Genomic DNA, 56147 nt, shown 5'->3' with positions numbered 1-56147 from the left:
AGCTCGGCCGCCCGGTCGCCATGCACGACGACCTCGACCTCGACCTGTGCTGCCTGTACGAACTGAGCGACGGCAGCAAGGGCGTCGTCCAGGCACTCGGCAACGCCTTCGGGGCGCTGCACCAGCCGCCGTTCATCCACCTCGACGGCGACGACCGCACCGGCGCGGTGTCGACCGGCGAGAACCTCACCATCAGCCTCGACCACCAGCGGTACTTCCGGCGCATCCTCGTCTTCGTGACCATCTACGAGGGCGCCCGCTCCTTCGCCGACCTGCACGCCACGGTCACCCTCCAGCCGCAGTACGGCGCCCCGGTCGACTTCTCGCTCGACGAGTGCACGGTGCCCTCGACGGTGTGCGCCCTCGCGCTGATCACCAACACCGGGAGCGACCTCGTCGTCCAGCGCGAGGCCCGTTACCTGGTGCCCGAGCGCGGGGTGAGCCCGCAGCGGACGGTCGACTACGCCTACGGCTGGGGCATGAACTGGACCCCCGGCCGGAAATGACCCGCCCCGGGGGCGCTCAGCCTGCCCGTCCCTCCTCGGGCACGGCCTCCGGACGGGAGTAGGTGCGGCCCTTCCAGGCCGCGCCCCTGCCCCGGTAGTGCTGCACCGCCGAGTCGACCGTCATCAGGAGATAGAGGAACGCGGTGAACGGCAGCAGCGGCGCGAGCCACAGGGGCTGCCGGTAATAGCGCAGCATCGGCAGATACGTCCCGGCCATCACCAGCCAGGCGGCGGCGCCCAGCACGGCCGTGGCCCCCTGCCCCGCCGCCAGGCCGACGAGCAACGCCGACGGCGGCACCAGATACACCAGCGCCAGGCCGAGCACCGTTGCGGCGAGCACCAGCGGGTTGTGCCGCAACTGCGCGTACGCGCTGCGCGAGACCATCCGCCACAGGTCGCGCAGCCGCGGATACGGACGCACGCTGTCCACCCGTTCGGCCAGGCCCAGCCAGACCCGGCCGCCGGTGCCCTTGACCGCGCGGGCGAGCGCTACGTCGTCGATGACGGCGTGTCGGATGGCGTCCGGGATGTGGGCCCGCTCGGCGGCGTCGGCACGCAGCAGCACACATCCGCCCGCCGCGGCCGCCGTCCGCGTCGCCTTCTTCCGTCCGCTCCCGGCGCGGCCACCGCCGATCCACCGGAACGGGTACAGCTGGGCGAAGAAATAGACGAAGGCCGGCACCACGAGCCGTTCCCAGACGCTTTCCACCCGCAGCCGGGCCATCTGGGAGACCACGTCGAAACCTCCGGTGCCGGCCGCCGACACCAACCCGCGCAGACTGTCCGGCGCGTGCGCGATGTCGGCGTCCGTCAGCAGCAGGTACTCGGGCTCACGCGCGCGTGCCAGACCGATGCCGTGCCGCACCGCCCACAGCTTGCCGGTCCAGCCGGCCGGCGGCTCCCCGGGCGAGGCGACGGTCAGCGGCAGCCCTTCGTGCCGCCGGGCCAGCTCGCACGCCAGCTCCCCCGTGCCGTCCGTGCTGCCGTCGTCGATCAGGAAGACCTCGGCCCGCCCCGGATAGTCCTGGGCGAGCAGGGACGGCAGGCTCGCGGGCAGCACCGCAGCCTCGTCGCGCGCGGGGACGACGACGCACACCGAGGGCCAGACGTCGGGCTCCTCGCGGGCCGGGAGTCTGACGTCGGTACGCCAGAAGAAACCCCGGACGAACAGCAGCCACAGCCAGGCGGCGAGGGAGAGGGCTGCCACGACGGTCACGACGGTCCACACATCGGCGCTCACGTGCGCAGTCTGCCCCACGGCACCGGCCGGTGGCGGCGCATCGTCTATGGTGGCCGGGTGAAGATCGCGCTCATGGACTCCGGAATCGGCCTGCTCGCGGCGACCGCCGCGGTACGGCGGCTGCGACCGGACGCCGATCTCATCCTCTCCCTGGACCCCGACGGGATGCCCTGGGGCCCGCGCACCCCGGAGGACCTGACCGGCCGTGCCCTCGCCGTGGCCGAGGCCGCCGCCGCACACCGTCCGGACGCCCTGATCGTCGGCTGCAACACCGCCACGGTGCACGCGCTGCCCGCGCTGCGTGCCCGGCTGGAGCCCGGGGTGCCCGTCATCGGCACCGTGCCGGCGATCAAGCCCGCGGCGGCGGGCGGCGGCCCCGTGGCGATCTGGGCGACACCGGCCACCACCGGCAGCCCCTACCAGCGCGGCCTGATCGAGGAGTTCGCCGGCGGGGCGACGGTCACCGAGGTGCCGTGCCCGGGACTCGCCGACGCCGTCGAGCACGCGGACGAGACGGCGATCACCGAGGCCGTCGGTGCCGCCGCCGCCCGCACGCCGGGCGACGTGACGACCATCGTCCTGGGCTGCACCCATTACGAACTGGTCGCCGAACGCATCCGCGCCGCCGTGCAGCGCCCCGGCGCCCCGCGCCTCGTCCTGCACGGCTCCGCCGGGGCGGTGGCCGCCCAGGCGCTGCGCCGGATCGGAGTCCGTCCCGACCCCGGCGCCCCGGCGGAGGGCACCCTGACCGTGCTGCTGAGCGGACGCGAGGGCACCCTGCCCGCGCCCGCGCTGGCCTACGACGAGGGCAGGCTCCTGCGCGCGGTCACGCCGGCCGGCTGACGCGCCTTCCGCCCGGTCGGCTCAGTCACCCTGCGCGACGAGGTACCCGCGCAGAGAAACATGAGTAACCTCATATCCATGAGGCATCGCCACGGCGAGACCGTCCCACAGTCGAATGTCTGGACCGGACGTGCCACCAGCCGGGTCCAGTGGTTCCTGGCGCTCATCGGCGCCGCCTGCATGGCGCTCGGCATCGCCCTGGCCGTCGAATCGGCCTGGGAGTCCGGCGTCGCCCCGCTCGCCATGGCCGTCGTCGGCTGCATCGCGGCGGGACTGCTGGTCCTGTTCGGCACGCTCGCGTTCGTGCACGTCGCGCTGAGAGTCGACGAGGAGTGCCTCGAAGTGCGCTGCGGCCACATCGGCGTGCCCCGCCGCCGCATCCCCCTGTCGCACGTAGTGGGCGCCGAGTTCGCGCCGCACGTGACCCCCCGCCACTGGGGCGGCTGGGGTTACCGGTGGCGGCCGGAGCGGGGCACCGCCGTCGTCGTGCGACGCGGTGAGGGCCTGATCCTGCGGCTGTGGGACGGGCACACCTTCACGATCACCGTGGACGACGCGGAGGCAGCCGTCCAGGTCATCAAGGACCGACTGCGCCCGAAGACAGCGGGCCCGGCGCACTGAGGCGAACGCTTCGCGGGGGTCAGGGCGAGCCGGGCCGGCGCCGCCGCACAGGGCGCGGCAACCGGCGCCAGTACTCCGCCGCGTAACCGGCGCCCACGGCCGGCACCGCGAGCAGCACGCCCTCGGGACGCCTGTCGCGCGCGGTCGCGGTGATCAACGACCAGGCGGCGCAGGCGGTGAGGATCACCATCCCCGCCGTGTCCACGCCACTGCGTCTCGAAACGATGCGGCACAGGTCCCGCACGGGACCGCGACGTCCCCGGACCGTCCTGTCCGCGGCCAGGTCACCCGCCGTACACTCCGGGGGGTGACAGCCACCGCAACCTCCGTCGGCGAGTCGGACCGGACAGAGCCGCAGACCACGCCCGCCTCCCGGGCCGTCGCGCGGCTCGTGCGCCTGGCCCCGGCCGCCGCCGCGGCGCTCTCCGGAGTGCTCCTCTACGTCAGCTTCCCGCCGCGCACCCTGTGGTGGCTCGCGCTGCCCGCCTTCGCGGTCTTCGGGTGGGTGCTGCGCGGCCGCGGCTGGAAGGCGGGCCTCGGCCTCGGCTACCTCTTCGGCCTCGGCTTCCTGCTCCCGCTGCTGGTGTGGACCGGCGTGGAGGTCGGCCCCGGCCCCTGGCTCGCCCTGGCCGCGATCGAGGCGCTCTTCGTGGCCGCCGTCGGCGCGGGCGTCGCCGCGGTGTCGAAGCTGCCCGGGTGGCCGGTGTGGGCGGCGGCGCTGTGGATCGCGGGAGAGGCGGCACGCGCGCGTGTGCCCTTCGAGGGCTTCCCCTGGGGCAAGATCGCGTTCGGTCAGGCGGACGGCGTGTTCCTGCCGCTCGCCGCGGTCGGGGGCACACCGGTGCTCGGTTTCGCGGTCGTCCTGTGCGGCTTCGGCCTGTACGAGGCCGTGCGCCTGGCCGTACGGGCCCGTCGCGGCGAAACGGTGCGCCGCGGCGCCGCGGCGGCGGCCCTGCTCGGCGTGGCCGTACCCGTCGTGGGCGCCGTGGCCGCCCGACCGCTGGTCAGCGACACGGCGGAGGACGGCACCGCGACCGTCGCGGTGATCCAGGGCAACGTGCCCCGCGCGGGCCTCGGCTTCAACGCTCAGCGCCGGGCCGTACTCGACTACCACGCGCGCGAGACCCTGCGCCTGGCCGCCGAGGTGAAGGCGGGCAAGGTGGCACGCCCCGACTTCGTGCTCTGGCCGGAGAACTCCTCGGACATCGACCCCTTCGCCAACGCCGACGCTCGCCGGATCATCGACGGGGCCGCCCAGGCGATCGGCGCGCCCATCTCGGTCGGCGGTGTCGTGGAACGCGACGGCAAGCTGCTCAACGAGCAGATCCTGTGGGACCCGGACAAGGGCCCCGTCGACACCTACGACAAGCGGCAGATCCAGCCGTTCGGCGAGTACCTGCCGCTGCGCTCGCTCATCGGGGCGATCAACGACACCTGGACCTCCATGGTCAGCAGGGACTTCAGCCGGGGCACCGAGCCCGGCGTGTTCACCATGGCCGGTACCGAGGTGGGCCTGGTGACCTGCTACGAGGCGGCCTTCGACTGGGCCGTGCGCTCCGAGGTCGCCGACGGCGCCCAGCTGATCTCCGTGCCCAGCAACAACGCGACCTTCGACCGCAGTGAGATGACCTACCAGCAGCTCGCCATGTCCCGGGTCCGCGCGGTCGAGCACAGCCGGACCGTCGCCGTTCCGGTGACCAGCGGCGTCAGTGCGATCATCATGCCGGACGGCAGGATCACCCAGAAGACCGGCATGTTCGTGGCGGACTCCCTGGTGCAGGAGGTGCCCCTGCGCTCCTCCGAGACGCCCGCCACCCGGCTCGGCGTGGCGCCCGAGATCGCTCTGGTGCTGGTCGCAGCCGGAGGGCTCGGCTGGGCCGTCGGCGCCGGTGTGCGCGGTCGGCGCGCCCGCGACGTGTAGCCGTACGCCCGCCGCACGCCCCCAGGAGATCGTCGGGAGCGGCCGGGCCGCCCCGTTAGGGTCGGGCCCATGACTACTCCCGATTTCATCCGCGACCTGCGCGCCTCGGCCGGACACCAGCTCCTGTGGCTCCCCGGAGTCACCGCCGTCGTCTTCGACGACGAGGGCAGAGTGCTGCTCGGCCGACGGTCCGACAACGGGCGCTGGTCGTTGATCGGAGGCATCCCGGAGCCGGGCGAGCAGCCCGCCGCCTGCGCCGTGCGCGAGGTCGAGGAGGAGACCGCCGTCCAGTGCGTCGTCGAGCGGTTGGTCCTGGTGCAGGCGCTGAAGCCGGTCACCTACGACAACGGCGACGTCTGCCAGTTCATGGACATCACCTTCCGCTGCCGGGCCGTGGGCGGCGAGGCCCGGGTCAACGACGACGAGTCGCTCGAGGTGGGCTGGTTCGCGGTGGACGCGCTGCCCGACATCCAGGAGTTCGGGCAGACCAGGGTCAAGCAGGCCATGTCCGACGCCCCCACATGGTTCGAACCCACTGGTTCCTTCTGAAGTATGGGGCGTGCCCACATGGGGGACGAGGTGGACGCTGCCTAGGGTCGGGACATGACCTCGCCCAGCGTCCTCCAGGCCCCCCACGCCTCCTCGCTCGACCTCCACGGGCGCACCGCCCTCGTCACCGGCGCCGCAGGCGGTATCGGCCGTGCCTGCGCGCTGCGGCTGGCCGCCGCCGGGGCCGAGGTCAGAGCGGTCGACCGCGACGAGGCCGGTCTCGAGGCGCTCGCCGGAAGCTGCGGGGACCTCGCGGGCAGTGTCGAGCCGCAGGTGCTGGACCTGACCGACCTGGACGCCGCCGAACGCGCCGCGGCCGGCACCGACGTCCTCGTCAACAACGCCGGGCTGCAACTGGTGCGGCCCCTGGAGGAGTTCCCGCCGGACGTCTTCCACACCGTGCTCACCGTGATGCTGGAGGCCCCCTTCCGGCTGATCCGCGGCGCCCTGCCCCACATGTACGGGCAGGGCTGGGGCCGCATCGTGAACATCTCCTCCGTCCACGGCCTGCGCGCCTCGCCCTACAAGGCGGCCTACGTGTCCGCCAAGCACGGGCTGGAGGGACTGTCCAAGACCGCCGCCCTCGAAGGCGCCGCCCACGGCGTCACCTCCAACTGCGTGAACCCCGCCTACGTCCGCACCCCGCTGGTGGAACGGCAGATCGCCGACCAGGCCCGGGCCCACGGGGTCCCCGAGGAACAGGTGCTCTCCGACGTACTGCTGCGGGACAGCGCCGTGCGGCGGCTGATCGAACCCGACGAGGTCGCCGAAGCGGTGGCGTACCTGTGCGGCCCGCACGCCTCCAGCCTCACGGGCACCTCACTCGTCCTGGACGGCGGCTGGACCGCGCACTGAGCCGGGGTTTTCCACAGGGCTGCCGGGACGGACGGGTGATGGGGAATCCTGTGAGCATGTCCCGTGATCACGCGCAGTCCTCCGAGACGCCGTTCCTGGAGCTGTTGGCCCGCGGCGCCTTGGCCGACGCCTACGAGCAGCCGGTGCTGCTCGCCCGTGCGGAGGGCGGACCGGCCGAGCGGATCGACGCGCTGGAACGGGCCAAGCGCCTCGCGCTGCGGGTGCGCTCGGAGCTGGAGGGCCGGCGCAGGCGCGAGGCCGAGCTGTCCGCGCTGTTCGAGACCGCCCACGACCTCGCCGGACTGCGCGACCTGGACGCGGTGCTGCGGGCGATCGTGCAGCGGGCCCGCTCCCTGCTCGGCACCGACGTCGCCTACCTCAGCCTCAACGACCCGGAGCGCGGTGACACCTACATGCGGGTCACCGAGGGCTCGGTCGCCGCCCGCTTCCAGCAACTGCGGCTCGGCATGGGGGAGGGGCTCGGCGGCCTCGTCGCCCAGACCGCCCGCCCCTACGTCACCGACGACTACTTCAAGGACGCCCGCTTCCAGCACACCGGCACCATCGACGCGGGAGTGCGCGACGAGGGCCTGGTCGCCATCCTCGGCGTCCCCCTCATGCTCGGCCACCACGTCATCGGCGTGCTCTTCGCCGCCGACCGGCGGGCCCGGGTCTTCGAACGCGAGCAGATCGCCCTGCTCGGTTCCTTCGCCGCCCTCGCGGCCGCCGCCATCGACACCGCCAACCTGCTGGCCGAGACCCGCTCGGCCCTCGCCGGACTGGAGCGGGCCAACGAGATCATCAAGGACCGCAGCGGCGTCATCGAGCGCGCCTCCGACGTCCACGACCGGCTCGCCGAGCTCGTCCTGCGCGGCGGAGGGGTGCACGACGTGGCCGCCGCCGTCTCGCAGGTGCTGGACGGCACCGTGGAGTTCACCGAGGCCGCCGCGGCACCGGAGTACGCGCTGGAGGCGTCCCGCGCCGACGGGCACGTGGTGCGGCACAAGGACGACTGGATCGCCGCCGTCGCCGCCGGTGACGAGCTGTTCGGCGCCCTCGTCCTGCGCGGCCACCCCGGCCTCGACCCCGTCGACCAGCTCACTCTGGAACGCGCCGCGATGGTCACCTCCCTGCTGCTGCTCGCCCGCCGCTCCGCCGCCGAGGCCGAACAGCGCGTTCGCGGCGAGCTGCTTGACGACCTGCTCGACGCCCGCGACCGCGATCCACGCCTGCTGAACGACCGGGCCCGGAGGCTGCACGCCGACCTCTCCGCCGCCCATGTCGTCCTCGTCGCCCGCCTCGACGCCACCGCGGCCGACGCCGACCAGGAGGCGGACGCGCGCCGACGCCTGTGGGCCGCGTCCTCCCACCTCGCCGCGACCCGGCACGGCCTGGCCGCCGCCCGGGACGGCGGCACCGTCCTGCTGCTGCCCCTGGCGGACGGGGACGGGGCCACCGATCTGGCCCGCCGCACCGCCCGGCACCTGGGCCGCGCGGTCCACGAGGCCGTCACCGTCGGCGCCTCCGCCCCCGTGCCGGATCTCGCCGCGCGCCCCGACGCCGTGGCCACCGCCCACACCGAGGCCAGGCGCTGCCTGGACACCCTGCGCCTGCTGGGCCGGTGCGGGGACGGCGCGGCGGCCGAGGACTTCGGGTTCCTCGGCCTGCTGCTGGCAGGGGACCAGAACGTACCCGGGTTCGTCGACCGCACCATCGGCCAGGTCGTCGCCTACGACGAGCGGCGCGGCACCGAGCTCGTGCGCACCCTCGACGCGTACTTCGCCTGCGGGATGAGCCCGGCCCGCACGAAGGAGGCCCTGCACGTCCACGTGAACACCGTCGCCCAGCGCCTGGAGCGGGTCGGCCGGCTCCTGGGCGAGGACTGGCAGAGTCCCGACCGCGCGCTGGAGATACAACTGGCCCTCAGACTCCACCGGTTGTCGGTCCCGAGACGACACTGACCCCCGCACGCACGGGCGTACGGGGGCCGGTGACGAGACGGCTCAGACGGTGCGCGCCCGCTGCGCACGGGAGTCGGACACCGGCCCGGCCCCGTCTCCGTCGCCGGGGACCGCGTCGACCTCCGCGAGGTCCCGGTGCCGGGTCTCCCGGGCCACCCCCACGGCGAACAGCGTCAGCACGACCGAGGCGATGACATAGAGGGAGATCGGCGTCGAGCTGTCGTACTCGGACAGCAGCGCGGTGGCGATCAGCGGTGCCGGCGCACCCGCCGCCACGGAGGCGAACTGGGCGCCGATCGACGCCCCCGAATAGCGCATCCGGGTCGCGAACATCTCGGAGAAGAAGGCCGCCTGGGGCGCGTACATGGCGCCGTGCAGCACCAGCCCCACGGTCACCGCGAGCAGCAGACTGCCGAAGCGGCCGGAGTCGATCAGCATGAAGAACGGGAACATCCACAGACCGACACCGGCCGCGCCCAGCAGGTACACGGGGCGCCGGCCGATCCGGTCCGACAGCGCGCCCCAGGCCGGGATGACCGCGAAGTGCACGGCCGAGGCGATCAGCACCGCGTTGAGCGCGGTCTGCTTGGAGACGTCGGCCGCGGTCGTGGCGTAGACGAGGATGAAGGCCGTGATGACGTAGTAACTGATGTTCTCCGCCATCCGGGCGCCCATGGCGATCAGCACGTCGCGCCAGTGGTACCGCACCACGGCGACCAGCGGGAGCGGCTCGTCCTTCGCCTTCCGCGACTCCGCCTGCGCCAACGCCTGCTTGAAGACCGGCGATTCGTCGACGGACAGACGAATCCACAGGCCGACCATGACCAGGACCCCGGAGAGCAGGAACGGTATCCGCCAGCCCCAACTGGTGAACGCGGCGTCCGACAGCACCGCCGTCAGCAGCGACAGCACACCGGTGGCGAGCAGTTGCCCCGCCGGTGCCCCGGTCTGCGGCCACGAAGCCCAGAACCCGCGTCGCCGCGCGTCCCCGTGCTCGGACACCAGCAGCACGGCGCCGCCCCACTCACCGCCGAGCGCGAAACCCTGGACGAGCCGCAGCACGGTCAGCAGCACGGGAGCGGCCGTGCCGACGGTCGCGTGGGTGGGCAGCAGCCCGATCGCGAAGGTCGCCCCGCCCATCATCAACAGGCTCAGCACCAGCAGCTTCTTGCGTCCGAGCCGGTCACCGTAGTGCCCGAACACCAGGGCCCCGACCGGCCGCGCGGCGAACCCGACGGCATAGGTCAGGAACGACAGCAGCGTGCCGACGAGAGGGTCGGAGTCGGGAAAGAACAACTCGTTGAACACGAGCGCGGCGGCGGAGCCGTAGAGGAAGAAGTCGTACCACTCGATGGTGGTGCCGATGAGGGAGGCGGCGACGATGCGCTTGAGGTTGTTCGGGGCTGGTGGAGCGGTTGCGGGCGACGACATCGGCACCACTTCCTGGGGATCTGCGGGGACGGTTGTGTGTCGCCATACCGTAGGAAGACGCAGGTCAGTGGCGTATGTGGTGGGACACCATAGTTCGGAGGCGAGCTATGCGCGCAGTACCCATGCGTCCTCATCAAGGGACGCTTTGGCGGCCTGGCGCATGGTTTCGCGGTGACGCCAGGAGCTGAGCTGCTGTCGGAGACGACTTGTACTCTGCATTCATTCGACGATCGGACGATCACGAACACGGTCATGCAGGCACAGGGCGGGCGTTCAGGGTGGGAGTGCGGGGATTTCGATGCGTGACGCGCATGCGATACGAAGCCGCAGAACAGGCTTCTCGGTTGGTGCGCTGATCATCGCCGGGGTCGTCCTCGTCGCGATCGGGGCCGTCGGCGCCTGGCTCCAGCACGACGCTCCCGGCCGGGGTGCGCAGCCGCGTACGGAGTTCACCGCGAGCAATCCGCCCGCCGGTCTGCCCACCGCGCTCACCACCGGCCAGCACCTCCACTGGTCCCGCTGCACCTCGCCGCCCACCGCGCGCAGAAGCTACGACTGCGCTGTCATGAAGGCCCCCCTCGACTACCGGAAACCGGACGGCAGGACGATCGACGTCGCCCTGATCCGCCGGAAGGCCACCGGTCCGAACGCCCGGCGCATCGGCTCGCTCGTTCTCAACTTCGGCGGTCCCGGCGTGTCCGGCGTGAGCGGACTGCCCGAATACCTCGACCAGTACGAGCCGCTCCTCGACCGCTACGACCTGGTTTCCTTCGACCCGCGCGGCGTTGGCGCGACCATCCCCGTGCGCTGCGGGAAGACCGCGGACGACACCGGCTACGACGGGGTCGACGCCTGCGCCGAGCACTCCGGCGCGCACCTCCCGTACATCGGCACCTCGCACACCGCGCGCGACCTCGACCTGATGCGCTACCTCCTCGGCGACGAGCGGCTGCACTACTTCGGCGTCTCGTACGGAACGGCGCTCGGCGCGGTCTACGCCCACCTGTACCCGTCGCACGTCGGACGGCTCGTCCTCGAAGCGTCCGTCGATCCGACCGAGGACCTCAACGAGGAGCAGCTGTCGCAGGTCAAGGCGGTCCAGGCGGCGTTCGACCGGTTCGCCGCGCACTGCGCGGCCCGTATCCGTCACTGCCCGACCGGCGAGGGGCCCGAGGAGGCCGCGCGACGCATGGCGCGCCTGTCCGACCGCCTGGAGAAGGTGCCCGCCCCGGCAGGCGGCGGAAGGAACCTCGACGTCGACGACCTCGCGTACACCGTCAGCGACTATCTCGACCTCGGCACAGACGGCTGGTCACCGCTCGCCAAAGCCCTCACCGCGCTGATCGACCACAACGACGCCGGTCCGCTGAGCGAGGGCGCGGACGACACCGGCTCCGCCGACCGCGCGGCGACCCCGCACGACAGCAGCCGCGCCGCCCAGATCGCGATCACCTGCGCGGACTCCAGCCTGCGCCCCGGCTTCGAACGCCTCGACAGGGACGCGGCCCGCATCAAAGCCGCCTCACCCGTCTTCGGCGAGGCCTGGTCCACCGGCGTCTACCTCTGCTACGACTGGCCGTTCGACGGCGAGAGTGCCACGCCCCAGGTGAGCGCCGACGGCGCGGCCCCCGTCCTCGTGGTCGGCGGCACCGGCGACCCGAACACCCCATTTCCCGGCGCCCGCCACATGGCCCGCGCTCTGGGCGACGGTGTCGGCGTGCTCCTGACGGCCGAGGAGGAGGGCCACGGCACATACCCGCAGAACCGCTGCGTCACGGAGGCGGTCGACACATACCTCCGCACGGGCCGCACCCCGGCCGTGGGGACGGTCTGCCGGGGCAGCATGACCTGAGCCCGGTACGCATCCGCCGGGCGACCGTCAGCACACCGGCAGCGGTCGGAACGGACGTCACCGCTCACCCAATCGTTCCGATCGCCAATCGGCGAACCTTCCCGGTCAGGGCACTCCAGGGCTACGTCGGTGCCCGCTGCCCGCAATCCCGCTGAAGCCTCACAGAAGGACCCGTTGACCCGCGAGAACGACTGACAGGCTGGTCACGGCCATGCTCGTCCTGTGATCTCCCGACCAGGATCCCTACAAGATCGCGAAGTCACCCTGGAGTACTAGGAGCCGGGCATCCGCGACTCCGTGGTCGACCTGCGCACCACCGTCTGCCCCCGCGTCCTGTTCACCAACGCGTCCTCGGTCCTCATCGGCGTCGGAATGTACGCCTTCCTGCTGATCGCACCGCAGGACCCCGGCCGGGCGTGTACCCGAACCCGAGCCCGAGCTGTCCAGCGAGGCCACGCCCTGACGCCACCATCGGGTGACGCGGCTCAACCAGGCGAGTGACGGCGGCCGTCACAGGCCGCTGCCGGGCGGACCGGCCCTCCAGGATCGGAGTCGCCGTCGTCTCCGGCGGATTGTGCATCGACCACGTCTGTGCCGTGCGATCGGTTGTCGACCACGGCTGTTCGAGGAGTCCCCGCCATGCGTTCACGCTTCCTGTCCGTCCTGGCCGCTGCTGTCGCGGCCGCCGCGGCACTCGTTCAACCCGCCCACGCCGCCCCGCTCGTCGACGGTGTCTACCGCTTCGCGGCTCTCCAGGACGGGAAGTGCCTGGTGTGGCCCAAGACGCACGCGAGCATCGGGGTGGTGTCCCTGGGCGCCTGCACCGACAACGCGTCGACCTCGGCGAACTGGCAGGTACGGCAACGCTCCAACGGAACCATGGAAGTCTCCACACCGGGCTCGGACCCTCGCACCTGTCTGATGGTGACATCGCAGCACACGGTGTCGGTCAACAACTGCAACGACAGGTACGCCGAGTGGACCGTCTCCTACGGCTCCGCCGGACCTGGCAGCGTGGTGTGGGCCGACATCGAGCACACGCCTGCCGACCGGTCCGGCTCGTACGGGAAGCTGGTGGACGATCCCGGTGTGACCGCCCGGCTCGCGGTGCGGCAGGCCCCCATCGAGCCCCACTACTGGGAACTCCAGCCGGCCGGTTAGAGCCCAGCCGACTCCTCGTACGGCGCCGACAGACCACCAGGGTCCCGCGGTCGGCCTCGGTGTTCCAACGGTCAGTGACGATCACTGGTGTGCTGGAAAGCCGCAGGGGCAACTGGTCGCACATGCTGCCCGCGCAACTGCCGTAAGGCGTACCCGGGCCTCTGTCTGACTCCCGTGCGTCGACTTGTCGAGCTGTCCGGCCGTGCCCAGGCACCGCGGCCCCGGCCCGACCGGCCGAGGTCCTCTGGTGCTGGGTGTCAGTGGCTGCCGGCGAGTTCGCCGGTGAGCTTGCCGTGGAGGTCGGCGCTGGGGTCGTTCAAGCCGATGATCTCCACACGCTTGCCGCGCTGGGCGTACTTGGTCTCGATCGCGTCCAGGGCGGCGACGGAGGAGGCGTCCCAGATGTGGGCGGCCGAAAGGTCGATGACGATCCTCTCCGGGTCGCCCGCGTAGTCGAACTGGCCGACGAGGTCGTTGGAGGAGGCGAAGAACAACTCGCCGGTGACCCGGTAGACGACCGTGGCGTCGTCGGGATCGGCGACGGCGGTGACGTCGGCGAGGTGAGCGACGCGCCTGGCGAAGATGACCATGGCGGTGATGGTGCCGACGACGACACCGATGGCGAGGTTGTCGGTGGCCACCACGACGATCACGGTGATGACCATGACGGCGATCTCACCGGCGGGCATCCGCTTCAGTGTCCTGGGCGCGACGGAGTGCCAGTCGAACGTGCCGAAGGCGACCATGACCATGACGGCGACCAGGGCGGCCATGGGGATGTCGGAGACGACGGGGCCGAAGACGATGCAGAGCACCATGAGGAAGGTGCCGGCGAGGAAGGTGGAGACGCGGGTGCGGGCGCCTGAGACCTTCACGTTGATCATGGTCTGGCCGATCATGGCGCAGCCGCCCATGCCGCCGAAGAAGCCGGTGACGATGTTGGCGACGCCCTGGCCGATGGACTCGCGGGTCTTGGAGGAGTGGGTGTCGGTGATGTCGTCGACGAGCTTGGCGGTCATCAGCGACTCCATCAGGCCGACCAGTGCCATGGCGAGGGCGTAGGGGGCGATGGTGGTCAGGGTGTCGAGGGTGAAGGGCACGTCCGGCAGTCCGGGCACCGGCAAGGAGGAGGGCAGTTCGCCCTTGTCGCCGACCGTGGGGACGGCGATGCCGGCGGCGACGGTGATCGCGGTCAGGATGACGATGGACACCAGGGGCGCCGGGATCACCTTGGTGACCTTCGGGAAGAACACCATCAGTGCCAGGCCGGCGGCGATCAGCGGGTAGACCGGCCAGGGCACGTCGTGCATCTCCGGAACCTGCGCCATGAAGATCATGATGGCGAGGGCGTTGACGAAGCCGGTCATCACCGAGCGGGGCACGAACCGCATGAGCTTGGCCACGCCCACCGCACCCAGGACGATTTGGAAGACGCCGGCCAGGATGACGGTCGCGACCAGGTAGCTCAGACCGTGCTCGCGGTTCATGGGGGCGATGACGAGCGCGACGGCGCCGGTGGCGGCGGAGATCATCGCCCGTCGGCCGCCGACGACGGAGATCGTGACGGCCATGGTGAAGGACGCGAACAGGCCGATGGCGGGGTCGACACCGGCGATGATCGAGAAAGAGATCGCCTCGGGAATCAGGGCGAGGGCGACGACCAGACCGGCCAGGATCTCCGTGCGCCAGACCTTCGGGTTGTTCAGCCAGTCGGGCTTGAGATCGCGCAGCCGCGCGGCGGGAGACACAGCAGCAGAAGACAAGGAGACGTGTACCTGTCGTGCTCGGGCACACCCACCGGCAGGCCGGGCGTGCGGGAAGGGCGCGCGGAGGCCGGGTCGGCGCCGCGCGGGCGACCCGCGGGGCGGGCCGGAAGTCAGGGGGAGGCAAGGCAACGGCGGCGCGGGCTCGCGGAGCCGGACGGCTCACATCCCGAGGCGAAGGGTCACGGCGGGCAGGCGGCGGCGATCGGCGTCCTGGGCTGGCGCACGCTCACTCCTGCAAGAATCGGATCTTCGCCGGGGGCGTCATCGGCCCCGGAACGGCAGTGACAGGGGCAACCGGGCCGCCCTCACCGTCATCAACTCTACCCTAACGTTAGAGTAGGTCTCGGCGGGTCGCACGGGACGCGGCTGCCACGCAGAGAAGGGCCAGGGACACGGGCGTGGACGACAAGCACATGCAGATCGGCGAGGTCGCCACGCGGACGGAGCTGTCCCTGCGCACCATCCGGCACTACGAGGAGGCCGGCCTGGTCATCCCCTCCGCCCGGTCCCAGGGGGGATTTCGCCTCTACACGGAGACCGACGTCGCCCGGCTCATGGTGATCCGCCGGATGAAGCCGCTCGGCTTCACCCTGGAGCAGATGCGCGACCTGCTGGATGCCACCGACCGTCTGGACAGCGAGGACACGCTTGACTCCGGCGAGCGCGAAGCCCTGCTGGAGCGCGTCCGCACATACCAGCAGGCCGCCGCCGAGCAGGTGGAGAAACTGCGGGTCCAGCTCTCCCGCGCCGAGGATTTCGCCAGCACCCTGGACGCCCGCTTGGAACGAAGCACTCCGCCCGTCCGCGGCTAGACCCGCTGGCCAGCAGACAGATCCGTGTGCTCGCGTGATATCGCCTCGCGTCACACCCGGTCCCGCTCTCGACTGGTCGTCGGAACCGTTCCGGCAGTGCGGACTCACCCACCTCCTGCACCGCGGCCTGAGACGATGGGGCCGGGCAACAGCAGCTCAAACGAGGTCGACGGCCACGTCCCCGCGCTCCGGGAGTCGTGGCCTCAGCGGTCGGTGAACCCGGTGTGCGTCATGGTGGCCACCACGCCCGCCACCTTCACGTCCACGACGACCTTGCCCCTGGTCCACCTGGTCGACGTGCCGTCCGGCGCGCCCAGCGCCTCCAGGACCGACACGGGAAGGCGCTCCCGGTCCCCGGGCTCGGGGTAGAAGGCGATCAGGCACAACCGGCCGCGGCTGTTGAAGGCGTACTGGGTGTCCATCGTGACCCCGCAGAACGTCTCGGGGCCCCGTCCCGTGACCCACCACTCGCCGTTCTCCTGCGTCGCGCCCGGGAACCTGGCCCGGAAGTCGGCGACGTCCGTTCCCCAGGCGAGGCCGTTCCAGCCCTGCGCGAGGGAACGCGGATCGGCAGCGGCCGGGCCCGCGTGTTCAGGGGTGTCGCGGGCGGCCCCGCGGCGGGTGGGGATCAGCCGCGCCAGTCCGCGGCGCCGATGCGGGGGAGGGGGCGGGGCGTCGGGTGCGGCCCCGGTCTCGTAGGTCTTCGTGGCGGCGGCAGGCGTCTTGGCGACCGTCGTGTCGTCCGCCGCCGCGCCTGCTGCCCCGTCGGCGCCCGCGTCGGCCTCCGCGGCGTCGCTCCCGGCAGCGCCGTTGCCCGCCCCGCCGGTGCCGACGCCGTGTGCGGCCTCGAAGTCGCTGATCATGCGCGTGATCGCGGGCGGGACCCAAGGGTCCGTCACGGCGTCGCCGGAGAGGGAGTCGAGGAGACCGGCCGCCGTGGGGCGCGTGTCCGGTTCCTTGGCCAGACAGGCGGCGACCAGGCCGCGCAGTTCGTGATCGACCAGGGTGAGGTCCGGTTCCTCCTGGACGATCCGGTAGAGCATCGCCGCGGGATGCCCGTCACCGAACGGGGCGCGACCGCCGGCGGCGAAGGCCAGCACCGAACCGAGGGCGAACACGTCGCTGGCCGGACCGATCCCGCGGTCCCCGCGCGCCTGTTCGGGCGACATGTAGGCGGGGGTGCCCGCGACGACGCCGCTGACCGTGTGCGACGAGGCCTCCAACGCCCGTGCGATGCCGAAGTCGATGACCCGCGGTCCGTCGGCCGCCACGATGACGTTGCCCGGTTTGAGGTCGCGGTGCACGAGGCCGCACCGGTGGATGGCGTCGAGTCCCTCGGCCAGACCGGCCGCCAGTACCCGCAGCGCCCGGGTCGGCAGTCCGCCGTGCTCGCTCACCACCGTGTGCAGCGAGGGGCCGGGTACGAAGGCACTGACCAGCCAGGGGCGTTCGGCGTCCGGGTCGGCGTCGACGACCTGTGCGGTGAAGAACCCGCCGACCCGCCGGGCCGCCTCGACCTCCCGGGCGAAGCTCCGCCGGAACCCGGCGTCGGCCCCGTACTCCGGGCGGATCACCTTGACGGCCACGGGTCTTCCGCCCGCCGACCTCCCGAGGAACACCTGCCCCATGCCGCCGGAGCCGAGGCGGCCCACGAGCCGGTACGCGCCTACGCGGTCCGGATCCCCTGCTCTCAGTGCGTCCATCGGCCCCCCTGGTCGCCCGGCTCCGGAGATTTTCCCAGACACCGACCTGATACGCAGGCGGTTGGCGCCTTCGTCCCCGGGGTTCGCGCGTCAGCCGGCCAGGTCGGCGGCGCGTCGGCGCAGGGCGTGCACCAGTGACGCGGTCGCTGCCGTGGCCCGGCCCGGCGGCGACACCAGGTCGATGCGCCGTACCTCCTCGGCGACGCCCTTGACGTCGACGAAGCGTACGCCGTGCGGGACGACGGGCAGCAGCGCCGGTGAGGCCGTGGTGATGCCCGCCCCCGCCGCCACCAGGTGCAGCTTGGTCAGCCAGTCGCGGGCGGTGTGGGCGATCCGGGGCCTGCCGGGCAGCCCCGGCCAGACGCCGAGCAGCGGATCGCCCACACCGCCGGGACCGGCGATCCAGGCCTCGGAGGCGATGTCCTCGACGTCGGCGGTGCCGCGTTCGGCGAAGCGGCTGTCCGCCGGTACCGCCAGGGCCAGGCGGGTTTCCAGCAGGGGCTCGACGTGCAGCGGCGGGGCGTCCGTGTCGGGCGAGCGGTGCGGGGGCCGGGAGGTCAGCAGCGCCACGTCGAGTGTGCCGCTGCGCAGCGCGCGCACCAGCGCGGGAGTGCTCCCCTCCCGCGTCGTCACCCGCACGCGGGAGCCGTCCCGGCGCAGCGCCGTCAGCGCGTCGGCCACGACCACCGCTCCCGCCGCGGGGAAGTACCCCAGCCGGACCCGGCTCGTGGTGTCCCGGACCCCGCGCAGTTCCCGGTCGGCCGCCTCCAGCGCGTCCAGGGCGGCGACGGCGTGGCGCAGCAGGGCGCGGCCCTCGCCGGTCGGCCGTACGCCGCCGGGGAAGCGGTCGAACAGCCGGGCGCCCACCGCCTGTTCCAGCGCGGCCACCTGCCGGGAGACCGCCGACTGCGTGTACCCGAGGCTGTGCGCGGCCGCCGTGAAGGTGCCCCGCTCCGCCACCTCGCGCAGCACCCGCAGCCCGACCAGCGTCACATCGGCCATGCCCATGAGGCCGCAGCATATCCGGCATGCGGAACATTCGCTGTCGGAATGGCTCGGGGGTTCCTAGCGTCGACGCCATGCCTCTGATCAGCATCTCCCTGCGCAAGGGAACCACGCCCGAGTACCGCCGTCTCGTCTCCGAGGCGCTCCACGCGTCCATGGTCGACGTCCTGAGGATCCCGCGGGACGACCAGTTCCACGTCTTCCACGAGGTCGCGGACGACAACTTCGTGATGCAGCCGGTGGTGTTCGGCATACCGCGCGGCCGACGCACCTTGTTCATCCAGCTGTCCTTCAACGAGCGCAGTGCGGAGCAGAAGGCGGAACTCTTCCGGGCGATCGTCGACAACCTCCGGCTGCGCGCGGGCGTCCCCGAGGAGGACGTCATGCTGGTGGCCTTCGAGACGGCGCGGGAGAACTGGTGGGCCGCCGGCCGCGTCGTCGATCCCGCCACCGGCTACGACGAGCGCATGACCGACGTGCCCCAGCTGCCCGACGCGCCCCACCGGCCCGGCGTCGGCGGCGACTTGGGCGTGTAGCGACCGCGGGCCCCCTCACCCACCCGCGCCGCCGGGCGCCTGCGCGGTCCCGCCCGGTGGCGCCGTGCTCTGCCGTACCACGAGATGGGTCGCCAGCTCGATGCGCCGCCCGGCCCGGCCGGGATCGTCCGGGCGGAACAGCATGCGGGTGGCCTCCTCGGCCATGTGCCGCAGCGGCTGGTGGACGGTGGTCAGCGGCGGGCTCGACCACTGGGCCAGCGGCACGTCGTCGTAGCCGACGACCGAGAGGTCCTGAGGGACCCTCAGGCCGCTGACGCGGGCGGCCTCCAGCACGCCGAGCGCCTGCAGGTCGCTGCCCGCGAAGATCGCCGTCGGCCGCCCGGGACCGGCGAGCAGGTCCATGCCGTGCTCGAAGCCGCTCTCCATGCTGTAGTCGCCGTAGCGGACGAGGGCCGGGTCGATCGGCAGGCCCGCCATGGTCATCGCCGAGCGGTAGCCGTCGAGCCGGGCCAGTGAGCACAGCATGTCCTCGAACCCGGTGATGATCGCGACGCGTTCGTGTCCGTGGTCGGTGAGGTGACGGGTCGCCGCCAGCCCTCCGGCCCAGTTGGCGGAGCCGACGGACGGGACGTCGGGGTCGGGGTCGCCGGCCGGGTCGACGATGACGAAGGGGATGTCCCAGGACCGGAGCCGGTGCTTGACCTCCGCGGGGAGCGAGGAGAAGACCAGCACGACACCCAGCGGCCTGCGCCTGAGCACGCCCTCGATCCAGTCCGGCGCGGGCGCGTGCCGGGTGCCGCTGCGGGTGAGTACGACCTCGGTCCGGTTGGCCTTGGCGACGTCCTCCACGCCCCGGACCAGCTCCATCGCCCAGACGCTGTCCAGCTCGTGGAAGACGAGTTCGACCAGCGGTGAGCGCGGTGGGCTCGGGGTGCGGCGGCGGTAGCCGTGCATCTCGAGGAGCCGCTCCACCCGGGCGCGGGTGGAGCGGGAGACATCCGAACGACCGTTGAGGACCTTCGAAACTGTCGGAGGCGAGACCCCCGCCTCTTTCGCCACCTCGGCCAGGGTCACCCTGGCGCTCACCTCAACTTCCTCGTGCATGCAGGAAGGATAGGCCATGCGGTCGATAACGTTTTGAGTCGGCAGCCGCACGGCCATTGACCGGAAATCCGGTCTCACTTTACTGTCCGACCAGCATGGACTTTCGGTGATGGCGCCGAAACTTTCGAAAGGCGAACGATGAAGACACGTGCGCGCTTGCCCAGACTGGTCGCCACCGGTGCGACGCTCGCCCTGGCGCTGAGCCTGTCGGCCTGCGGTGACGGGGACGGCGGGGCGTCGTCGGACGACGGCAAGATCCATGTCCTGGTCTACGGGGACGCCAGCAACAAGGTCGAACAGAGAATCGTCGACACCTTCAACAAGACGTCCGACGTCAAGGCGGTGCTCGACACCATCCCCGGTGCCGACTACCAGACGAAGCTCCAGACGATCATCAACACCCCGCAGGCCCCGGACGTCTTCTTCAACTGGGGCGGCGGCAGCATCAAGCCGTTCGTCAAGGCGGACCTGCTGCTGCCGCTCGACGACTTCATCAAGAAGAACCCGGACCTGGAGAAGAAGTTCCTCCCGTCCGTCTTCGAGAGCGCCGTCGTCGACGGCAAGCCGTACGGCGTACCGATGCGCGGCACCCAGCCGGTCCTGCTGTTCCACAACAAGAAGGTCCTCGCGGACGCGGGCGTCCAGCCGCCCAAGACCTGGGACGAGCTGCTCGCCGCGGTGGACAAGCTCAAGGACGCGGGCGTCACCCCGATCGCGCTCGGCGGCGGCGACGTCTGGCCCACCCAGATGTGGTTCCAATACCTCTACGACCGCATAGCCGGTCCGGAGCTGTTCGCCAAGGCCGTCGGCGGCGACAAGAGCGCCTGGGAGAGCGCGGACAGCAAGAAGGCCCTGGACATGATCAAGGAGCTGGTCGACACCGGCGCCTTCGGCAAGAACTACGACTCCGTCAAGTACACCAACGGCGGCTCGGTCCAGCTCGTCGCCTCCGGCAAGGCCGGCTTCGAGCTGATGGGTTCCTGGTACTACTCCCAGCAGCTCACGGACCACAAGGAGTTCGCCGAGAAGGACCTCGGCTACACCGCCTTCCCGTCCGTCGAGGGCGGCAAGGGCGACCCGGCCTCCGTGGCCGGCAACACCAACAACTACTACTCGGTGATGAAGAAGACCAAGCACCCCGAGGCGGTCGCCGAGTTCCTGAAGCTCATGTACTCCGACGAGTTCGTCAAGGCGCAGCTGGACATCGGCAACCTGCCGACCACGACCAACACCGACAAGTTCATCGACGGTTCGGGCACCCCCGAGTACTCGCGCTTCCAGTACGACCTGGTGTCCAAGGCCCCGTCCTTCCAGCTGTCCTGGGACCAGGCGTATCCGCAGAAGGCCAGCTCGGACCTGCACAAGGCCATCCAGCAGTTCTTCAACGGACAGCTCGACACGGACGGCTTCATCACGGCCATGCAGGCCCTCCCGACCGAGTGACGAACGGCTGATGACCACACACCTCACAAGCGCACGGCCCGCCGCCGGAGTCCGCAAGGAGTCCCGGCGGCGGCCGCCCGCCTCCTCCGCGACGACGGTGGGCCGCCCCGGCTTCGGCTGGGCGGTGCCCGCCGCACTGTTCTTCTTCCTCTTCGCGATCGTCCCGCTGATCATGGTGGCGGTGCTGTCCTTCATGAGCTGGGACGGCATCAGCTCGCCCGAGTTCGTCGGCACGGACAACTGGTCGCGCCTCATCGACGACCCGGTCATGCTCAAGAGCATCTGGCTGACCCTGCTGCTGACCGTGCTCGGCGTGGTCCTGCAGACCCCGCTGAGCATCCTGCTCGGCGTCTGGGCCGCCGGTCACCAGCGCAACCGCGCCGTCCTGTCGGTCATCTACTTCATCCCGCTGCTGCTGTCCGCGACGGCCGTGTCCGTGCTCTGGCGGGCGCTGCTCGACCCGAACTTCGGCATCCCGGCCGAGGCGAGCTGGCTCTTCGGCGACGGCAACCTCTTCGGTGAACAGAGCACCGCCATCGGGGTGCTGGCCTTCGTCAGCACCTGGCAGTTCACCCCGTTCCACACGCTGATCTACCAGGGCGCCGCCCGCGCGGTCCCGCCGGTGCTCTACCAGGCGGCGGAGATCGACGGGGCGGGCCGCTACCGGCAGTTCTTCCACATCACCCTGCCGCAGCTGCGCACCTCCATGATCACCTCGATGATCCTGATGATCGTCGGAGGTCTGACCACGTTCGAGACGGTCCTGATCCTGACCCAGGGCGGCCCCGGCACCGACACCACCATCAGCGCCTACTACATGTACGACAAGGCCTTCAAGGGCTTCGACTACGGCATCGGCTCCGCGATCGCCCTGGCCCTGGTGGTGGCGGCCACGATCATCTCGCTGATCGTCGTCCGGGTCTCCGGCTACGACAAGATGCGCAGCTCCATGGAGGGTGTGTCATGAGGCGCCGACCCAACTACCTGGCCGGCGCCGGCTCGCTCGTATGGCTCCTCCTGGTGGGACTGCCGCTGTACGTGATGCTCGCCGCGACCCTGCGCACCCGCCAGGACTACGCCGAGAACGGCCCGGTCTCGCTCCCGGACAGCTTCACGCTGGACAACTTCACCGGCGCCTTCGACTCGGGCTTCGGCCAGTACTTCCTCAACACCCTCGTCGTCACCGTCTGCGTGATCGGCATCGTGCTGCTGCTGGTACCGCCGCTCGCCTACGCCATCGTCCGCAGCCGCGGCAGGGCCACCTCGGCGATCTTCCGGCTGTTCCTGCTCGGCCTCGCCATCCCGGCCCAGGCCGTGATCGTGCCGATGTTCTACCTGATCAGCGAAGCCGGGCTGTACGACAACCTGCTCGGCGTCATCCTGCCCACGGCCGCGTTCTGCCTGCCGATGTCCGCGCTCATCCTCAGCGGCGCCATGCGCGAGATCTCCCCGGAGCTGTACGAGGCCATGGCGATGGACGGCGCCAGCCCGCGGCGCATGTTCTTCCAGCTCGTCGTGCCGCTGTCCCGCGGGGGACTGTCCACGATCGTGGTGTTCTCCGCGCTCCAGGCGTGGAACGGCTTCCTGTTCCCGCTCGTGCTGACCCAGTCCGACTCCACCAAGGTGGTCACCCTGGGTCTGTACAACTTCCAGACCGCGCACGGCATCGACATCCCCGGTCTGCTGGGAGCCGTGGTGCTGTCCATGGTGCCCATCCTGCTCGTCTACCTGTTCGCCCGTCGTGCCCTGGTCCAGGGGCTGATGGGTGTCGGAGGAAAGTGACTGCCGACGTGGCCGTAGAGACCACCCCCGAAATCCCCCTCTGGAACGACCCGGCCCACCCCGTCGCCGCCAGAGTCGACGCGCTCGTCGCCGCGATGACCCTCGAGGAGAAGATCGCCCAGCTGTACGGCGTGTGGGTCGGCGCCTCCGACCAGGGCGGCGAAGTCGCCCCGCACCAGCACGACATGGAGGAGCCCGTCGACCTCGACGCGCTCGTCCCCGCCGGCCTCGGCCAGCTGACCCGCCCCTTCGGCACCGTCCCCGTCGACCCCGCGCTCGGCGCGCTCTCCCTCATGCGCACCCAGGCCCGCATCACCTCCGCGAACCGCTTCGGCCTGCCCGCCGTGGCGCACGAGGAGTGCCTGGCCGGCTTCGCCGCCTGGGGCGCCACGGCCTACCCCGTCCCGCTGTCCTGGGGCGCCACCTTCGACCCGGACGCGGTGCGCCGGATGGCCGCCGCCATCGGCCGCGACCTGCGCTCCGTCGGCATCCACCAGGGCCTCGCCCCGGTCCTCGACGTGGTCCGCGACGCCCGCTGGGGCCGGGTGGAGGAGACCATCGGAGAGGACCCCTACCTCGTCGGCACCATCGGCACCGCGTATGTGCGGGGCCTGGAGTCCGCCGGGATCGTCGCCACCCTCAAGCACTTCGTCGGCTACTCCGCCTCCCGCGCCGGGCGCAACCTCGCCCCCTCCTCCGTGGGCCCCCGCGAGCGGGCCGACGTCCTGCTGCCGCCGTTCGAGATGGCCGTCCGCGAGGGCGGCACCCGCTCCGTCATGCACGCCTACACCGACATCGACGGCGTGCCGGCCGCGGCCGACGAGACGCTGCTGACCGGACTGCTGCGCGACACCTGGGGCTTCGAGGGAACCGTCGTCGCCGACTACTTCGGCATCGCCTTCCTCAAGACCCTGCACGGCATCGCCGCCGACTGGGCCGACGCCGCGGGCGCCGCGCTCGGAGCGGGCGTCGACGTCGAGTTGCCCACCGTCAAGACGTTCGGCGCCCCGCTCGTCGAGGCGGTCACCGAGGGCCGGGTCCCCGAGGCCCTCGTCGACCGGGCGCTGCGCCGCGTCCTCGGCCAGAAGGCGGAGCTGGGACTGCTCGACCCGGACTGGAGCCCGGTCCCGCCCGCGCTCGACGGGGTGGACCTCGCGGACCCGGAGGCGCTGCGCGGCAGCATCGACCTGGACCGGCCCGAGAACCGGGAACTGGCCCGCGAGATCGCCGAGAAGGCGGTCGTGCTGCTCACCAACGACGGCACCCTGCCGCTCGCCCGGCCCCGCCGCATCGCCCTGGTCGGCCCCAACGCCACCGAGGCGACCGCCGTGCTGGGCTGCTACTCCTTCCCGCGCCACGTCGGAGTGCAGCACCCGGAGGTCCCGGTCGGCATCGAGCTGCCCACCCTGCACGACACGCTGACCGCCGAGTTCCCCGACGCGGACATCACCGTCGCCCGCGGCACCGGCGTCGACGACGGCGACCTGTCCGGCATCGGCGCGGCGGTGGACGCGGCCCGCGAGGCGGACGTCGTCGTCGCCGTGCTCGGCGACCGCGCGGGCCTGTTCGGCCGCGGCACCAGCGGCGAGGGCTGCGACGCCGAGTCCCTCGCGCTCCCCGGCGCCCAGCAGCAGCTCCTCGACGCGCTGCTCGACTCCGGCACACCGGTGGTCACGGTCCTGCTCGCCGGACGGCCCTACGCGCTCGGTCGCGCCGTCGCTCGGTCCGCCGCGATCATGCAGTCGTTCTTCCCCGGCGAGGAGGGCACCGCCGCGATCGCCGGTGTCCTCAGTGGGCGCACCAGCCCCTCGGGGAGACTGCCCGTCAGCGTGCCCAGCGGTGCGGGTGCCCAGCCGACCACCTACCTGGGGGCGCGGCTCGCCCACGCCAGCGAGGTGTCCAGCATCGACCCGACACCGGCCTTCGGCTTCGGGCACGGGCTCACGTACACCGCGTTCGACTGGAGCGACCTCGCGGTGCACACCAAGGAGGCGCCGACCGACGGTGAGTTCGCGCTGGAACTGACCGTCCGCAACACCGGCGAACGGCACGGCACTGAGGTGGTGCAGCTCTACCTGCACGACCCGGTCGCCTCCGTCGTCCAGCCGGTACAGCGACTCGTCGGCTACACGCGGGTGCCGCTGGCCCCCGGCGAGGCCCGCAGGGTGCGCGTCGAGGTACCCGCCGACCTCGCCTCCTTCACCGGCCGCGACGGCCACCGCGTCGTCGAACCGGGTGACCTGGAGCTGCGGTTCGCCGCGTCCAGCACCGAGCCGCGGCTGACGGCGACGGTCGCGCTCACCGGCCCGGAACGCCGGGTCGACCACACGCGGCGGCTGCACGCGGTGTTCACGCAGGAGGCGCAGAAGGCCCGGGAGACCGTCGAGGGCGCCTGAACCGGCGGCACAGAACGAGCGGTGGTCCCGGGTCCTCGGCCCCGGCGCCACCGCTCGCCGCACGGCTCAGCGCACGACGTCGAAGACGTTCTTCTGGATGCCGTTGGCGTAGGCCTCGTGCTCGACGAGCCTCAGCTGCTGGGCGTCCTTGTCCGTGTCGCTGAACAGACGCTTGCCCGCACCGAGCAGGAGCGGGAAGACCAGCAGGTGGTAGCGGTCGATCAGACCGGCGTCCGACAGGCTCCGGTTCAGGGCGGCACTGCCGTGGACGATGATCGGGCCGCCCTCGGTCTCCTTCAGCGCCGCGACCTCGTCGAGCGAGCGCAGGATCGTCGTCTCGCCCCAGTTCGTCACCAGGTCGTCCTCGGTGAGGGTGGTGGAGACGACGTACTTCGGCATCGTCCGGTACTCCGGGAACTCCGCCATGTCGGGCCACACCGGGCTGAACGCCTCGTAGCTCGCCCGGCCGAGGAGCAGTGCCGCGGCCTCGCCCTGCTCCCGGCCCTTGATCTCGTACGCCTCGGGGAGGAAGTCCACGAGCTTGACGGTCCATCCGGAGTTCCGGTAGCCGGGCTCGCCGCCCGGAGCCTCCATGACACCGTCGAGCGAGACGAAGGCGGTGCTGATCAGAGTACGCATGCGGAGTTCCTCAACAATTCGTGTCCGGTCTGTGTACCCCTACGACCCGGGGCCGGGGAAAAACTCATCGGTGCCCTCTCCGGGGCGGGTGCGCGGGGATGCCCGCAGTGCGTCGACGGCGTGCAGGGCCACGTGGAGTTCGGTGCGCTGCTCGCCGGACTCGAGATCGCGGCCGAGCAACCGTTCGATGATACGCAGCCGTTGGTAGACCGTCTCCCGGGACAGACCGGCCGAACGGGCGGCCTCCGTCTTGTTGCCCGCGGCGTCCAGATAGCCGCGCAGGGTCGCCACGAGGTCGGTGCCGTGCCGGGCGTCGTGGTCGAGCAGCGGGCCCAACAGCCGTTCCGCGTAATCCTGGACGCGGAGGTCGTCGCGCAGCGCGTACAGCAGGCGGCGCAGCCCGATGTCGGACCGCTCGTGGAAGGAACGGCCGGGCGGGAGGGAACGGCCGGGTTCGGTGGCCTCGGCCACCCGGGCCGCCTCGCGGAACGAGCGGGCCGCGTCGGCGAGGTCCTCGGCGGGCGCACCCGCGCTCACCGTCGCGCCCGGGGCCGCGTCCAGGACGGTGCGGCTCACCTCCTCGACGGCCTCGCGCCACGGCCGGGACGGGCGCAGCGCCAGCAGGACGCCCAGGCGGGTGGGGGAGAGGAGCCCGACGAGGGCCTGCGCCCCCGTCGCGGTCAGTTCCTCGCAGAGCCGGGCCTCGGCCGCGCCGGTGTCCCGCTCGGACGGCGGCAGGTCCGCGAGGACGGCGACGAACCGGGCGTGCTCGGCGGGCAGCCCCAGGGCCGCGACGCGGGCCCGCGCGTCCCCGGGGGAGCGGTGCCGCCGCTCGACCAGGTCGCGCAGGGCGTTGCGGTGGGCGGTGCGCTCCCAGGGCGTGGGGCGGGTGAGACGGGCGATGGTGAGCGCCATCGCGGTCCGCTCCAGCACGGTGACGTCCTCGGGCCCGAAGACCCGGCCGGGGAGCGCGGCGGGGAGCATGACCACCCGGCCCCACCGCTCGCCCTGGTACTCCACCGGGGCCGCCAGCCAGCCCTCGGGACCGGACACCCCCGCGCGGTCGGTGGCCGGCGTGGTGCGTGAGCGCCGTTCCCAGTCCGCGAGCGCCGCCCGGACCGTGGTCCCGGAGGGCTCGCACACCAGCGCCAGGTGGACCAGGTTCTCCAGTACGACCGTACGGCCGCTCATCTCCGCCGCGGCGCGCAGCACCTCCTCCGGGCCCGCGCCGCGCAGGGTGAGCGCGGTGAACGCCTCGTGGACCCGCTGGGTCCGGTGGATCGCGTCCGCCTGGTGGCCGACGATCAGGGTGTGGACGACCTGGGTGACCTCCAGGAAGTTGACGTCCCTGGCGAGCGTGACGAGCGGCAGCCCGCGCGCACGGCAGGCCCGGACCAGGGCATCGGGCGGCCGGTGATAGCGGCGTACCAGCTCGATGACGAGGGCGGCGGCACCGACCGCGGCGAGTTCGTCGACGTAGCGGCGGACACCGGCGGGGTCGTCGGGCAGGGGCATGCCGGTGGTGAGGACGAGTTCGCCGCCCTTCAGGAAGGACGCGGGGTCCGTCAACTCGGTGACGTGGACCCAGCGGACCGGACGGCCGAGGTGCTCCGCACCGGTCACCACCCGCGGATCACCACCGGCCACGACCGGCAGGGCCAGCACGTCGGCCACGGTGGGCGACCGGCCCGCCGGGCCCGGCTGCCGGCTCTCACTCACGGTGCCTCCCTGGGCACCCAGGTTACGCCGAACGCCTGACACATCGTCCGGACACACTGCCCCGTCCGGACAGATCACGCGTTGCCGCGCCCGACGGGGCGGGAAGGCTCCCGGGACCGCAGGAGACCGACGAACCGGCCGGGAGACGAGCATGACCGCACTGTCGCCGCACCTTCGCCAGGCCACCCCCGTGGTGGCGGTCCGGGGCGAGGGCGTCCACCTCGACGGCGAGGACGGCCGCCGCTATCTGGACTTCACCGCCGGGATCGGCGTCACCAGCACCGGGCACTGCCACCCCAGGGTCGTGGCCGCCGCCCAGGAGCAGGTCGCCACCCTGGTCCACGGCCAGTACACGACCGTCATGCACCCGCCGCTGCGGCGCCTGGTCGACAAACTCGGCGAGGTGCTGCCCCAGGGCCTGGACAGCCTGTTCTTCACCAACTCCGGCAGCGAGGCGGTCGAGGCCGCGCTGCGTCTCGCCCGTCAGGCCACCGGACGGCCCAACGTGCTGGTCTGCCACGGCGGCTTCCACGGTCGCACGGTGGCCGCCGCCTCCATGACCACCTCCGGCACCCGCTTCCGGTCCGGGTTCTCGCCGCTGATGAGCGGCGTGGTCGTCACCCCGTTCCCGACCGCCTTCCGCTACGGCTGGGACGAGGAGACGGCCACCCGCTTCGCCCTCAGGGAACTCGACTACACCCTCCAGACGATCTCCCCGCCCGCCGACACCGCCGCCGTGATCGTCGAACCGGTCCTCGGCGAGGGCGGCTACGTACCCGCGAACCGCGCCTTCGTCCAGGGCCTGCGCGAGCGCGCCGACCGGCACGGCTTCCTGCTGATCCTCGACGAGGTGCAGACCGGCGTGGGCCGCACCGGCCGGTTCTGGGGCCACGAGCACTTCGGCGTCACCCCCGACATCCTCGTCACCGCCAAGGGACTGGCCAGCGGCTTCCCGCTGTCCGGCATCGCCGCCCCGGAGGAGCTGATGCGCAAGGCCTGGGCGGGCTCGCAGGGCGGGACGTACGGCGCCAACGCGGTAGCGTGCGCGGCGGCCTGCGCCACGCTGGACGTCGTACGCGACGAGAAGCTCGTCGAGAACGCCGAGGCGATGGGCGCCCGGCTCCGCCACGGACTGGAGGCGGTGGCGTCCCGGACCCCGGCCATCGGCGACGTACGGGGCATGGGACTGATGCTGGCCAGCGAGTTCGTCACCGAGGACGGCGAGCCGGACCCCGAGACCGCCGCCCGGGTGCAGCGGGCCGCCGTCGACGAAGGGCTGCTCCTGCTGCTCTGCGGGGCCTGGAACCAGGTGGTCCGGATGATCCCGGCCCTGGTGATCGACGAGACGGCCGTGGACGAAGGGCTCCGGGCCTGGGCCGCCGCCGTCCGGGCCGGGACGTCGGGGGAGGCGCGATGACGACGGCCGCCGCGCCACATCGCACGAGCTGCCCCGTACGCACGGCCCGCCCCGTACGCCCGACGCACCGGTGATCAGGAGGGACCCCATGACCGACATCCCCGACACCCCCACGCAGCTGTTCCTCGGCGGTGCCTGGGCGGACGCCGCGGACGGCGCCGTCATGCCCGTGGACGACCCCGCCACCGGCGAGATCCTCGCCCACGTCGCCGACGCGGGCCCCAAGGACGCCCGGCTCGCCGAGGAGGCGGCGGTCCAGGCGCAGCAGGAGTGGGCCAGGACGGCACCCAGGGCGCGTAGCGAGATCCTGCGCCGCGCCCACGAGATCGTGCTGGAGCGCACGGACGAACTGGCCCGCCTGATGACCTCCGAGATGGGCAAGCCGCTCGCCGAGGCCCGGGGCGAGGTCGTCTACGCCGCGGAGTTCCTCCGCTGGTTCTCCGAGGAGGCCGTCCGGATCGACGGCGGGCACGGGGTCCTGCCCGACGGACGCCACCGCATGCTGCTCTCCCGGCGCCCGGTCGGCCCCTGTCTGCTGATCACTCCGTGGAACTTCCCGCTCGCCATGGGCGCCCGCAAGATCGGCCCGGCGATCGCGGCCGGCTGCACGATGGTGCTCAAACCGGCCCCGCAGACCCCGCTCTCCAGCCTGGCGCTCGCCGCGATCCTCAAGGAGGCGGGACTGCCGGACGGGGTGCTGAACGTCGTCACCACCTCCAGGGCGGGCGAGGTGTGCGAGCCGCTGCTGCGCGGCGGGCGGATCCGCAAGCTGTCCTTCACCGGTTCGACGGCCGTCGGCCGGCTGCTCCTCGCCCAGTGCGCGGACACGGTCGTGCGGACCTCGATGGAGCTGGGCGGCAACGCGCCGTTCGTCGTCTTCGACGACGCGGACCTGGACGCCGCCGTGGACGGCGCGATGGTCGCCAAGATGCGCAACATGGGCGAGGCCTGCACCGCCGCCAACCGCTTCTTCGTGCACCGCTCGGTGGCTGAGGACTTCGCCGACCGGATGGCCCGGCGGATGGGGGCGCTCGTCGTGGGCCCCGGGACCGACGACGGCGTGGACGTCGGCCCGCTCATCGACGCCGCCGGGCGGGCCAAGGTCGAGGACCTGGTCGCCGACGCGGTGGAGCGCGGCGCCCGGGTGCTGGTGGGCGGCACCACACCCGAGGGGCCCGGCTGCTTCTACCCGCCCACGGTGCTCACCGACGTCGCGCCGGACAGCCGTCTGATGGGCACGGAGATCTTCGGCCCGGTCGCGGCGATCCTCACCTTCGACGAGGAGGACGAGGTGGTCCGCCGCGCCAACGACACCCCGTGGGGGCTCGTCGGCTACGTCTTCACCGAGGGCCTGGACCGCGCGCTGCGGGTCAGCGAGCGCCTGGAGGTCGGCATGGTCGGCCTCAACACCGGCCTGGTCTCCAACCCGGCCGCGCCCTTCGGCGGCGTCAAGCAGTCGGGCCTGGGCCGGGAGGGCGGCCGGGCCGGGATCGAGGAGTTCCTGGAGTACCAGTACGTGGCGCTGCCCAACCGGTGACGGAGAAGGCTTTGCATGGTCATGCGTAATCATGCATACTCTTCCTATGTCCAAGGTCCTCACCTCCCTCCCCACCGGCGAGCGCGTCGGTATCGCCTTCTCGGGCGGCCTCGACACCTCGGTCGCGGTCGCGTGGATGCGTGACAAGGGCGCCGTCCCCTGCACGTACACCGCCGACATCGGCCAGTACGACGAGCCCGACATCGCCTCGGTGCCCGACCGCGCGAAGACGTACGGCGCCGAGGTCGCGCGCCTGGTCGACTGCCGCGCGGCGCTGGTCGAGGAGGGACTGGCCGCGCTCACCTGCGGGGCGTTCCACATCCGCTCGGGCGGGCGTGCCTACTTCAACACCACGCCGCTGGGCCGTGCCGTCACCGGCACGCTCCTCGTGCGGGCGATGCTCGAGGACGACGTCCAGATCTGGGGCGACGGCTCCACGTTCAAGGGCAACGACATCGAGCGGTTCTACCGGTACGGCCTGCTCGCCAACCCGCAGCTCAGGATCTACAAGCCGTGGCTGGACGCGGACTTCGTGACCGAGCTGGGCGGCCGCAAGGAGATGTCGGAGTGGCTGGTCGCCCACGACCTGCCCTACCGGGACTCCACGGAGAAGGCCTACTCCACCGACGCCAACATCTGGGGCGCCACCCACGAGGCCAAGACGCTGGAGCACCTCGACACCGGTGTGGAGACCGTGGAGCCCATCATGGGCGTGCGGTTCTGGGACCCGTCGGTCGAGATCGCGCCCGAGGACGTGACCATCGGCTTCGACCAGGGCCGCCCGGTGACGATCAACGGCAAGGAGTTCGCCTCCCCGGTCGACCTGGTGATGGAGGCCAACGCCGTCGGCGGCCGCCACGGCATGGGCATGTCCGACCAGATCGAGAACCGGATCATCGAGGCCAAGAGCCGCGGCATCTACGAGGCCCCCGGCATGGCCCTGCTGCACGCCGCCTACGAGCGCCTGGTCAACGCCATCCACAACGAGGACACCCTCGCCCAGTACCACACCGAGGGCCGGCGGCTCGGCCGGCTGATGTACGAGGGGCGCTGGCTGGACCCGCAGTCGCTGATGATCCGCGAGTCGCTCCAGCGCTGGGTCGGCTCGGCGGTCACCGGCGAGGTGACCCTCAGGCTGCGGCGCGGCGAGGACTACTCGATCCTCGACACCACGGGCCCGGCGTTCAGCTACCACCCGGACAAGCTGTCCATGGAGCGCACCGAGGACTCCGCGTTCGGTCCCGTGGACCGGATCGGCCAGCTGACCATGCGCAACCTGGACATCGCCGACTCCCGCGCCAAGCTGGAGCAGTACGCCGGGCTCGGCCTCATCGGCACCGCCAACCCCGCCATCGGCGCCGCCCAGGCCGCCGCGACCGGGCTGATCGGCGCCATGCCGGAGGGCGGCGCGCAGGCCATCGCCTCCCGCGGCGAGGTCTCCGCCGAGGACGAACTGCTGGACCGCGCCGCGATGGAGTCCGGCACGGACTGATCCCACCGTCCCCCGCGACCGGGGGCCACGCACCGGCGAGGGCCGGCTCGACGCCTGAGGGCGTCGGGCCGGCCCTTGTTGTTTTGCCACGTCTGTTGCTCACCCTCGTGCACGACTTGCGTGCCTTGCATGCTTCGAACGGCCCATCCGGCTTTCTCCGGTCCTCTCTTGCCAGTTCACGTGCCACGCAAGAGCGGTGCAAGCAACGCAAGCTGTTTACGTGCCAATTCCCGCCTCTACCGCGACCGTTGACAAACCGGTGACGCGCTAGAAACCTGATGACGCACTTTCCGCAAAGAATCGACTGTCCTGCTCAATTGGCGCGCAGAGTCGGTGCTTCCCCCCAACTGCCGGACCGTCGCGCCCTCCCCGACTCCCCACGGAACAGAGGACCCCCATGAGACGGAGATCTCTCGGCCGACGGACGCTCACGGGCGCCGCCGTCGCCGGGCTGATGACGGTCGGGCTGCTGCCACTGCCCCTGGCCACCGGCGCGCAGGCGGCGTCGGCGCAGGTGACGGCCGCCGCCGACGTCAATCTGGCCCTCGGCCGCCCCGCCAAGGCGGGCGGCTCGCACGGCGCCTACCCGGCGGGCAACGCCACCGACGGACAGCAGGCCACCTACTGGGAGGGGCCGGCCGGTTCCTTCCCGCAGTGGCTGCAGGTCGACCTCGGCACCGCTCGTGAGGTGGACCGGGTGGTGCTCAAACTGCCCGCCGGGTGGGAGAGCCGGACCCAGACGCTCTCCCTGCGGGGCAGCACCGACGGCTCCGCGTTCCACAGCCTCGACGCCTCGGAGGGACGGGCGTTCGGCCCGGCGCAGGCGGGCACCGTCGCCATCGACCTCGACTCACCCTCCGAGGCCCGCTACGTCCGCGTCGACGTCACCGGCAACACCGGCTGGAACGCCGCGCAACTGGCCGAGGTCGAGGTGTACGGCGACGACGTCGACACCGGGCCGCCGCCCACCGGCACCAACCTCGCCCGCAACAAGCCGGCCGAGGCCACCTCCACCACCCAGAACTACGTCGCCGCCAACGCCACCGACGACTCCACCTCCACGTACTGGGAGGCCGCCGGCAACCCGGCCGACCTCACCGTCAAGCTCGGCGCCGACGCCGACGTCAGCGGTGTCGTGGTCAAGCTCAACCCCGACCCCGTCTGGGCCGCCCGCACCCAGAGCATCCAGGTGTTCGGACGGGCCCAGGGCGAGAGCGCCTTCACCTCGCTGCGCGAGCGCGCCGACTACGCCTTCAGCCCGGGCCAGGACAACGCGGTGACCATCCCGGTCAGCGGCCGGGTCTCCGACGTACGGCTCCGGTTCTTCTCCAACACCGGCGCCCCCGGCGGCCAGGTCGCCGAGTTCCAGGTCCTCGGCAGCGCCGCACCCGCGCCCGACCTCACGGTCACCGGCCTCGACTGGTCGCCCGCCGCGCCGAACGAGCGCGACGAGGTCACCGTCAACGCCACGGTCCGCAACGCCGGTACCGCGGCCTCGACCGCGACCACCACCGAAGTCACCGTGGAGGGCGTCGCGGCGGGCAGCGCCGCGGTCCCCGCGCTCGACCCCGGCGAGTCCGCCGAGGTCGCCGTCGCCACCGGCACCCACGCGGCCGGCAGCTACGCGGTCGCCGCCGTGGCCGACCCGAAGGACACCGTCGCCGAACTGGACGACACCAACAACAGCCGCTCCGCCGGCGACCGCCTCGTCGTCGACCGGGCGCCCGGACCCGACCTCGAGGTGCGCTCCGTCACCACCAACCCGGCCAACCCGGCGGTGGGCGCCGAGGTCTCCTTCACCGTCGCCGTGCACAACCGCGGCACCAGCGCCGTCGAGGCGGGCTCGGTGACCCGCGTCCAGGCCGGCTCCACCACCCTGGACGGCACGACCGGGCAGGTCGCGGCGGGCGCCACGGTGAACGTCCCCATCAGCGGCACCTGGAAGGCGACCGGCGGCGGGGTCACCCTCACCGCCACCGCCGACGCCACCGCACGCGTCGCCGAGACCAACGAGAACAACAACGTGCTCGCCAAGTCCCTCGTCGTCGGACGCGGCGCCGCCGTGCCGTACACCGCGTACGAGGCGGAGGACGGCCGGTACGACGGCACCCTGCTCACCACCGACGCCAAGCGGACCTTCGGGCACACCAACTTCGGCACCGAGTCCTCGGGCCGCGCGTCCGTCCGGCTCGACTCGACCGGCGAGTACGTCGAGTTCACCTCCACCACACCCACCAACTCCATCGTGGTGCGCAACTCCATCCCCGACGCCCCCGGCGGCGGCGGAGCCGAGGCCACCCTCAGCCTCTACGCCGACGGCCGGTTCGTGCAGAAGCTGAACCTGTCGTCCAAGCACAGCTGGCTCTACGGCAGCACCGACGACCCGGAGGGCCTCACCAACCGGCCCGGCGGTGACGCCCGGCGCCTCTTCGACGAGTCCCACGCGCTCCTCGACCGGACCTTCCCGCAGGGCACCGAGTTCCGCCTTCAGCGCGACTCCGGCGACTCGGCCGCCTTCTACGTCGTCGACCTGATCGACCTGGAGCAGGTCGCGCCCGCCAAGACCAAGCCCGCCGAGTGCACCTCCATCACCGAGTACGGGGCCGTCCCCGGCGACGGACTCGACGACACCGACGCCATCCAGCGCGCCGTCACCGACGACCAGAACGGCAGGATCGACTGCGTCTGGATCCCCGCCGGGCAGTGGCGCCAGGAGCAGAAGATCCTCACCGACGACCCGCAGAACCGCGGCCAGTACAACCAGGTCGGCATCAGCGACGTCACCATCCGGGGCGCCGGGATGTGGCACTCCCAGCTCTCCACCCTGACCCCGCCGCACGAGGCCGGCGGCATCAACCACCCGCACGAGGGCAACTTCGGCTTCGACATCGACGACAACACGCAGATCTCCGACATCGCCATCTTCGGCTCGGGCACCATCCGCGGCGGCGACGGCAACGCGGAGGGCGGCGTCGGCCTCAACGGCCGGTTCGGCAAGGACACCAAGATCAGCAACGTGTGGATCGAGCACGCCAACGTCGGTGTCTGGGTCGGCCGCGACTACTCGAACATCCCCGAGCTGTGGGGCCCCGCCGACGGCCTGGAGTTCACCGGCATGCGCATCCGCGACACCTACGCGGACGGCATCAACTTCTCCAACGGCACCCGCAACTCCACCGTCTACAACTCCTCCTTCCGCACCACCGGCGACGACTCGCTCGCGGTCTGGGCCAACAAGTACGTGAAGGACACGTCCGTGGACATCGGCCACGACAACCACTTCCGCAACAACACGATCCAGCTGCCCTGGCGGGCCAACGGCATCGCGGTGTACGGCGGTTACGGCAACACCATCGAGAACAACGTCGTCTCCGACACCATGAACTACCCCGGCATCATGCTCGCCACCGACCACGACCCGCTGCCCTTCTCCGGGCAGACCCTCATCGCGGGCAACGCCCTGCACCGCACGGGCGGCGCGTTCTGGGGCGAGGCGCAGGAGTTCGGCGCCATCACCCTGTTCGCCCAGGGGCAGGACATCCCGGGCGTGACCATCCGGGACACCGAGATCCTCGACTCGACCTACGACGGCATCCAGTTCAAGACGGGAGGCGGCGCGATGCCGGACGTGAAGATCGAGAACGTCCGCATCGACAAGTCGAACAACGGGGCCGGCATCCTCGCGATGGGCGGTGCCCGCGGCAGCGCGACCCTGACCGACGTCACGATCACCAACTCGGCCAAGGGGGACATACGGATCGAACCCGGCTCCCAGTTCAAGATCAACCAGTAGACCGGCCGAGAGGAGCCGGCCAGTAGGAGCCGGTCTCGGCAGGAGCCGGTCGTCAGCGGCCGACCTGGCCGGAGCCGGTCAGCGGGAGACCGCCCGGCGGCGCGGAGCACCACCGCGCCGCCGGGCTTCCGCCGCGCCCGGGAGCCGACCGGGTGTGCGCTGGACGGGGACGCGGGTGTCGTCCTCAAGACGCGCGGCGTTGAGTTCGTTCACCGCGCCGATCGCGTCGCCGATCGTCGCGTAGTCCACCGCGATGAAGTTGACCGGCCTGCCGCGCTGCCGTTCGCAGGTGTGCGCCCGCTCCAGCACCCGCTGGCGGGAGTTGACGACCCCGGCGTCGAGCCGCAGCCCGCCGCCCGCCGTGACGAAGTGGTTCAGCAGGAACAGCCGCTTGTCCGAGCCGCCCCGGTTGGGCAGGCAGGACATCTCGTCCGGGCTGCGGAAGGCGAACGGCGTCTCCATGCCGTACCGGTAGAGGTTCCGGTACCAGGGCGCGGGCCCGTCCGCCTTCTCCGCGAAGACGACCAGCCGCCGACCGCTGTCGATCATGTCCCCCAGCTTCGGCCACGGACGGTCCGGGTCCGGGTCCGGCTGGTACAGCAGGTCCGACAGCCCGGCCCGGACGAAGGCCTCCTGGGTCGTCTCCGCGTCCACGCCGTCCTGGAGGATCAGCGTGACGATCTCCGTGGGGTTGTCGCGCAGCCACTCGCCGATCTGCCGCAGCGTCGGCTCCAGTTCGAGGGCCCCGGCGCCGCACACCGAATGACACAGCCACAGGCCCGGGTGGGGCGGGTTCACCCGTCCCAGGATCGTGGTCAGCCGACGGCGCTCGGCGGGGGAGAAGTCGGAGGTGCTGAGCCGCTCCGCGACCTCCTCGGCCCGCTCCCAGCGGTGGGTGTCGAGCAGCAGGACCCGTGATCCCGCGCCCAGCTGGCCGACGATGTCCGGGTCCTGGAGGGGGCCGATGAACCGGTCGGCGGTCGTCGCCATCGCGTTGTGCGACGCGAGCTGGGCGATCTCGTCGTAACGGGCGTCGCACAGCTGGGCGCTGCCCTGGCAGATGCGCGGGGAGGAGCCGGTGATCGCCACCGGCGCCAGCATCGTCCCGACGAGGGCGACGGCGGTGACGGTGAAGGTCAGCGCCGGAACGTGCCGCGGATCGGTGAGGACCGGCACGCTGGGCCGGGTCTGCCAGACCCAGCCGACGGTGATCAGCAGGGCGCCCGCGGCGAGCAGGATCACCGCGACGACGACGGCGGTGGTCAGCAGCCGGTCGAGCGCGGCGGCCTGGACGTCGGCCAGCAGCCCCTCGGCGGCGGGCGGCCACGACGGCGGCGTGCCGAACAGCGTGTCGCCCAGCGTGAGCCGCAGCACGAGCACGCCGAGGGCCATCAGGGCGGCGGCGGCCGCCGGCACCCAGCCCAGCGGAATCAGCCGGCGCTTGGCGGGCGACGGCGTCAGGAACCACAGCAGGGTGAGCGCGGCGGCGCACAGCACGGCCGCCGCCGGTTCCACCACGTCCTGGAAGAGCCGGGTCACGTTCCGGGCGCGGTCCAGTGGCGCCAGTGCCTCGGTGCCGGGTTGGACGTCGACGGTGACGACCCAGGTGCCCTGCCGCGCCTCCCGCAACAGCTCCTCCGCGGTCTCCCGGACCTGGTCGGTCAGGGCCACCGGGGCGATCGCGGCCAGGGCCGAGGCCACGTCGCCCCGGTCCAGCGCCGTCATCACGGTGGATCTGATCCCCTCGCGCGTCGTGCCGTCCGGCACCAGACCCATCAGCGCGTCCGTGGCCGCGACCGCCTGGCCGTGCGAGAGCGGCAGCGTCGGCAGCTCGTCCAGCGGTGCCTCACCGGCCACCACCTGCGCCGCCAGTTCCGACACGCGTTGCACGAAGGCCTGGAAGTCGGGTTCGGACCGCTTCTGCAGCGCGGCGACGGCGTCACCGAAGTACGCCTGGCTGAGCCGCTCGACGTTCGCGACGACGGGCTCCAGGTCGACCGTGATCCGCAGCCGGTCGCGGTCGCCCTCCAGGTAGTGGACCATTTCCGCGATCTGCCCGTCGCCCATGGTCCGCAGCGTCTCCGGCGGGATCACCACCTTGAGGTTCGAGGTGATGGTCGACTGCGGCACCGGCAGCCGCTCCAGCAGGTCGCTGGTGAACGGCGTACTGCCCGGGTCCACCAGCACCTCGTCGTAGAAGCGCTGGTAGGCGCGCTCGTCCTCCAGCACCTTGCCGTAGAACCCGGGGTCCAGCACCGTGCTGCGGACGACGGCCGCCGAGGCCAGGACGGTCAGGCTCAGCACCGCCACGCACCGGACCAGCACCTCGACCCAGGGCGGGCGCAGGACCTGTGCGTTCATGGAACCATTCTCGTATCAACGGGGTGTGCCCTCACACGCATGCCCCGGCCGGGGCCGCCGATACGTGTCGGCCTCCGCACGCGCGAGGGGCGGTGGGGACCGTCGTCCCACCGCCCCTCGTGTGGCCCGTGCCGCGGATCAGACCGCCGGAGCCGGATACGTCGGGTACTCCACGCCGGAGACGTGCTGCACGACGCGGACGACCTGGCAGGAGTAGCCGAACTCGTTGTCGTACCAGAGGTAGAGGATCGCGTTGTCGCCCTCGACCTTCAGCGCGCCGGCGTCCACGATCGAGGCGTGGCGCGAGCCGATGAAGTCGCTGGAGACGGCGTCGGGCGCGCTGATGAAGTCGATCTGACGCTTGAGCGGCGAGGTCAGCGACACCTCGCGCAGGTGGTCCACGACCTCTTCGCGGCTCGCCTCCCGGGCCAGCTGGAGGTTGAGGATCGCGATCGACACGTCCGGCACCGGCACCCGGATCGAGCTGCCGGTGATCCGCGCCTTGAGGTCGGGCAGCGCCTTGGCGACCGCCGAGGCGGCGCCGGTCTCCGTGATGACCATGTTCAGCGGCGCGCTGCGGCCGCGGCGCTCCGACTTGTGGTAGTTGTCCAGCAGGTTCTGGTCGTTGGTGAACGAGTGCACCGTCTCCACGTGACCGCGCAGCACGCCGTACTCGTCCTCCATCGCCTTCAGCGGCGGGACGATCGCGTTGGTGGTGCAGGAGGCGCAGGACAGGATCCGCTCGTCCGGCTTGATGGTGTCGTGGTTGACGCCATGGACGATGTTCGGGACGTCGCCCTTGCCCGGCGCGGTCAGCACGACCTTGTCGACGCCCGGACGCAGGTGCTTCGACAGGCCCTCGCGGTCGCGCCACTTGCCCGTGTTGTCGATGAGGATGGCGTCCTTGATGCCGTACGCCGTGTAGTCGACCTGGCTCGGATCGTCCGCGTAGATCACCTTGATGGCGTTGCCGTTGGCGAGGATCGTGCTGTTCTCCTCGTCGACGGTGATCGTGCCCTGGAACTGGCCGTGCACGGAGTCACGGCGCAGCAGCGAGGCGCGCTTGACGATGTCTTCGGCGGCCCGCTCGCCGCCGCCCCGGACGACGATGGCGCGCAGCCTGAGCCCGTTGCCCGAGCCCGCCTTCTCGATGAGCAGCCGGGCGACGAGGCGGCCGATGCGGCCGAAGCCGTACAGGACGACGTCGCGGCCCTCACGCCGGTCGATCTTGTTGGCGCCGGTGGCCCCGGCGACGGCCTCGGCCGTGAACTCCTCGACCGACAGGCCCCGGTCGTCGGTCCGGTAGGTCGCGGCGAGCATGCCGATGTCGATCTGCGAGGGCCCGAGGTCGAGCGTGGTGAGCGCCCGCAGGAAGGGCATCGTCTCGCCGACCGACAGCTCCGCCCCGGCGATCTGGCGGGCGAAGCGGTGGGTCTTGAGGATGCTGACCACCGACTTGTTCACCAGGGAACGGCTGTGCAGCAGGATCGTGACGTCCTGCTCCCGGTGCAGCTTCCCGATCATCGGGATCATCGATTCCGCGGTCTCTTCGCGGTGCTTCCAGTTGGTGAACGAGTCGTCGTTGACAGTCACGTCTCTATCTTTCGAGCTAGGCGGCGCTCATATGCTAACCCCATCATGATGATGATCGATCAAGTGGGCCCCCGGCCGATCAGATGAGTACGGGGCCGGGCGTCCGTCTCGAACAGGATTGCGCCGTGGACGTACCGGGTACGCGAGGCTGGACCGTGTCCGCGCCGATGATCCGTGCGGGCCGCCACACCGCCGCTACCAGGGAATCTGCCATGGAGACACCCGCGAACGACCACCCCGTGACGCCCGCCCAGCGGGCACTGGACACGCTCGCCGAGACCCCGGAGGCCGCTGACAACACGGCGGCGCTCGACACGCTCGCGAGCAGCGACGTCCTCGTGCCGGTGCCCGACGACGCGAACGACCAGGACGCCGCCGATCCCGGCATGCTGGCGCTGCCCGTACTGGAACAGCAGGGCGGCCGTCAGGTGGTGCCCGTGTTCACCTCGGAGCTGGAGATGGCCGACCTGCTGCCGTACGTCTCCCGCTACCGCATGGTGCCGCTGGGCGCCCTCGCCGCGCAGTGGCCGGCCGACGACCTCTCGCTGTCCATCGACGCCGGCTCGGAGCACCGTCTCACCCTCACGTCGGACGGCGTACGCACCCTGCTGGCCCGCCCTTAGGGGTTGAGCCGGTGGCGAGGGCCTCCGCTCCCGTCAGGGGCGGGGGCCCTCGTCGTCGCCGAGCGTGCGGGCCAGCGCGGCCCGCTGCAGCGGCAGTATCTCGGCGTGCAGGTCCCGGCCCCTGGGGGTCAGCGCGACGTACACGCCGCGCCGGTCCTCCGCGCACATGGAGCGCTGCACCAGCCCGTCCTTCTCCAGCCGGGCGATCAGCCGCGACAGCGCGCTCTGGCTCAGGTGGACCCGGCCGGCCAGGTTCTGCACCCGGCACCGGTCGCCGGCACCGGGCCCCTCGGTCACGAGGAGGTCGAGCACCTCGAAGTCGCTCGCGCCCAGGCCGTACGGGTGCAGGGCCCGGTCGATCTCGCACATCGTGCGCGCGTGCGCCGACAGGATGTCCCGCCACCGTTCCTCGAGCCGCGCACCGGCCGTCCTGGCTCCCATGTGTGAACGGTAGCACCGGAACCGATATTGGTTGAATGTGCAAATGGCCCGGTTGCCGGACAACGGGACCCCGGCTGCGGGAAGGTGGAGGCACACGGCAGGGGCGGGCTCGCGCGGAGGTGAGGACGAGATGCTCAGGACCCCCGTGCACGGCACGCGTCTCGACATCCTGGAGTGGCTCAAGGACCCGGCCGCGCACTTCCCGGCGCAGCGCCGCGTCGACCCCGTCGAGCACGGTGTCCACGCGGGCCCCGTCGCCGCGAAGCTCGGCGTCCCCCGCCGGGTGGCCGAGACCCACCTGGGGCTGCTCGCCGCTCTGGGCCTGCTCCGCGCCCGGAGGATCCGCCGCCGCACGTACTACCGGCGCGACGAGGTGCGGATCGCCGAGGTGGCGCGGATGTTCGAGAAGGGCTGGTAGGCACGGGCACCCTCCCGGAGCGACCAGCCACCCTCCCGGAGTGACCCGGGCGCCGCCCCGGCGCTACGCTGAGGATCGGCCGCGGCCCGCAGGGGCGCGGCGCGGCGGTGGGGCCCGCCGTACCCGAACCGCGGCTCAGGCGCCGCCGACGGTCCCTACTTGACTTGCGCAGGGGGCGCCCCCTGCCCGGCGAGTAGGAGACGTACGACCATGACAGTCCCCAGGACCCGGCGCCCCGGCGGGCTCCGGGCCGCCGTCCGGAGACGGTCCGGGTGGCGCGCCCAGGCACCGGTCGTCGCAGTGGTGGCCCTCGGCGGCGGCACCGGCGCCGCCGCCCGCTACGCGGCCGCCCTGTGGTGGCCGACGCAGAGCGGGACCTTCCCCTGGACGACCTTCGGGGTCAATGTCGCGGGCTGCGCCGTGATCGGCGTGTTCATGGTGGTCAGCACCGAGGTGTGGACCGCGCACCGCCTGGTCCGGCCCTTCTTCGGCACCGGCGTGCTCGGCGGCTTCACCACCTTCTCCACCTACGCCGTCGACACCCGCACCCTGTTCGCCGACGGCCGGGTCCCCACCGGCCTGGCCTACCTCGCCGCGACCCCGCTCGCGGCACTCACGGCGGTGTGGCTCGCCGCACGGGCGGCCCGCCGGGTCCTGAAGTGGAGGCAGTCATGACGAGGCTGACCGGCAGTGCCCTGCGCCTGACCGTCCACGTTGAGGTCGTCGGGTACGAGGGCCGGAGGCCGTCGTGAACTGGCTACTGGTCGTCGCGGGCGGCATGGTCGGCGCCCCGCTGCGCTACCTCACCGACCGGGCCGTGCAGTCCCGGCACGACTCCGGCTTCCCCTGGGGCACCTTCACGGTCAACGTGATCGGCAGCCTGGTCCTCGGGCTGCTGACCGGCGCCGCCCTGGCCGGGGTGGCCGGCTCCGAGCTGCGGCTGCTGCTGGGGACCGGGCTGTGCGGCGCCCTCACCACGTACTCGACCTTCTCCTACGAGACGCTCCGGCTGACCGAGACCGGCGCGCGCCTGCAGGCCGCCGTGAACGTGGCGGGGAGCGTGGCGGCCGGCCTCGCGGCGGCGTTCGCGGGGGTGACTCTGGCCGACGCGCTCTGGACCTGACCCCGGGCACACAGCCGGGTGTAGTAGGAACTGGATGCCATGAGCGCCATCAGCATCGGTCAGGCCGTCGTCCTCGGAGCCGTCGAGGGGGTGACCGAGTTCCTGCCCGTCTCCTCCACCGGACATCTCAAGATCGTCGAGGGGCTGATGGGCATCCCGGTCGACGACGACGCCGTCATCGGCTTCTCCGCGGTCATCCAGGTCGGCGCGATCGCCGCCGTGCTCGTCTACTTCTCCAAGGACATCGCGCGGATCGTCTCCGCCTGGGCGCGCGGGCTGCGCGACCCGGAGGAGCGGTACCACCACGACTACAAGTTCGCCTGGTGGGTCGTCTTCGCCACCATCCCCATCGTCCTCGTCGGCCTGGCCGCCAAACCCCTGATCAAGGGACCCCTCGCCTCGCTGTGGGTGGTCGCGGGCTCGCTGATCGTCGGCAGCGGCGTGATGTGGTGGGCCGACCGCACCGGCCGGCACAAGCGGGGCGAGGACGACACGTCCTTCAAGGACGCGATGCTGGTCGGCGGCTCCCAGATCCTCGCCCTGCTCTTCCCGGGCTTCTCCCGCTCCGGCGCCACCATGTCCACCGCCCTGATGCTCGACCTCGACCGGGTCGCCGCCACCCGGCTGTCCTTCTTCCTCGGCATCCCGGCCCTGACCGGGGCGGGCCTGTACGAGCTGAAGGACGCCCTGGGCACCGGAGCGGGTGCCGCGCCCCTGGCGGTCGGCACCCTCGTCTCCTTCGTGGTGGCCTACGCCTCCATCGCCTGGCTGCTGAAGTTCGTCGCCAAGCACTCCTTCAACGCGTTCGTGATCTACCGGATCGCGGTCGGCGTCCTGCTGTTCGGGCTGCTCGGCGCGGGCGTGCTGCACAGCTGACCGCCGAGCGCCGCCCGGTCAGCGGGCCGCGCGCAGCGGCTCCCCGACGCTCCTCATGTGCCGCAGCGCCTCGCGGTGCGAGGCCAGCAGCCCCGTCTGGTGGTACGGCACGCCCAGCTCGGCGCAGTACGCCTCGGTGATGGCCTGGGCCCGGCCCAGGGCCGGGGTCGGCATGCTGGGGAAGAGGTGGTGCTCGATCTGGTAGTTCAGGCCGCCCATGAAGGCGTCGACGAGCACGCCGCCCCGCACGTTGCGCGAGGTCAGGACCTGACGGCGCAGGAAGTCCAGCCGCATGCCCTCCTCGATCATCGGCATGCCCTTGTGGTTGGGCGCGAAGACCGAGCCCAGGTAGATACCGAACAACCCCTGGTGCACGGCGAGGAAGACGAGCGCCTTGCCCGGGGAGAGGACCGTGAACAGGCCGCCGAAGTACAGCGCGAAGTGGGCCACGAGCAGCGTGCCCTCCAGGACCGGCCGCTTCACGGCCCGGCTGCCCAGCGCCTTGAAGCTGTTGAAGCTCAGGTTGAGGCCCTCCAGCGTCAGCAGCGGGAAGAACAGGGCGGCCTGGTGCCTGCCGACGAACCGCGGGAGCCCGGTCGCCCGGCTCGCCTGCCCCCGCGACCAGACCAGGATGTCGGGGGAGACGTCCGGGTCCTTCTCCTCGTGGTTCGGGTTCGCGTGGTGGCGGGTGTGCTTGTTCATCCACCAGCCGTAGCTCATGCCCAGCAACAGGTTGGCCACCAGCAGGCCGCCCGCCTCGCTGGGGCGCCGGCGCGTGAAGACCTGCCGGTGGGCGAGGTCGTGGGCCGCCAGTCCGAGCTGGCCGAAGACGACGGCGAGCGCGACCGCGACGAACAGCTGGCTCCAGCTGTTCCCCAGGGAGACGAACGCGGCGACACCGCCGGCGAGCGCGAGGGCGACGGCGCCGAAACGGACCGTGTAGTACAGCGGGCGGCGCCGGAGCAGATCCGCGTCGGCTATGCGCCGGGAGAGTTCGGAGAAGTCGCTCCCCTTCTCGCGTCCCTTTTCCCGTGCGGGCGTGGGCAGGCTCTCGACGAGCACCGTTGATTCGACCATGTACTTGAGTATGTGAACGGCTTCCCGTGCGCAGAATGGCGTCCGCCCCCGAACCGGGGGTGAGGCCAGCACCACCCCGGCACGGGGGCCCACCCACCGTCGGCCTCCCGCCGCCCCGACCGGCCCGGAGGGAGAATGGCGATCATGAGCACACCGACGACCTTCCGGCCGGTCCTGGAGCGCATCGCCGAGGAGATCGAGCGGACCCCGGGCAGCGGCCGGCCCGCCGACTACATCCCCGCCCTCGCCGCCCGCGATCCGCGCCGCTTCGGCATGGCCGTCGCCGAACTGGACGGCACGGTGTACGGGGTGGGGGACTGGCGGGAGCCGTTCTCCGCGCAGTCCCTCACCAAGGTCTTCACCCTCGCCCTCGACCTGGCCAGGGAGGGCGACGCCCTGTGGGAACACGTGGGCCGCGAGCCGTCCGGCAACCCGTTCAACTCCCTGGTGCAGCTGGAGTACGAGAACGGCATCCCGCGCAACCCGTTCATCAACGCGGGCGCCCTCGTCGTCACCGACCGGCTGCACACCCGCACCGGAGACGCGGCCGGCGAACTGCTCGCCTTCCTGCGCGCGGAGAGCGGCAACCCGGACCTCACCCACGACGAGGAGGTCGCCGCCTCCGAGGCCGCGCACGGCGACCGGAACGCCGCGCTGGCGCATTTCATGGCGTCGTACGGGAACATCGACAACCCCGTGCCGGTGCTCCTCGAACAGTACTTCCGCCAGTGCTCCGTCACCGCCTCCTGCGCCGACCTCGCCCTGGCGACCGGGTTCCTGGCCCGGCACGGCATCCGCGCCGACGGCACCCGGCTGCTCAGCCGCAGCCGGGCCAAGCAGGTCAACGCGGTGATGCTGACCTGCGGGACCTACGACGCGGCCGGCGACTTCGCCCACCGGGTGGGACTGCCGGGCAAGAGCGGGGTCGGCGGCGGCATCATCGCGGTCGTGCCCGGGCACTGCACGCTGTGCGTGTGGAGCCCCGGCCTGGACGAGCGGGGCAACTCGGTGGCCGGGGTGGCGGCCCTGGACCGCTTCACGACGCTCACGGGACTGTCGGTGTTCTGAGCGTGCGCGAGGCCTGGGTCAACTGCCGTCGTCCCGTACGAGTTTGAGGCGCAGGACGAGTGCCACGACGCCCGCGCCGAGCGCCGCGACGCCCAGGATCGCGCCGGTCTCCGGCCAGCCGGGACCGTCCTCGGCCGGCTTCACCGCGGTCGCCGCCGCGGGGGCGGCCTGCGGTCCCTGCCGGGGCCGGACGCCCTCGTGGGCCAGCGAGCCGACCGGGTCGACCTCGCCGGCCGCCTCGAAGCCCCAGTCGAGCAGCGACCGGGCCTCCTCGTACACGGCGTGGCCGCCGCCCTCCTGCGGGTTCATCACCGTGACGACCAGGGTCCGTCCGTCGCGGCGGGCGGCGGCGATGAGCGTGTTGCCGGCGTTGCTGGTGTAGCCGTTCTTGACACCGATCAGCCCCGGGTACGGCTCCACCCCGTCGGCCCCGGTGAGCAGCCGGTTGGTGTTCACGATTCCGTACGAACTCCCGTCGCGGCCGGGGAACAGCGCGTCGACCTTGGCGCAGTACCGGGCGAAGTCGGGGCGCCGCAGCCCCTCCCGGCCGAAGACGGCCAGGTCGTACGCCGAGGAGACCTGACCCGGGGCGTCGTACCCGTCCGGCGAGCGGACGTGGGTGTCGAGGGCACCGAGCGCGCGGGCCTCGGCCTGCATCCGGGCCGCGGTGGCGCTCCAGCCGCCGGTGAGCGAGGCGAGGACGTGCACGGCGTCGTTCCCGGAGTTGAGGAAGACGCCGTTCCACAGGTCGGAGACGCGGTACGTCTGGCCCTCGACGACACCGACCAGGCTGCTGCCCGGACCGATGCCGGACAGGTCCTCGGTGCTGACCTCGTGACGGATGCCGCCCGGCAGGGCGGGCAGCACCGCGAGGGCGAACAGCGTCTTGAGGGTGCTGGCCGGCGGCAGCCTGCGGTGCGCGTCGTTCGCCGCGAGCACGTCGCCCGTGCCGGCGTCGGCCACGACCCAGGACAGCGCGGAGACATCGGGAACCCGGGGCGCTCCGGGGTGCGGCCGGACCTGGGTGCCGGAGCGGTGCAGCGGCGACGGCCCGGCCGCCGCCACGCCGCCGGGCGGGCCGGGGTCCGGCCGCTCGGCGGGGGCGGCCGCGGCGGCCGGCACGAGCGTCAGCAGTCCGGCCACGCAGAGCATGCAGGACGAGCGAGCCGTCCGGGATGCCCGGGATGAGAATCCGATAGTCATACCGCAAACGTAGGAACGACCCTCGGCACCGCCACGCTGACCGGGCCGGGTCCGCTCCGTGAACACCCGGATGCCGTAGCCGATCCCGGCCGTCGCCGCCGCGTCGCCGTCGTAGGCGCGGGGCGTCAGTCGGCCGGCAGTGTCGGCTGCACCTGCCGCAGGAACGTGGCGTTGTCCGGCGTCCGGCGCAGCCGCTCCAGCAGGGTCTCCAGGCCGGACTGCCCGTCCCGGGTCCCCAGGGCCCGCCGCAGCCCGCGCACGGCGGTCGCCTCGGCGGCGGAGAGCAGGAGTTCCTCGCGCCGGGTGCCCGAGCCGATCACCTCCACGGCCGGGAAGACCCGGCGGGAGGCCAGCTCCCGGCTCAGCCGCAGTTCCATGTTGCCGGTGCTCTTGAGTTCCTCGAAGTAGAAGTCGTCGGCCCGCGAACCGGTCTCCACCAAGGCGGTGGCGAGGATGGTCAGGGAGCCGCCCTCCTCCGCCTTGCGGGCCGCGCCGAAGAAGCGCTTGGGTCCGAGCAGCGCCCCGGCGTCGACGCCGCCGCTGAGCGTGCGGCCACCCGAGGCGGCGGCGTTGTTGTGCGCCCTGCACAGCCGGGTGAGGGAGTCGAGGAGGATGACGACGTCCTCCCCGGCCTCGACGAGCCGCTTGGCCCGCTCGATCACCAGCTCGGCGAGCGCGATGTGCTGCTTGGCGCTCTGGTCGAAGGTCGAGGAGTACACCTCGCCGCGCACCGAGCGCCGCATGTCGGTGACCTCCTCGGGGCGTTCGTCGAGCAGCACCACCATCAGCCGGGACTCGGGGTGGTTGCCCGCGACCGCGGCGGCGATCTGCTGGAGGAGGACGGTCTTGCCGGTCTTCGGCGGAGCGACGATCAGGCCGCGCTGGCCCTTGCCGAGCGGGGCGATCAGATCGGTGACGCGTCCGGTGAGGCCGGCCGCCGGGTGTTCGAGCCGCAGCCGCTCGTGCGGGTGCAGCGGGGTCAGGTCGGCGAAGTGCCGCCGCTTGACCCGCCGGTCGGGCGTGCGGCCGTTGACGCGGACGACGTCGGTCAGGGTGCGCCGCTCGCCGCACACCCCTTCGACGAGGTCGCCCTTGCGCAGCCCGTGCCGGCGGATCAACGCGGCCGGGAGGGTGAGGTCGGAGGGCTCGGGATGCAGGCTCCTGCCTCGCAGACGCCCCTTCCCGCCCGCTTCGATGTCGAGGACACCGCTGGCGATCTCGGTCGGGGACTGCTGCACAGGGGGGTGTTCGAGTGTGGTGGTCATGGTGGTCGGTCCTTTCGAGGACGCCGGCATGGGACATGCGGAAGGGAAGGGGGGAAGCCGCGCGAGGGGTCGGACGACACGCCTCCGGACGGCGGGAACAGCACCTCGGACACGGCGGGGATGAGGTCCCTGCTCACGAGGTTGTGCTGAGAAGCGGACGCGCCGGTCGCATCAGGACGAGCGGATCCGTGAACCGAAGGAAAACTGGCACCGGCGCCCCGATCGAGGGGGCGTACACAAGTGCTGACTGCACCGTACCACGGGCCTGTGCGCCGCGGGGGTGGGGCGGGACAGATCGCGTCCCACCCCATGCAACGCGGCCGGTCCGAAGGCTATTCCGTCCTTCTTCCGCGATGTGCCGTGCCGGGCTCAGCCGGCCGAGCCCGCCCGCGTCTCCCGCGTCTCCCGTGCCTCCTCGGCGATCCGCTCGAACTGCGCGGCCATGGCGGTCTGCAGGGCCTGTGCGCCCGAGAGCGGGCGCACCATCACCGTCAGTTCGTCGATGCGGCCGGACGCGTCGAGGTGCAGGAAGTCGCAGCCGTTGATCTCCCGGTCGCCCACCCGCGCCGTGAAGACCAGCGCGTGGTCGCGGCCGTCCGCTTCTCCGATGACGCGTTCGTAGCGGAAGTCCTCGAAGACGCGCTCGACCGCGCGCAGGATCGCCACCGTGATCGCCTTGCCCCGGTAGGGCTTGAAGACGACGGGGCTGGAGAACACCACGTCGTCGGCCAGCAGTGCTTCGACGGCGTCCAGGTCGTGTGCCTCGACCGCCGCGCGGAATGCCCGCATCGCCACTCCTTCATACGGAACTATTACTGAACTATTTGAATAGGTGTGGAGTAGAGTAGTCGCCGTGCCCCGTGCTTGCTAGCGTGTCGACATGTCTCTCAAGTACGCCGTCCTGGCCGCCCTGCTGGAGGGCGAGGCCTCGGGCTACGAGCTGTCCAAGGTGTTCGACGTGTCGCTCGCCAACTTCTGGCCCGCCACGCCGCAGCAGCTCTACCGGGAGCTGGAGCGCCTCGCGGGCGACGGACTCATCGAGGCCCGCACCGTGCCGCAGGAACGCAGGCCCACCAAGCGGCTGTTCTCGCTCACCGAGGCGGGCCGGGAGCAGCTGGGCGTCTTCGCGGCGGAGCCGACCCGGCGGCCCACCGCCATCCGCGACGAGTTCCTGATCAAGATGCAGGCCATGGACGGCGTCGACCCGGCGGCGGTCCGCGCGCTGGTCGAGGAGCGCAGGGCCTGGGCGCTGGGCAAGCTCGCCCGCTACGAGCGGGTGCGTGCACGCCTCCTGGACGGCCGCACCGAGGAGGAGCACCTCCGGGAGGCCGCCCGCGTCGGGCCCTACCTCACCCTGGCCGCCGGGATCGCGTTCGAGCGGGAGAACGCCCGCTGGTGCGAGTACGCGCTCACCGTACTCGCCGGGCGCCGCGCCCCCGCGGGGCCCGCCGGACAGCCCCTAGGCTGACCGGATGTTCAGCCCCGAAGGCCCCACCCTGCGCGAACTCGCCGTCCAGGCACTGTCGTCGGTCGAGCGCGGCTACGACCTGCTCGCCCCGAAGTTCGACCACACCCCGTACCGGACGCCGGGCCGGGTGCTGGACGCCGTGGCCCGCGCGCTGGAGCCGCTGGGCCCCTTCGACGCCGGACTCGACCTGTGCTGCGGCACCGGCGCGGGCCTGGACGTGCTGGCCCGGGTGTGCGAACGGCGTGTGACCGGGGTGGACTTCAGTGCGGGGATGCTGGAGGTCGCGCGCGGGCGCACCCCGCCGCGCGGCCCGGCGGTGTCCTGGGTGCGTGCGGACGCCCGCGCCCTGCCGTTCGGCCCCGCCTTCGACCTCGTGGTGAGCTTCGGGGCGTTCGGGCACTTCCTGCCCCGCGAACTGCCGGGCCTGTTCGGCCAGGTGCGCTCCGTGCTGCGGCCGGACGGCTGCTTCGCCTTCCCCGTCGTCGCCCCGCCCCGCCCCGGCTCACCGGGGTACTGGATGCTGCTCGGCTTCGACGCCGCGATGCGGGTGCGCAACGCGCTGTGGCGGCCGCCGTTCGTCATGTACTACCGCACGTTCCGGCTCGGGGACGTGGGACGGGAGCTGTCCCGCGCCGGTTTCCGGGCGGACCTGCACGCCCTGCCGGAGTTCGGGCGCCGCCCCGACGGCAGCCCGCGGGTCCGGCTGGTCGTGGCCCGGCGACTCCCGTAGCGCGCCGGGTCAGCCGGCCGCCGGCAGGGTGAACTCGTAGACCAGGGCGTCCTGGCGGGTGTCCACCAGGAGGTCGGTGATCTCCAGCGGTCGCGCGTACTGGTCGTGCACCCGCCGCACCACCCGGACCGACGCGGTGTCGGGCTGGAGCGTGATGGTGTCCCGGTGATGCAGCGTCAGGCCCGCCCGGCGCATCCAGTCGTAGGCCCGGCGCAGCTGCGCGCGGGCGACCCCGTCGGCCCGGTCGCGGTAGCGGGCCAGTTCCTCGACCTCGGCGAGTGCCACCGCGGAAAACGATGTCACCGCCGTCCGCCTGCCGTCGCCTCCGGCCGCCGCCGACGTGTAGTGGTGCATCAGCGTCGGCCGGCCCGGCACCAGCCCCAGCGCCGCGGAGTGCTCCGGCGGCGGCGTCCCCCAGACGACGGTGGCACGGTCGCCGGTGCGCGGCTCCGCCGCCCGGGCGCCGACGGGGAAGACCAGGGGCGCCGCACTCCCGGCGGGCTGCCCCGGCAGGGCGACGTGGCTGCCCCGCCGGTCGGTGGTGAGCAGGCCGTCCCTGCGCAGCACGTCCAGCGCCTGCCGCACGGTCTCCCGGCTGACTCCGAAGTGCTCCGCCAGCCGGCGCTCGCCGGGCAGCCGTTCCCCCGGCGGGACGGTCCCGTCACGCAGCTCGCCGAGCAGTTGGTCCGCCACCCGCCGGTACAGGGGCGGCCGGGTGTCGGCGGGCGACGGGTCGGCGGGGGCCAGGTCGACGGGGGAAGGGTCGTGCGGGGTGGTGCGGGCCATGCCGCGCCTCCTGTTGATGACGTACGGTAGCCGCGCGGGCTCGGTGCGCCACCAGGATTACCATTGGTCTAAACCAGCTGGGAAGACCGGTCCGCCGGTTCGGCCGAAACACCACCCACGGACCTCAGGCGTAACGGCTCAGCCAGCGCAGTTTGGCGGCCTCCTGGAACGGCCCGCCGCCCTCGTGATCGTTGAAGTCGTACACCTCGATCGTCTTGTCCTCGTGCGTCCAGGCGTTGAACGCGGCGAAAACGGTCGACGGCGGGCAGGTCTGGTCCTCCAGGGCGGCCGAGAACAGCGCCGGTGCCCGGCCCCGCGCCGCGAAGTGCACGCCGTCGAAGTAGGACAGCGTGCGCAGCGCGTCCCCGGTCCGGCCGCGGTGCGTCTTCAGGTACAGGCCCACCTCGCGGTAGGGGTGCCGGTCGGTGAGCGTGGTCGCGCGCGGGAAGTCGCACAGGAACGGCACGTCCGGCGCGACGGCGACCAGGTCCGGCACCAGGCCGCCCACCGCGATCGTGATGCCGCCGCCCTGGCTCGCACCCAGTGCGACCGTGCGGGACGGGTCGGCCAGCGGGTGGGAGCGGGCCGCCTCGACGGCGCGCACGGCGTCGGTGAAGACCCGGCGGTAGTAGTAGTTCTCCGGAGCGTCCAGGCCGCGGGTCATGAACCCCGGGTACGCGGGTGTGCCGCCGACGGGGTCCGCGGTGCCGCCACCGCCGCCCCAGGCGCTGCCCTGACCGCGGGTGTCCATCACGAAGTGGGCCCGGCCGGTGGACGCCCACAGCAGGTGCTCGTGCGGCAGCCCGCGCCCGCCGCCGTACCCGACGAACTCCACCACCAGCGGCAGCGGCTTGGCCGCCGCGGACGGCAGGGTCAGCCAGCCCTTCACCGGGTGACCGCCGAACCCGGCGAACGTCACGTCGTACACCAGCACCGTGGACAGTCCCGTGTCGACCGGTTCGAAGCGGGCGTCCAGGTCGTGCTCTCGGGCCCGGGCGAGCGTCTCGCCCCAGAAGGCGTCGAAGTCCTCTGGCTCGGCCGACGCGCTGCGGTAGGCGCGCAGTTCGTCGAGCGGAAGGTCGAACAGGGCCATCGAGAACCGCCTTTGCGGGGAGACGCGGCAGACCGTGCGGATGATCACACGGTACGTGAGCGGTTCGCGGGGACGCCAGGTCCGGCCGTGCTCGGGACGCGCGCGGGCGGGGGAGACGTCAGGCCCGGCGGTGGGTCCACCGCGGCTCGGTGAGCGCCCAGTCGCGGTCCCACTCCGCCATGCGGCGGCGCAGCGCCACCGCCCGCACGGCGCGGTGCGCGAGCAGCACCGTGAGCGCCGTCCCGATGGTGGTGAACGAGCCGAGGGTGGCACTGTGCTGCCAGATCTCGGCACCGTCCGACGGCGGGGGCACGCTTTGGCCGCGGGAGTCCAGCCACACGTCGACGGTGTCACCGTGCCGGGTGCCGGCCGGCACCCGGGCCGTGGTGCTCTTCTCCGTACCGTCCGCCGCCTTCCAGTGGACGGTCGCCCGGTACGAGTGCTGTGCGCCGAGCTGTTCCGTCGACAGGGTGGCGATGGACCGGTCCACCACCGTGGCACGGACGTGGTCCCGCTCGGCCCGCTGCTCGGCGACGATCGCCCGGGCCTGGCCGTAGCCCCACCACGCGGTGGCGGCACCCAGCAGCGGCGCGGCCACGAACAGCAGGAGGGCGACGACCACTGTGATCCACGCCTCGACGACGTCCGACCGGCGCCGAAGAGGATTGCGCCGCCAGCGCCAGCCGCGTACCCGGGTTCGCATGTCGACCTCCCCGCGATCACCGCGACCGGAGGGGCGAACGGACGGCCGTCGAGCGCGGGGGCCGCCGCGCCTTCGTGTCGCGCCACGTGTGCGAGTGCCCGCACTGGACTGGTACCCAGTCCTGCGGTCCTCGCTCACGCACCGGGCGGATCAGCCGAAGCGTTCGATCCGGATCCGGTCCACCGGCTGTCCGGCCGCCACCAGCAGGCGCGAGGCGTGTTCCGCGAACGCGTTGGACCCGCACACGTAGGCCTCCCAGCCGCCGGCGGGCGGCTCGGACAGGAGCGGCGCCAGGTGCGCGGCGGCCAGCCGGCCCACGGGCGTCCCGGCCGGCGCGGTGCGGGTGAACACGGGCGTCGTCTCCGCGCCGAACTCACCGGCGTAGATCAGTTCCTCGGGGCCGCGCGCCGACACGAGCAGGCGCAGCGGCACCGTCAGGCCCCTGGCCCGGTGGTGCCGCACCATCGACATCAGCGGTACGACGCCGGAACCGGCGCCGAGCAGCAGGGCGGGCCGGTCGCCCGGCCAGGCGAAGAAGCCGCTGAGCGGGCCGCGCACCTCGATCTCGTCGCCGGGCCGCGCCACCGTGTGGAACCAGCCGGACACCTCCCCGTCCGGCACCCGGTCGAGGGTCAGCTCGATGTGCCCGGACTCGTCCGGGGCGGACGCCAGCGAGTAGTGGCGCTGCGCCCGGTAGCCGTCCTCGGCGGTGAGCCGCAGCATCAGGTGCTGGCCGGGCAGGTGTCCCGCCCAGCCGGGCACGGCGAAGCGGAAGGTCGACGCGCGGGGCGTCTCGCGGCGGATCTCGGTGAGGGTGGCCGTCTGCCACGTCCCGGCCACCCGGCCGTTCACCTCGATGCGTCCGGGCACGGCGAACCGCGTCGGGGGAGTGACGGCTCCCGCCGTGTGCGTGGCTGTCTCAGTCACCGGAGTACCGCTGCTCCTCCCAGGGATTGCCGCGCGCGTGGTAGCCGTTCTGCTCCCAGAAGCCCGGCTCGTCGTGGTCGAGGAGTTCCAGCCCCGCGATCCACTTCACGCTCTTCCAGAAGTACAGGTGCGGCACCACCAGCCGTGCCGGGCCGCCGTGCTCGGGGGCGAGCGGCTCACCGCCGTACTCCCACACGATCCAGGCCCGCCCGCCGGTGAGGTCGGCCAGCGGCAGGTTCGCGGTGTAGCCGGTGTGCGCGTGGGCGACCGCGTGCGTGGCCGACGGCAGGGGACCCGCGGCGTCCAGGAAGGCGTCCAGGGACACCCCGCCGAACCGCACCCCGAACTTCGACCAGCCGGTGACGCAGTGGATGTCGCCCGCGTACCCGGACGCCGGCAGCAGGCGGGCCTGTGCCAGGTCCCAGGTGCGGGACTCGGCCACCAGACCGCCGACGCGGAAGGTCCAGTCGGCGGGTGCGATCTCGGGCGTGACCTCGGCGGACAGCACGGGCCAGTCGTCGCCCGCGTCGTACTGGCCGGGCGGCAGACCCGGCCGGGCGGCGCGCGGGCGCCCGGTGAAGCCTCGGGTGGTGTTCATGCGGTGGAGCCTTTCGGGCCGCCGGGGCGGGCTGCCCGCGGCCGGCGTGATCTGTGCGTACCCGTCAACGGTACGTGTCCCCGGCGCCGCTCAGTCCCGGTCCCCGCCCGGGGCCGCGCCCGGCCACGCGTTGTACCGCTCCAGATACGCGGCGAAGCGGAGCAGGTCCTCCTCGGGCCAGTCGGCGAGCCGCTCCCGGAAGGCGGTCCTGCGGCGCTCGGTGACCCGGTCCAGGGCGTGCCGTCCGGACTCGGTGAGGTGCAGGACCTGGACGCGCTGGTCGTCCGGGTCGACGCGCCGCTCGATCAGCCCGGCACGCTCCAGCGCGGACACCTGGCGGCTGACGGTGGACTTGTCCAGGGCGTAGTGGGCGGCCAGGTCCGTGGCCCGGCGCCCGTCCCGCTCCTCCAGATGACCCAGCAGCGTGTACGACACCAGCGACAGCTCCGGGTGCATGCGTCCCGCCGAGGCGCGAGCCCGGCGGGCGAAGGCCGTCATCTCGCGCTGGATGCTCTCCACGGCCGCGTCCGCGGGGCCTTGGCCGGGGACGGCGGTCGTTCCGCCCGGTTTCTCGGCAGCCGTCACGGTTCCTCCTCCGCATCGCTGGTTGCACAGTACAACTTTGACCGGGAAGTTGCGCGAGTCAACCATGTGCGGGAGGCCGCCGGCGTCTGATCATTGGGGTAGTGTGACCGGCGGCCGCGGACCGCCCCGGCCGCCGGACGACTGGGAGGTGAGACCGATTACCGCTGTGTCGGCCCGGGTGCTCTCACCTCACGGCAGTGCGGTCACCGGAGACGAGTGACCGGGAGAGCGCCCTTCGGTTCCCGAAAGGCTCTCGGCTTCCATGCCTTCCACCTTCCCCGCTTCACCCACCCCCGCGTCCTCCCCGGACCTCTCCTCCCTCTTCTCGGCGTCCCTCCCGTCGCCTGACGCCGTCGTGGCCGCGCTGCGTGCCGCAGGCTGCGTCTTCGCCGAGGACGAGGCCGCGCTCATCCTGAGCGCCGCCCGCACCGCCGCGGAACTCACCGCCCTGGTCGACCGCCGCGTCACCGGCCTGCCCCTCGAACTCGTCCTGGGCTGGGCCGAGTTCCGCGGCCTGCGCATCGCGGTGGCACCCGGTGTCTTCGTGCCCCGCCGCCGGACCGAGTTCCTGGTGTCGCGGGCCCTGGCCCACGCGCCGCACGCGAACGTCGTCGTGGACCTGTGCTGCGGGTCCGGGGCCGTCGGCGCGGCCCTGGCCGCCGCCCTCGACCGTCCCGAGGTGCACGCCGCCGACGTCGATCCCACCGCGGTGCGCTGCGCCCGCGGCAACCTCGCGGACGCGGGCGGCCGGGTGTACGCCGGTGACCTGTTCGACGCGCTGCCCGACGCGGTGCGCGGCCGGGTGGACATCCTCGCGGCCAACGTGCCGTACGTCCCCACCGGGGAGGTCGCCCTGCTGCCCGCCGAGGCCCGCGAGCACGAACCGCTGGTCGCCCTGGACGGCGGCACCGACGGCCTCGACGTGCTGCGCCGGGTCGCGGCAGCGGCGCCCGGCTGGCTCGCCCCGGGCGGCTGCCTGCTGGCCGAGACCAGTGAGCGACAGGCGCCCGACGCCGTCGCCGCCTTCACCCGGGCCGGTCTGACGACCCGCCTCGCGGTCTGCGAGGAGCTGTACGCCCATGTGGTGATCGGCGTCAGGGTCTGACCCGCCGCGCCCCGTACCGCTGGTCCGGCGGCGTGGCCCGGGCGATCAGCAGGGCCACG

51 protein-coding genes (2 of these 51 cut by a window edge) are annotated in these 56147 nt (G+C 72.3%); 28 read left to right on the top strand and 23 right to left on the bottom strand.

Translation table 11 applies throughout. The features are described from left to right. Positions 1-506: the 3' end of a TerD family protein gene (locus ACGH52_RS05540; RefSeq protein WP_399937979.1), read on the top strand. Its footprint begins 811 nt before the window's first position; only the last 506 of its 1317 coding nucleotides appear in the window; its start codon lies beyond the left edge, outside the window; the stop codon is at positions 504-506. A 16-nt stretch (positions 507-522) separates the two neighbouring features. Here ACGH52_RS05540 and ACGH52_RS05535 read toward each other — a convergent pair whose 3' ends face one another. Next, on the bottom strand, positions 523-1764 hold the full coding sequence (locus ACGH52_RS05535) for a glycosyltransferase (RefSeq protein ID WP_399937977.1): 1242 nt from the start codon (positions 1762-1764) through the stop codon (positions 523-525). Positions 1765-1803: 39 nt separating this feature from the next. Here ACGH52_RS05535 and ACGH52_RS05530 point away from each other — a divergent pair, with 39 nt between their 5' ends. Both ACGH52_RS05530 and ACGH52_RS05525 read left to right on the top strand, forming a co-directional pair. Continuing rightward, positions 1804-2589, top strand: a complete 786-nt coding sequence (locus tag ACGH52_RS05530; RefSeq protein WP_399937975.1) for a glutamate racemase — start codon at positions 1804-1806, stop codon at positions 2587-2589. A 78-nt stretch (positions 2590-2667) separates the two neighbouring features. Then, on the top strand, positions 2668-3210 hold the full coding sequence (locus ACGH52_RS05525) for a hypothetical protein (RefSeq protein ID WP_076973099.1): 543 nt from the start codon (positions 2668-2670) through the stop codon (positions 3208-3210). A gap of 19 nt (positions 3211-3229) precedes the next feature. On the opposite strand, the gene ACGH52_RS05520 is transcribed toward ACGH52_RS05525, so the two are convergent. Further along, positions 3230-3415 (bottom strand): hypothetical protein, encoded by a 186-nt coding sequence (locus tag ACGH52_RS05520; RefSeq protein WP_399937973.1) that lies wholly within the window; start codon positions 3413-3415, stop codon positions 3230-3232. 102 nt (positions 3416-3517) lie between these two features. On the opposite strand from ACGH52_RS05520, the gene lnt reads away from it, so the two are divergent. From lnt to ACGH52_RS05500, 4 genes are all read left to right on the top strand, one after another. Next, a complete protein-coding gene (gene lnt, locus ACGH52_RS05515; protein ID WP_399937971.1) occupies positions 3518-5131 on the top strand; it encodes an apolipoprotein N-acyltransferase in 1614 nt (537 codons plus the stop codon). Positions 5132-5200: 69 nt separating this feature from the next. Next, positions 5201-5680: an NUDIX domain-containing protein gene (locus tag ACGH52_RS05510; protein ID WP_076973097.1), complete on the top strand. Its 480-nt coding sequence runs from the start codon at positions 5201-5203 to the stop codon at positions 5678-5680. Between the two features lie 54 nt (positions 5681-5734). Then, complete coding sequence (locus tag ACGH52_RS05505) at positions 5735-6535, top strand: 3-hydroxybutyrate dehydrogenase (RefSeq protein WP_399937969.1); 801 nt, start codon at positions 5735-5737, stop codon at positions 6533-6535. Positions 6536-6591: 56 nt separating this feature from the next. Then, the gene (locus tag ACGH52_RS05500; RefSeq protein ID WP_399937967.1) at positions 6592-8496 is read left to right on the top strand and encodes a helix-turn-helix domain-containing protein; all 1905 of its coding nucleotides are present in this window, start codon (positions 6592-6594) and stop codon (positions 8494-8496) included. 42 nt (positions 8497-8538) lie between these two features. Here the strand turns inward: ACGH52_RS05500 and ACGH52_RS05495 are convergent, their stop codons facing one another. Continuing rightward, positions 8539-9927: an MFS transporter gene (locus ACGH52_RS05495; RefSeq protein ID WP_059297392.1), complete on the bottom strand. Its 1389-nt coding sequence runs from the start codon at positions 9925-9927 to the stop codon at positions 8539-8541. Positions 9928-10225: 298 nt separating this feature from the next. On the opposite strand from ACGH52_RS05495, the gene ACGH52_RS05490 reads away from it, so the two are divergent. Next, complete coding sequence (locus ACGH52_RS05490; protein ID WP_399937965.1) at positions 10226-11779, top strand: alpha/beta hydrolase; 1554 nt, start codon at positions 10226-10228, stop codon at positions 11777-11779. Positions 11780-12418: 639 nt separating this feature from the next. Then, positions 12419-12940 (top strand): hypothetical protein, encoded by a 522-nt coding sequence (locus ACGH52_RS05485; protein WP_059297388.1) that lies wholly within the window; start codon positions 12419-12421, stop codon positions 12938-12940. A 257-nt stretch (positions 12941-13197) separates the two neighbouring features. Here the strand turns inward: ACGH52_RS05485 and ACGH52_RS05480 are convergent, their stop codons facing one another. Continuing rightward, a complete protein-coding gene (locus ACGH52_RS05480; protein ID WP_399937962.1) occupies positions 13198-14688 on the bottom strand; it encodes a SulP family inorganic anion transporter in 1491 nt (496 codons plus the stop codon). Between the two features lie 416 nt (positions 14689-15104). Here ACGH52_RS05480 and ACGH52_RS05475 point away from each other — a divergent pair, with 416 nt between their 5' ends. Next, the gene (locus ACGH52_RS05475; protein WP_171987024.1) at positions 15105-15518 is read left to right on the top strand and encodes a MerR family transcriptional regulator; all 414 of its coding nucleotides are present in this window, start codon (positions 15105-15107) and stop codon (positions 15516-15518) included. 203 nt (positions 15519-15721) lie between these two features. On the opposite strand, the gene ACGH52_RS05470 is transcribed toward ACGH52_RS05475, so the two are convergent. Both ACGH52_RS05470 and ACGH52_RS05465 read right to left on the bottom strand, forming a co-directional pair. Next, positions 15722-17221, bottom strand: coding sequence for a serine/threonine-protein kinase (locus ACGH52_RS05470; protein ID WP_399937960.1), 1500 nt, complete (start codon positions 17219-17221; stop codon positions 15722-15724). A 90-nt stretch (positions 17222-17311) separates the two neighbouring features. Then, positions 17312-18229 (bottom strand): LysR family transcriptional regulator, encoded by a 918-nt coding sequence (locus ACGH52_RS05465; RefSeq protein WP_399937958.1) that lies wholly within the window; start codon positions 18227-18229, stop codon positions 17312-17314. Between the two features lie 71 nt (positions 18230-18300). Between ACGH52_RS05465 and ACGH52_RS05460 the strand changes: the two genes are divergently transcribed. Further along, positions 18301-18762 (top strand): tautomerase family protein, encoded by a 462-nt coding sequence (locus tag ACGH52_RS05460; RefSeq protein ID WP_121700851.1) that lies wholly within the window; start codon positions 18301-18303, stop codon positions 18760-18762. Positions 18763-18777: 15 nt separating this feature from the next. Here the strand turns inward: ACGH52_RS05460 and ACGH52_RS05455 are convergent, their stop codons facing one another. Next, on the bottom strand, positions 18778-19827 hold the full coding sequence (locus ACGH52_RS05455; RefSeq protein WP_210975420.1) for a LacI family DNA-binding transcriptional regulator: 1050 nt from the start codon (positions 19825-19827) through the stop codon (positions 18778-18780). 138 nt (positions 19828-19965) lie between these two features. Here ACGH52_RS05455 and ACGH52_RS05450 point away from each other — a divergent pair, with 138 nt between their 5' ends. The 4 genes from ACGH52_RS05450 to ACGH52_RS05435 are packed head-to-tail and all read left to right on the top strand — an operon-like array spanning position 19966 to position 25448. After that, the gene (locus tag ACGH52_RS05450) at positions 19966-21270 is read left to right on the top strand and encodes an ABC transporter substrate-binding protein (RefSeq protein ID WP_121700852.1); all 1305 of its coding nucleotides are present in this window, start codon (positions 19966-19968) and stop codon (positions 21268-21270) included. Positions 21271-21280: 10 nt separating this feature from the next. Next, the gene (locus ACGH52_RS05445) at positions 21281-22237 is read left to right on the top strand and encodes a carbohydrate ABC transporter permease (RefSeq protein WP_059297382.1); all 957 of its coding nucleotides are present in this window, start codon (positions 21281-21283) and stop codon (positions 22235-22237) included. Next, positions 22234-23052: a carbohydrate ABC transporter permease gene (locus tag ACGH52_RS05440; protein ID WP_399937955.1), complete on the top strand. Its 819-nt coding sequence runs from the start codon at positions 22234-22236 to the stop codon at positions 23050-23052. The genes ACGH52_RS05445 and ACGH52_RS05440 overlap by 4 nt, the downstream gene beginning before the upstream one ends. Continuing rightward, positions 23049-25448, top strand: coding sequence for a beta-glucosidase (locus ACGH52_RS05435; RefSeq protein ID WP_399937953.1), 2400 nt, complete (start codon positions 23049-23051; stop codon positions 25446-25448). The genes ACGH52_RS05440 and ACGH52_RS05435 overlap by 4 nt, the downstream gene beginning before the upstream one ends. 66 nt (positions 25449-25514) lie before the next feature. Here the strand turns inward: ACGH52_RS05435 and ACGH52_RS05430 are convergent, their stop codons facing one another. Continuing rightward, positions 25515-26087, bottom strand: a complete 573-nt coding sequence (locus tag ACGH52_RS05430) for a dihydrofolate reductase family protein (protein ID WP_059297379.1) — start codon at positions 26085-26087, stop codon at positions 25515-25517. Positions 26088-26126: 39 nt separating this feature from the next. Next, the gene (locus tag ACGH52_RS05425) at positions 26127-27806 is read right to left on the bottom strand and encodes a PucR family transcriptional regulator (protein WP_399937951.1); all 1680 of its coding nucleotides are present in this window, start codon (positions 27804-27806) and stop codon (positions 26127-26129) included. Positions 27807-27957: 151 nt separating this feature from the next. On the opposite strand from ACGH52_RS05425, the gene ACGH52_RS05420 reads away from it, so the two are divergent. The 4 genes from ACGH52_RS05420 (at position 27958) to ACGH52_RS05405 (ending at position 36045) form a co-directional block, all read left to right on the top strand. Next, entirely contained in the window at positions 27958-29223 is a 1266-nt protein-coding gene (locus ACGH52_RS05420) for an aspartate aminotransferase family protein (protein ID WP_399937949.1), read from the top strand. A gap of 97 nt (positions 29224-29320) precedes the next feature. After that, positions 29321-30760 carry an NAD-dependent succinate-semialdehyde dehydrogenase gene (locus ACGH52_RS05415; protein WP_399946640.1) on the top strand — a complete coding sequence of 480 codons (1440 nt, stop codon included), beginning with the start codon at positions 29321-29323 and terminating at the stop codon, positions 30758-30760. A gap of 46 nt (positions 30761-30806) precedes the next feature. Then, positions 30807-32252, top strand: coding sequence for an argininosuccinate synthase (gene argG, locus ACGH52_RS05410; protein ID WP_059297376.1), 1446 nt, complete (start codon positions 30807-30809; stop codon positions 32250-32252). 397 nt (positions 32253-32649) lie between these two features. Then, the gene (locus ACGH52_RS05405; protein ID WP_399937946.1) at positions 32650-36045 is read left to right on the top strand and encodes a CARDB domain-containing protein; all 3396 of its coding nucleotides are present in this window, start codon (positions 32650-32652) and stop codon (positions 36043-36045) included. 78 nt (positions 36046-36123) lie between these two features. On the opposite strand, the gene ACGH52_RS05400 is transcribed toward ACGH52_RS05405, so the two are convergent. Beyond that, the gene (locus tag ACGH52_RS05400; protein WP_399937944.1) at positions 36124-38406 is read right to left on the bottom strand and encodes a hypothetical protein; all 2283 of its coding nucleotides are present in this window, start codon (positions 38404-38406) and stop codon (positions 36124-36126) included. Between the two features lie 138 nt (positions 38407-38544). Then, positions 38545-39999, bottom strand: coding sequence for a glyceraldehyde-3-phosphate dehydrogenase (locus tag ACGH52_RS05395; RefSeq protein WP_059297373.1), 1455 nt, complete (start codon positions 39997-39999; stop codon positions 38545-38547). 212 nt (positions 40000-40211) lie between these two features. Between ACGH52_RS05395 and ACGH52_RS05390 the strand changes: the two genes are divergently transcribed. Beyond that, the gene (locus ACGH52_RS05390) at positions 40212-40622 is read left to right on the top strand and encodes an SseB family protein (protein ID WP_076973082.1); all 411 of its coding nucleotides are present in this window, start codon (positions 40212-40214) and stop codon (positions 40620-40622) included. Between the two features lie 33 nt (positions 40623-40655). Here the strand turns inward: ACGH52_RS05390 and ACGH52_RS05385 are convergent, their stop codons facing one another. Beyond that, positions 40656-41063: a MarR family winged helix-turn-helix transcriptional regulator gene (locus tag ACGH52_RS05385; RefSeq protein WP_076973081.1), complete on the bottom strand. Its 408-nt coding sequence runs from the start codon at positions 41061-41063 to the stop codon at positions 40656-40658. 130 nt (positions 41064-41193) lie between these two features. Between ACGH52_RS05385 and ACGH52_RS05380 the strand changes: the two genes are divergently transcribed. The 4 genes from ACGH52_RS05380 (at position 41194) to ACGH52_RS05365 (ending at position 43480) form a co-directional block, all read left to right on the top strand. Then, complete coding sequence (locus ACGH52_RS05380; RefSeq protein WP_076973080.1) at positions 41194-41481, top strand: helix-turn-helix domain-containing protein; 288 nt, start codon at positions 41194-41196, stop codon at positions 41479-41481. Between the two features lie 210 nt (positions 41482-41691). Next, positions 41692-42156, top strand: coding sequence for a fluoride efflux transporter CrcB (gene crcB / locus ACGH52_RS05375; protein ID WP_121702879.1), 465 nt, complete (start codon positions 41692-41694; stop codon positions 42154-42156). A 73-nt stretch (positions 42157-42229) separates the two neighbouring features. Further along, positions 42230-42604, top strand: coding sequence for a fluoride efflux transporter CrcB (crcB, locus tag ACGH52_RS05370; protein ID WP_399937941.1), 375 nt, complete (start codon positions 42230-42232; stop codon positions 42602-42604). 39 nt (positions 42605-42643) lie between these two features. Continuing rightward, entirely contained in the window at positions 42644-43480 is an 837-nt protein-coding gene (locus ACGH52_RS05365) for an undecaprenyl-diphosphate phosphatase (protein WP_123621720.1), read from the top strand. 18 nt (positions 43481-43498) lie between these two features. Here the strand turns inward: ACGH52_RS05365 and ACGH52_RS05360 are convergent, their stop codons facing one another. After that, complete coding sequence (locus tag ACGH52_RS05360) at positions 43499-44557, bottom strand: fatty acid desaturase family protein (RefSeq protein WP_399937939.1); 1059 nt, start codon at positions 44555-44557, stop codon at positions 43499-43501. A gap of 135 nt (positions 44558-44692) precedes the next feature. Between ACGH52_RS05360 and ACGH52_RS05355 the strand changes: the two genes are divergently transcribed. Further along, positions 44693-45625 (top strand): glutaminase, encoded by a 933-nt coding sequence (locus ACGH52_RS05355; protein ID WP_171987020.1) that lies wholly within the window; start codon positions 44693-44695, stop codon positions 45623-45625. A gap of 18 nt (positions 45626-45643) precedes the next feature. On the opposite strand, the gene ACGH52_RS05350 is transcribed toward ACGH52_RS05355, so the two are convergent. From ACGH52_RS05350 to ACGH52_RS05340, 3 genes are all read right to left on the bottom strand, one after another. Beyond that, positions 45644-46828: a D-alanyl-D-alanine carboxypeptidase family protein gene (locus ACGH52_RS05350; protein WP_210975430.1), complete on the bottom strand. Its 1185-nt coding sequence runs from the start codon at positions 46826-46828 to the stop codon at positions 45644-45646. Between the two features lie 125 nt (positions 46829-46953). Next, the gene (rho, locus tag ACGH52_RS05345; protein WP_210975431.1) at positions 46954-48093 is read right to left on the bottom strand and encodes a transcription termination factor Rho; all 1140 of its coding nucleotides are present in this window, start codon (positions 48091-48093) and stop codon (positions 46954-46956) included. A 369-nt stretch (positions 48094-48462) separates the two neighbouring features. Continuing rightward, positions 48463-48882, bottom strand: coding sequence for a nuclear transport factor 2 family protein (locus ACGH52_RS05340; protein ID WP_399937937.1), 420 nt, complete (start codon positions 48880-48882; stop codon positions 48463-48465). Positions 48883-48973: 91 nt separating this feature from the next. Between ACGH52_RS05340 and ACGH52_RS05335 the strand changes: the two genes are divergently transcribed. Both ACGH52_RS05335 and ACGH52_RS05330 read left to right on the top strand, forming a co-directional pair. After that, positions 48974-49561 (top strand): PadR family transcriptional regulator, encoded by a 588-nt coding sequence (locus ACGH52_RS05335; RefSeq protein ID WP_210975433.1) that lies wholly within the window; start codon positions 48974-48976, stop codon positions 49559-49561. Between the two features lie 4 nt (positions 49562-49565). Beyond that, positions 49566-50291, top strand: a complete 726-nt coding sequence (locus ACGH52_RS05330) for a class I SAM-dependent methyltransferase (RefSeq protein ID WP_399937934.1) — start codon at positions 49566-49568, stop codon at positions 50289-50291. Between the two features lie 9 nt (positions 50292-50300). Here ACGH52_RS05330 and ACGH52_RS05325 read toward each other — a convergent pair whose 3' ends face one another. The 6 genes from ACGH52_RS05325 to ACGH52_RS05300 all read right to left on the bottom strand — a co-directional run bounded on the left by ACGH52_RS05325 (position 50301) and on the right by ACGH52_RS05300 (position 54983). Further along, complete coding sequence (locus tag ACGH52_RS05325; protein ID WP_399937932.1) at positions 50301-51077, bottom strand: GntR family transcriptional regulator; 777 nt, start codon at positions 51075-51077, stop codon at positions 50301-50303. Between the two features lie 124 nt (positions 51078-51201). Further along, positions 51202-52170 carry an acetylxylan esterase gene (locus tag ACGH52_RS05320; RefSeq protein WP_399937930.1) on the bottom strand — a complete coding sequence of 323 codons (969 nt, stop codon included), beginning with the start codon at positions 52168-52170 and terminating at the stop codon, positions 51202-51204. Between the two features lie 118 nt (positions 52171-52288). Continuing rightward, the gene (locus ACGH52_RS05315) at positions 52289-52873 is read right to left on the bottom strand and encodes a hypothetical protein (RefSeq protein WP_121700640.1); all 585 of its coding nucleotides are present in this window, start codon (positions 52871-52873) and stop codon (positions 52289-52291) included. A gap of 150 nt (positions 52874-53023) precedes the next feature. Next, complete coding sequence (locus ACGH52_RS05310; protein WP_238696585.1) at positions 53024-53800, bottom strand: ferredoxin reductase; 777 nt, start codon at positions 53798-53800, stop codon at positions 53024-53026. Continuing rightward, positions 53793-54398 (bottom strand): sulfite oxidase-like oxidoreductase, encoded by a 606-nt coding sequence (locus tag ACGH52_RS05305; protein WP_121700639.1) that lies wholly within the window; start codon positions 54396-54398, stop codon positions 53793-53795. Before ACGH52_RS05305 ends, ACGH52_RS05310 begins: the two co-directional genes overlap by 8 nt. A 90-nt stretch (positions 54399-54488) precedes the next feature. After that, the gene (locus tag ACGH52_RS05300) at positions 54489-54983 is read right to left on the bottom strand and encodes a MarR family winged helix-turn-helix transcriptional regulator (protein ID WP_076973068.1); all 495 of its coding nucleotides are present in this window, start codon (positions 54981-54983) and stop codon (positions 54489-54491) included. Between the two features lie 262 nt (positions 54984-55245). Between ACGH52_RS05300 and ACGH52_RS05295 the strand changes: the two genes are divergently transcribed. Further along, a complete protein-coding gene (locus tag ACGH52_RS05295) occupies positions 55246-56088 on the top strand; it encodes a putative protein N(5)-glutamine methyltransferase (protein WP_399937928.1) in 843 nt (280 codons plus the stop codon). Here ACGH52_RS05295 and ACGH52_RS05290 read toward each other — a convergent pair. Beyond that, positions 56078-56147, bottom strand: partial view of a SpoIIE family protein phosphatase gene (locus ACGH52_RS05290; RefSeq protein WP_399937926.1) — the end only. It continues 2042 nt past the right edge of the window; only the last 70 of its 2112 coding nucleotides appear in the window; its start codon lies beyond the right edge, outside the window; it ends in the stop codon at positions 56078-56080. The two genes, ACGH52_RS05295 and ACGH52_RS05290, sit on opposite strands and share 11 nt — an antisense overlap.

The organism is Streptomyces sp. BBFR25, assembly GCF_044590125.1.
In the GTDB taxonomy this organism is placed as follows: domain Bacteria; phylum Actinomycetota; class Actinomycetes; order Streptomycetales; family Streptomycetaceae; genus Streptomyces; species Streptomyces canus_D.
Note: the sequence above shows the minus strand (reverse complement) of the source record. Positions and strands in the feature narration are given on the sequence as shown.

Coding starts and splice junctions, on each gene's coding strand:
- ACGH52_RS05525 (WP_076973099.1), top strand. CDS start 2,668: ATGAGGCATCGCCACGGCGAGACCGTCCCACAGTCGAATGTCTGGACC.
- ACGH52_RS05510 (WP_076973097.1), top strand. CDS start 5,201: ATGACTACTCCCGATTTCATCCGCGACCTGCGCGCCTCGGCCGGACAC.
- ACGH52_RS05505 (WP_399937969.1), top strand. CDS start 5,735: ATGACCTCGCCCAGCGTCCTCCAGGCCCCCCACGCCTCCTCGCTCGAC.
- ACGH52_RS05500 (WP_399937967.1), top strand. CDS start 6,592: ATGTCCCGTGATCACGCGCAGTCCTCCGAGACGCCGTTCCTGGAGCTG.
- ACGH52_RS05495 (WP_059297392.1), bottom strand. CDS start 9,927: ATGTCGTCGCCCGCAACCGCTCCACCAGCCCCGAACAACCTCAAGCGC.
- ACGH52_RS05490 (WP_399937965.1), top strand. CDS start 10,226: ATGCGTGACGCGCATGCGATACGAAGCCGCAGAACAGGCTTCTCGGTT.
- ACGH52_RS05485 (WP_059297388.1), top strand. CDS start 12,419: ATGCGTTCACGCTTCCTGTCCGTCCTGGCCGCTGCTGTCGCGGCCGCC.
- ACGH52_RS05470 (WP_399937960.1), bottom strand. CDS start 17,221: ATGGACGCACTGAGAGCAGGGGATCCGGACCGCGTAGGCGCGTACCGG.
- ACGH52_RS05465 (WP_399937958.1), bottom strand. CDS start 18,229: ATGGGCATGGCCGATGTGACGCTGGTCGGGCTGCGGGTGCTGCGCGAG.
- ACGH52_RS05460 (WP_121700851.1), top strand. CDS start 18,301: ATGCCTCTGATCAGCATCTCCCTGCGCAAGGGAACCACGCCCGAGTAC.
- ACGH52_RS05455 (WP_210975420.1), bottom strand. CDS start 19,827: ATGCACGAGGAAGTTGAGGTGAGCGCCAGGGTGACCCTGGCCGAGGTG.
- ACGH52_RS05450 (WP_121700852.1), top strand. CDS start 19,966: ATGAAGACACGTGCGCGCTTGCCCAGACTGGTCGCCACCGGTGCGACG.
- ACGH52_RS05445 (WP_059297382.1), top strand. CDS start 21,281: ATGACCACACACCTCACAAGCGCACGGCCCGCCGCCGGAGTCCGCAAG.
- ACGH52_RS05440 (WP_399937955.1), top strand. CDS start 22,234: ATGAGGCGCCGACCCAACTACCTGGCCGGCGCCGGCTCGCTCGTATGG.
- ACGH52_RS05430 (WP_059297379.1), bottom strand. CDS start 26,087: ATGCGTACTCTGATCAGCACCGCCTTCGTCTCGCTCGACGGTGTCATG.
- ACGH52_RS05420 (WP_399937949.1), top strand. CDS start 27,958: ATGACCGCACTGTCGCCGCACCTTCGCCAGGCCACCCCCGTGGTGGCG.
- argG (WP_059297376.1), top strand. CDS start 30,807: ATGTCCAAGGTCCTCACCTCCCTCCCCACCGGCGAGCGCGTCGGTATC.
- ACGH52_RS05405 (WP_399937946.1), top strand. CDS start 32,650: ATGAGACGGAGATCTCTCGGCCGACGGACGCTCACGGGCGCCGCCGTC.
- ACGH52_RS05400 (WP_399937944.1), bottom strand. CDS start 38,406: ATGAACGCACAGGTCCTGCGCCCGCCCTGGGTCGAGGTGCTGGTCCGG.
- ACGH52_RS05390 (WP_076973082.1), top strand. CDS start 40,212: ATGGAGACACCCGCGAACGACCACCCCGTGACGCCCGCCCAGCGGGCA.
- ACGH52_RS05385 (WP_076973081.1), bottom strand. CDS start 41,063: ATGGGAGCCAGGACGGCCGGTGCGCGGCTCGAGGAACGGTGGCGGGAC.
- ACGH52_RS05380 (WP_076973080.1), top strand. CDS start 41,194: ATGCTCAGGACCCCCGTGCACGGCACGCGTCTCGACATCCTGGAGTGG.
- crcB (WP_121702879.1), top strand. CDS start 41,692: ATGACAGTCCCCAGGACCCGGCGCCCCGGCGGGCTCCGGGCCGCCGTC.
- ACGH52_RS05365 (WP_123621720.1), top strand. CDS start 42,644: ATGAGCGCCATCAGCATCGGTCAGGCCGTCGTCCTCGGAGCCGTCGAG.
- ACGH52_RS05360 (WP_399937939.1), bottom strand. CDS start 44,557: ATGGTCGAATCAACGGTGCTCGTCGAGAGCCTGCCCACGCCCGCACGG.
- ACGH52_RS05355 (WP_171987020.1), top strand. CDS start 44,693: ATGGCGATCATGAGCACACCGACGACCTTCCGGCCGGTCCTGGAGCGC.
- ACGH52_RS05350 (WP_210975430.1), bottom strand. CDS start 46,828: ATGACTATCGGATTCTCATCCCGGGCATCCCGGACGGCTCGCTCGTCC.
- rho (WP_210975431.1), bottom strand. CDS start 48,093: ATGACCACCACACTCGAACACCCCCCTGTGCAGCAGTCCCCGACCGAG.
- ACGH52_RS05340 (WP_399937937.1), bottom strand. CDS start 48,882: ATGCGGGCATTCCGCGCGGCGGTCGAGGCACACGACCTGGACGCCGTC.
- ACGH52_RS05335 (WP_210975433.1), top strand. CDS start 48,974: ATGTCTCTCAAGTACGCCGTCCTGGCCGCCCTGCTGGAGGGCGAGGCC.
- ACGH52_RS05330 (WP_399937934.1), top strand. CDS start 49,566: ATGTTCAGCCCCGAAGGCCCCACCCTGCGCGAACTCGCCGTCCAGGCA.
- ACGH52_RS05325 (WP_399937932.1), bottom strand. CDS start 51,077: ATGGCCCGCACCACCCCGCACGACCCTTCCCCCGTCGACCTGGCCCCC.
- ACGH52_RS05320 (WP_399937930.1), bottom strand. CDS start 52,170: ATGGCCCTGTTCGACCTTCCGCTCGACGAACTGCGCGCCTACCGCAGC.
- ACGH52_RS05315 (WP_121700640.1), bottom strand. CDS start 52,873: ATGCGAACCCGGGTACGCGGCTGGCGCTGGCGGCGCAATCCTCTTCGG.
- ACGH52_RS05305 (WP_121700639.1), bottom strand. CDS start 54,398: ATGAACACCACCCGAGGCTTCACCGGGCGCCCGCGCGCCGCCCGGCCG.
- ACGH52_RS05295 (WP_399937928.1), top strand. CDS start 55,246: ATGCCTTCCACCTTCCCCGCTTCACCCACCCCCGCGTCCTCCCCGGAC.